Raw genomic sequence first — 56,347 nt, 5'->3', positions numbered from 1 at the left:
TACATCAAGCAACCGAGCGACAACGTGCACCCCGATGTCGACTACCAGATCCGCGACACCGATCGCACCACGGTCCTCGCGGTGGTGCCTGGCCAGACCATCCTCGATCTCCGTCGCCGTCAACTGGCCGCGTATCTCACCGAGGATCCGCGACGGACGAATATCAGCATGGTCGACGTCGCCGAACTTCTTCCGCCCCAATCGAATCCGACTACCTGAGGAGGAACGGCGATGAGCAGGCCATACAAGCTCCCGACCTCACTGACCAACCGGCTCCAGGCTGCGGCGGAAGACCTGCGTGGGCTCGGCGAGGAGTTGCGTGACCAGTGGGACGAGCGTTCTGAGCGCTGGCAGGAGAGCGCGCGGGGAGAAGCCGTGCGGGACTGGCTCGACCAGATCGACATGGCTGCCGACGAGCTGGAAACGCTCGTCGACGACCTTCCCGAACGACCGGACGACGAACTGTGAACAAGCGACGGCTGGAACGCGGGGGGGGTGAGCAGGCAAACCCGCCGATGCTACGTCGGATGATGGCTCTTGCCGGAGTCGTGCCGGTGGGCTGACGAGCGAAGTTCTGGGGGGCCTTCGCGCCGGGCCGATTGCCGTTCCAGCGGGTGTCGTATGTCAATCATGCTGGTGTTGACGTGCTGGATCGCGGTGTGGATGATTGGTGGTGTAGCCGGTCCATTGCGGTGGATTTGGAAGTGAGCCTCGGGAGTTCCTGCCGGACGACAGGGCCCGAGGCTTCGCGCTTTCTACGGCGCGACGATTCTGATGACCTGTACGGCGACGGCTGTTTCGATCATGTCCAGGTAGCCGGGGTTTCCAGTTCGGGCGAGAGTGATCGCTCCGCACACGGCATCTGGAACCCAGAGCAAAGGGTCCTTGGGGCCTGGCACGTGGTCGATGAGCAGCTCGGACGACACAGCTTGCTTGGCGCGTTGCGCGTCGAGCAGTCGCCGGTCGCGAAGGTCGTCGGCACGACCACGGGACTCGGCGATCGCCCTCGCGACTTCCAGTTCGTCCAGTTCGAAGAGCATTCGTTCCAGGCAGTGGCGTCGCCGGCGTTCGGCCCGTTCGCCGGGGCGGCCGTCCCGAACCACGATCAGGTGCATCAGCGGAAGTTGGGCGATGGTTTCGGCGATCTTGCGCTTGCGTGCGGGCTGTTCGTCGCGCCAGTGCACTTTCGTTTGGCCGGGGAGGAGCAGGCTGGCCATGGCAGTGCGCGCGATTTCGAGTTCGGTCGGGTCGCAGAGTGCCGCCGCGAGAACGTAACAATCGGGGTCGCGTGATCGGTTGGACTGCGATTCGTCGAGGTACGCCGTCAGGCGGCGCTGCACCGTGCTCACTCGCCTACGACGGACAGATGTGGACGAGCCGTCGTGTCCGGCTTTGCGCTGGGGCGGGCGAACGGACGCTTGAGCCGGAAGGTGTACTCGGTCGTTTTGCCGGTGGGGCTGAGCCAGTTGGTGACCTCGCGGTAGGTGCGTGAGAGGACATCTCTGTCACGGAGTTCACGCAGGCCGCGGTCGAGGGTATCGGCAGAGAGGCCGTACCACGCCGGGCCCCGTTCGGTGGGCAGCTTGAAGGGTGGCTTGAGGGACAGAGCAATGAGCAGAGACGCCTTGCCGGGCAGACTCAACGTGTGGTGCCACGCGTCGTCGGCCAGCCAGTATTCGAACGATAACCGCAGGTATCCCTCTGCCGGGTAGGTGTATTCACCGCCTTGGCCGTCTTCGTGGAGTGCGGTGACGCGGGAAAGCCGGCCGGAGCGTTCCCGCTGCACGAGGTGGTAGGTCTCGTCGAGTCGTCGCCAGGCCTTCGAGACGATGGAGGCGCCGCCGTCGGCGTCCTGCCCGTGGCCGATCGCACGTCCCCAGATGCGGGCGTCGCGGGTGACGTCCCAGGGTTCGCCGCTGGCCAACGCCATGAAGAGCAGGTACAGATCGAGAGCAGTTTCGTCATGGCGCTGCACCATGAGCTGCAGTGGGCCCGGTACCGGCTTGGTTTGGGTGCCTCGCTGGACGAAGTCGCGGCGGATCGGTGCGCTGGCCTTCTTGCGCCCGCTCGCTGCGAGCAGTTCGGCGAGGGTTGCCGATTGGTCCGGCGACGGCGTGCTGATCATGCGCTTTATAGTGCCATCCAGGGCGGCAGAATGAGAACACACCGACTGCGACACGATTGCCGTGCCAGCGGGATCAATATTAGTACATCGTAGATCCGTCGGATTACAGTCGAAGCGCCATCGAACCACTACACGCCGCTGGCGGATCCAGCGGGAGCTGGCGGTGTTCCCGGCTCGGCCGGTCGACTGCGCTGCAAACCCACTCCAGCTTCCTCGGTCCGGTTGTCGCCTTCGTGCGTTCAGTGCGGGGGGCCCCGAACCCTCATGCTCTATGAAACACATTGTGTAGCAGGGAGTTTGCGATTCTTGTCTGTCGGGTAGTGTGCGCTCGCAAGCAACCGGAGAAGGAGCGGCGGCGCCATAACAGAACATCTCGATGAAGTCAACGAAATATGTTGCGGCACAACAGCTTTCGGTATAGACTGGTCATATCAGGACGAGACGATCGCTAGCCGGGAGGGGTTGGACATGGTCACGATGACGATGAATCTGTGGAACGAGGAGACGGGCTACTTCGAGCCGGGAGAGGCGCAAACCTATCGGACCGTGACGGCCGCGCTCGCCGATGCGCAGGCCGTTGTCCGCACCATCGACGGTGCCAGGTTGGACCTGGAACTTCCTGTCGCAGGGGGGATTTCGCTGGACGTGATGGTGCCGTCGGCCGAGTTCGGGGACGGGCGGATGGTCGAGCGGGTCTTCTCGATTCACGAGAACGTATGAGCTGGTGGCGGTGGGGTGAGACAACGCCGTCTCCCCCACCGCCGCAACACCATTCGAACATCGAAACCATGTAGAGAGCGAAGGAAAATGACGATCACCGTGTACACCAAACCGGCGTGTGTGCAGTGCACCGCGACGTTCCGGGCGCTCGACAAGGCCGGGATCGCGTTCGAGACCGTCGACCTGTCCGTCGACCGGGACGCCCTCGACTACGTCATGGCGCTCGGCTACCTACAGGCGCCCGTCGTCATCGTCGGCGACGACGATCACTGGGCGGGGTATCGGCCCGAGCGCATTCGCACGATCGCCGCCTGAACGTAGCAGCGCCACAACCTTATTCGCTGAAGAAGGAGCAAGCGATGACACTGTTGACATTCCACCCCGGCAGGCTCGGAGACCTACGCCCACCTGTGGCCGGCCTCCCGCCGCACCTGAGCGACACCCACTGGCTCCTGAACAACGCGATCGAGCACGACGTCGTCACCATCGACCCCGCTTACGCCGACGACCAGCCGACGTTCGGTGTCAAGTTCGAGGATGGATGGCGACACGAGGGTGAGCTGTGGATCGTCTATGCCGCGGTCCCGCCGATGGTCACCACCGACGTGCAGACCGACTACCCCGACGACTTCGACGACCTCGACGAGCACGCGCAGCAGACGTTTCCGTCGTCCCTTCCTGCTCCGTCCGATCGTGCCGCTTGCTTGGAATGGCTGGTCGCCGAATTCAATACGCTGCACGCCCGGACCCTGGACCTCGCGGCCAAACTCATCGCGACGGCAGGGTAACCGCAGAATCCGCCCTCAGCGGTCATTGCGCAGTCGTGCGCTGCGTCGCCCTTTCGCGCTTGCGGCGTTGGCTCCTCGATATGGCATGGCCCGGAACAATGAGTTCCCACAGTTCGAGACCGAACGCGCCCGCGATCGCTCCAGCTTGTTCGACGTCTAGTACGGATTGGCTGTTGAGAATCTTGCTGAGGGTCGTTTCTGGCACCCCTGACAGTTGCGCCAGCCTTGACTGGTTGATTTCGACCATCGCCATTTCGGTACGGATGCGGTCGACCATGTGCGCGTGTGCACGTCCGATGGTGCGGCTTCCGCTCGGCATCCTCGTGCCTCCTAGTCGCTGCAGTCGGCCTCGTCGGCGAGGACGAGACCATCCATGGGAGTGTGGAATTCGTAGGCTCCGGGCACTTTGCGCTCCGAGAGCACGGATGCCTGCCCCTCGTCGATCGCGACGATCAGGAAGACGCTCACGCCGCGCGCGTGGAGCTTGACCCGGTCCCCGACTTGCATAACTCTCAATCCCCGTTTCGGCCTGTGTTGCGGCTTACGACGCGAGACAACACTTCCACGTGACCGTGGCGTCATACGAGAAACTCGACAATCGCAGGTACACCCCAGACCGCGAGAGCGATCATTCCAACGAGAACCATCATGGCGATTGCGAGGCGCACTGCGTGTTCGCGGACTCGACGTAAGCTGGCTTCAGCTCGAAACGCCTTCTCCAATTCGATCAGCGCCCAGTCCTGTTCCGTGAAGTCGCTCGTGTTGCCTGCCACGTACTCGGGCCATATGGCCTCAAGCCTGGCGACGGACTTCTCATGACGCTGGAACCTCTGGCGCAGATCCTCCTGCCGGTGGCCGCGGCCGTGTCCGGTGATGTTGTCGCTTGCGCTCATTGCGATCCCCCCCTATCTCTGTGGGTGTCCTTCTTCTGGTTCCTATCACCAGGTACCGACAAGAGGTCGACGCTTGCTCCGTGAGGTTCTATCCCGTCTCGGGGGTGTTTTCGGGGAGCGAGCGCCAAACCTCGGTCACCATTGCCTCAGTACGCGCGCTCGTGCTCCGAGCGCTGACATGGTCGATGTCAGCCTGCGTCAACTCCTCGGGAGGTTCCAGCTCATGCCTGCCGAAGCGCACGCGGATCGGCTGCGCGGTATGGATCATGATGCGCGAACGATCGGGCCGTAGTACACGACCGGCAGGCCGGTACCGCTGCAACTGATCCAAACATCGCTACCCGGTGGGAACTGGTCGAACCTCAGGGTTGTCGGGCCCAGAGCGTACTGGTAGTAGGCCGGCGCATATCCCACGAGAGGCCAAGCGAAGCTCAGCGCCTGGCAGTTCCACCACTCCCCTGCTGGGATTTCCACCGTGATGCCGTGATTGGGGTCGGGTGCCGCGATAGGAGCAGCGGAAGCCGCTCCGGTCCCCCACAATGCGCCCGCCGCGATCGCCGCCGCGGCCATGGTGACCGCTCGTGCCGTTCGTTTCATCGGAAATCTCCCTCTTGCCTCGCAGAATACGATCTGAGCGACGCTGCCAAACGGTCTAGGCCGACAGCGCGGCGAGGCGATAGACCGGTTGCGGTTGCGTGCGAATCACCACCCCGAACCCCCAGGCTATGGGACGTTTCGTGATAAACCGCCGATTTTTGCAGGCTACTTCTCAGGTCGGAGGTCTATGAATCGATCGTGAGGTGGGGTATGGAGCGGGAGCCCTGGCGACGATATGAGTTCCGCGAGGTACTCGAGCTGACCGGATAGATTGGCCTCGATCTCGTCGAGTTCGATGGTCGGTGCTGGCAGTGCATCGTGGTCCGCTTGCGCGCCTGCGACTATTCGATCCCGTAGGTCAAGTGCTGCGGGTGCCGACCCTGTCAATGTCAAAGCGAGATCGCGATTCGCGAGGACCGCCTTGATCTGGACCAGGGCGAGATAGTAGGCGCGCAGCGTGGCGATCCGCTCGGCAATTGCTTGAGCGGCCTGGTTGTAGCTGGCGCGGCGGTCATTCGCAGCGGAAACTAGCAGATCAGTCGCTCCCGACCGGTCACGGTGGTCAACGTCGCCGCCGAGCATCACCTGTAGCTGGTGCAGGTCGGCGCACGAGCTGAGGATATGGAATCGCTCGCGAGCCAGGTCGACTCGTACGCGCTGCAGATCGAGCTCTGCGGCTTTCCACGCGCTGCTTCGGGCGATGTCGTCGATGACGTCGATGCAGGTAGCAGCCAATCCTTGCGCCACGCCCGCGGACGCTGCATCACTCCGCGCCCATTTGCTCGGGGTGTCGGCTGAGGCGCGCGTGCGCTGCTTTCGGGCCAACCTGGACCACCCCCGTGTGCGTGTCGGGCCCGATGGCTTGTCGCGGGCGGGAAGTCCCGCGACCATGATCCCGACGTATCCGACGGGCACAGCCCGTCTCGAATAGCGCTCCGCCGACGCCGTCACCCATTCCTGGCACCGATTGGTGTCGCTGACGCGTTCGCTCATTTGCTCTGCCGTTTCTCTCTTCGTGCCGCGCTTCCCCCCTCCGCCGGAGGTTGGGAGCCTCATCTTCCTGAGGGAGGTCTAGCCACCTCCCGCGCGCGGACCGTTCAATGAAGGGTCCTCATTTGGTGTAACCACAAACCGGTACACACAACCCCCTGGAAACTGACCAGGGGAGAATTCTCCCCCGCTCTCAGACCGGCGCTGTCAAACGGCTTGTCCGCGACCCGATTCGAATCAACGGCTGGTCTTCCGACATAGCCTCCGATGCAGGTTCAGCGGTCGATTTCGCCGTCCGCACGCGCCGACGGCGTGGTGGTCCGTCCGTCGATGTCTTGTCGAGTCGAGGCTCCCGCTCGAACTCGCCCACCGGCTCGGCCTTGACGTCGTCGACAGTGGCGGCGATTTGCTCACTAACCCTTTCCTGCGCGTCCAAATGACGAGGAAGAATCGACGCTTGTGGCTCGACTTCGCTGACCTGAAGGGCTGCAATGTGTGGGCGCACCATTGGCAGGATGTCGGAAGAAATTGAGTCTGCGACATCGGCGCCGACGACGTCGCTGGGAACGGTCTCGGCGACGGGTGTAGCCAGCCGCGACAGGCCGAAGATCGCGACCGTTGCAAGAGTGATACCGCCATCGACGGCGGCGGGCCACATCCAGGCCCGACTCGGCTGGATGCCGGCGACCTGTGCGAGGTCTGACAAGGCGTCGAAGCTCAGGATGAAGGCAAGAACACCGAGGCCGAGGGTGAGAGTGGCGGCGATGACCAGACTGACCGATGTTCGGCGCAGCTTCACCAGCATGGCAACCCCGTGTGTGGCCGCAAGGAGCACCACGGGCGGCACCACAGCGACCAGGCCAGCGACGACCGTGGCGGCGGGCGGTGCAGCCATCACAGCGTGCGTGGCGTTGCCTGCGATCGAAACTGCTGACGAGAGAAGGAGCCAGGCCCAAAAGAACCTCAGTGCGTCACGAATCTCCCGATCGATCTCGCGAGTGGATGGCACGTTTCGTTGCTCTTTTCGCTGCGAAGGGAGGGGAAGCTACTTGAGAAGTTCTTCGAGGGACGCCGGGTCGAGCTGGTTTTCGGCCCTCTTTTCAGCAGCCTCGATCACCTCGCGTAGGACAGGTGCCGGGATACCGGCATCCCGCGCTGCCCGAATGGACCGGGCGAGTGCGTCCTCGCGCACCGCTAGCTTCCTGCTCTGTGCTGCCCACGCCAGCGCAGCGTCGGAGACCGCTTTCGCGGCGAGGTAGTCGGCCGTAGGGCCGACTGGGCGGGTAGGCCGCTCAGGCATGCGCGGTTGACCGGGCTGCGAAAGCGGGCTGGCAAGCTCGGGAGCCGCAGCCGTCGCGGTCGACTTCTGACGCGCTGGCTGGGTGGTCGAGGGCACGACAGCCAGATTCGGCGGCTCCGGGACTGCGGTACCGGACTCGGGGCGGCGGTGAGGCGGAGGAGCCGAGTAGTGCTGACGGGATCGCTTCGCTGCCGCGGCATCCCGTTTCATCGCATCCAGTCCATCAGACAATCTTCTTCCCCACCTCTCGTGCCACCGCCGTCAGCGCGGTTTGAATCTTCTGGGATCGAGCCGAAACCCTGCTCGACAGAAGGGCAGTCCGCGCGACACGGCGCGGAACCCATGACGCGTCCGGGATCGGGGTGGCGACGTCGATGCCGTGTTCGACCACGATCGTTTCGAGCCGCGAAAGTTGCCGCGCTGGCGGTACTTTCGGCACCTTGTTCGGCGCTACAAAGAGCGGGTAGCCGGCGAACTGGCGGCACCACCCGGCGAGTGCGTCCAGCTCTCGCTCCCCCAGAATGACCGGAGTGACGATGCAGTCTGCAGCAGCCATTGCCCCGAATGCGCTGTCGCCGTCGCCGGGGTGGCAATCCACAACGAGGGTGCGACCGAGTTCCTCAGCCCACTGCCGCAACGCATCTCGCATCGTCTCCGCCGATGGCTGATTCGGCCCGAACTCGGGGCCAGCCGGGACGAGGTCAGGTTTCGATCGGCCAGTGATCGGGCGTGGCGGGCGCCCGGCTTCCAACGCGTCAAGCAGGGGTGACCGGACGCGCTGCTCGTGAAACCAGCCGAGCGCGCGCGAGACGCTTCCGTCGTTCCAGTCGAGGTCTATCAGTACGGCATCCAGCGCGTAGGCGATCTCGGTCGCTTCGAAGGTCTTCCCGACCCCGCCCTTTGCGGATGCGACGGTGATGACTCGTCCGACGAGGTTGGCCCTCCCCCACTCTCGCAGCTCGGCTACGTGCTGAGCTACCAGGTCCGCTACAGGCGTCGTCATGTGAGCACCCTAGCACGCGCGCCCGAGTGCGAGTGCCAGCGAACGCGCGAGCGCGTTCGAGAATGCGGGTGCTGGCGTGCGGGTGCTGGCGTGCRGGTGCTGGCGTGCGGGTGCTGGCGTGCGGGTGCTGGCGTGCGGGTGCTGGCGTGCGGGTGCTGGCGTGCGGGTGCTGGCGTGCGGGTGCTGGCGTGCGGGTGCTGGCGTGCGGGTGCTGGCGTGCGGGTGCTGGCGYGCGGGTGCTGGCGTGCGGGTGCTGGCGYGCGGGTGCTGGCGTGCGGGTGCTGGCGCGCGGGTGCTGGCGTGCGGGTGCTGGCGCGCGGGTGCTGGCGTGCGGGTGCTGGCGCGCGAAGTGCGGGGGAGCGCGCGCGCGCACGCGCGTGCGCATAAAACGTGAGCTTTCGCAATAGCCTTTGACGTGCACAAAGAGACGCCTGCGTGGAATCCTTAACCCCTGTGAGGCGTGAGATGGGACTGAGTGCGCAAGGACAGCGACGCACCGTTGAAGCTGTCGTCGCCAAAACCGGGCTGGGCGAGTGGACGGTCACGGTGGAAGGAAAATCAGCGGCCGGGCGATTGCGCGAGATCGCCGACCTAGCGGAAACGCTCGTTGCGCCTGACGCAATTGTGACGCTTGTTTGGCCCGCCGACCTCGCTGATCATCTTGCCCAAGTAGCGCTGAACGACGCTGCTTACGCGCGGGCGCAACAGGAGGCGACCGCAGCGCGGGTGGCGCTCGCGGCGTATCTCCGCGGTCCTGTCGATGATCCACACGAGACCGTCGCCGACATCGGTTCAGTCATGGGCCTGAGTCATCAACGCGTGAGTGCGCTCCTGCAGCTCCGCGATCAATGACTCGACGAGCGCCGAACGACGCCGCGACCGCCGCGCGTGTTCATGTACTGCACGACGTCCGCAGTCCGGTACAGCCGCCGTCGACCGCGATCCTCGAACTGGCATTGTTCGTCCAAGGCCGCACGGTATTGGCTTACCGTGCGGCCGTCTACGCCCAACAGTCTGGCGATCGCGCCAAGCGTACGAAAGTCGTCTGGGCCAGTGGGTAGGACGACCTGATGCGGTTGTCGCCGTTCTTCCCAGCGCCGTAGAAACGCATCAAGGCGGTCGCGGTCGTACTCGCCGGCTGGACGTCCAACGCCCGCGAGATTGCGGACCCCGAGTGGTTCGGGAAAGTCGTCTCGTGACATCCAGTGGTTCCGAATCGTGTGGAGACTCAGCCCGTTCGCCGCCGCCCACTCTGCCAATGTCACACCGTCCACACGCCCATTCTCTCTACTCGACGGCACTCGTCGCATGTCGGCAGGTAACCCCAGAGTGGGTGTTCCAGCACGCCAGTCGCATAGTGGCGGCTAGTTACAAGCGGCCAGCCGCAGATCACACGAGGCCATCCACTCGCCTGGAAGGTCGCCATCGCCGCGAGGACAGCGGCTTCGAGATCCGGCCCGTCACGCATGACCAGAGGTTCCGCGGCGAAGGCAATGTCATCGTGAATCGACACACACCAGTAGTCCACGTCCGCGCCAGCGGTTGCGGTGAGATATTCACCGTCAGTCACCAGCAGGGACGCGTTGTTGCTGTTGCCAGCCGCGCCGAGTGTGACAGCGATCGCGTGACAGGTTCCGCCCGTGCATTCGATCCGTGCCTCGCGGTCGGTGAGTCTCGACACCATCGCGATCTCGGGACCGAATCGCTCGGTCAAAGAATGACTGTTCATCCACTTCCGTCCTTAACATCGTTGAGTGAAACCTGTTGTGGAGATGGACTTTCCAGGGGCCGGGGAGGTTGTCGGGTGGAATGCCACCCCGGCCAGGGGGGTTATGCCGCGATCGGCAACGGCCAACGTTCGATGTCCTCACCGGTGATTGCCTCAACGAGGGCTGACACGATGATTTCCGCCACCGGAGGGGTGACCGCATTGCCGTACTGACGCACACGCTGACGCTTGGTCCCGAGCACGACATAGTTCGTCCCGAAAGCCATCGCTCGCCCGATCTCGTGGGGCTCCAGCATCCGGAACAAGACGTCGTCGATGTCAAATGCGGGCCATGCGGCGGCGGTCAGTAGCGACTGGTGACCGGCAGTGGTGACCGCGCGGGCGGGTTCGAGAACCGGTGTTGTGTGGCGGGCAGGATGCCCTCCCCGGACGCCGTTATTGCGCATTAGCAATGCATGGCGGTCGATCGCGGTGACGGTCGCGAGCGGCTCGTCAGCGGGGCGTGTGAGCCCTTTTCCGTTGTAGGTGGTCACGAGCGCGTGGTGGTTGCCACTCGCAGTGACCGTGGCCAAGGGGTCGCTCACGAGCCGCGCGTCGGAGCTACCGCCGCGCAGCTCCGTGATGAACGCGGGTGCCGCGACGAGTGCGTGGTTCGCGCCGTCGGCCACGACCGTGTTGAGCGGCTCGACGCGGGGGTCGAGGTCACGGATGCGGTCGCGGAACTGGGTCACGAACGGGGGAAACGCGAGGCCGTCGCTTTCCCGCGTTGTCCGGGTGGGCAGGGGATCGGCGAGCGATCCGGCAGCATCGCGCCAGGTTCCGCCGCACGGGACCACTAGACCGGTTTCCGCTCGGGTGGTCATGGTGCGAACCGGCTGCGTGGCGGGTGCGGCTTGCTTGCCTTCCCGGCCTTCCACCGGAACGACCAGGGCCTCGGCTCGGACCGTCCAGTAGCGATCGATCCCGGCGCGGATGCGGTCCATGGTTTTCGCGGCGAGCGGACGCTCGCGGTCACCGATCCTCGTACCTTCCAGCGTCCAGTCGATCGCTTCCATGGCAGGCATCGCAGGCGGCTCGAGGATGGCGTTCCGGCACGAAACTCGGGGGCACCGGTAGACGTACGCCTGACGGTATCGGCCCATGTCGGCACCGTCACGCTTGAAGACCTGGATGGCAGACACCCACTCCTCGCACGCTTCGCAGAAGGCCCTGGGGCGCAGCCACTTGTCCCAGTCGGGCTGACGGCCGAGGGACTTGTCCCAGTACGCGACGTAGAGCCTGTCACGGCTTTGCGGGGCGGCCATCGTCCGTCCTGGCTGGGCGTGCATGCTGTTGATCGCGATGACGCGGGTGTGGTACCCGAGGGAGCGAATCTCGCCGATCCAGCGGTCCCATTGGTCCCACGCGCGCACCTCGACGACGTTCTCGACGACACCGGCTCGGACGCGGCCGCCGCGTGCGATCACGCCCCGTAGGTACATCGGTACTTCTTCCATCAAGGCGCGCGAGCGGTCGGCTTCTTCATCGCGTGGGGTGTCGAAGAGGTCGCCCTGCATGGTGTTGTCGTAGTCGCGCTTCTTCCCGCGAGCTCCAGACCATTGCGGGCATTCCGGCGACGCCCAGAAGAGGTCGGCGACAGGCCACTTTTCGACCGGCGCCAGACGGATGTCGCCGAGGTAGTGGTCGGTATGCGGAAAGTTGGCGGCGTGGCTTTCGATCGCCTTGTCCCAGTGGTTTGCAGCGCGCGACACCCGCACGCCGGGGATAGCGTCCACACCTTGCGAGCTTCCGCCAGCCCCGCAGAACCAGTCCATCAAATCCAGCATTTCCCTTGCCCTTTCGCGCCCTTGTCCTATTAATCACCAGATTACCCGTTTTGTGGCATTGCGCGCAAGCCTTGAATTAATATTTTGCAATAGCCTATTGCGAACTAGTGTTTACGCGTGGCAAGGTGCAGGGGAGAGGGGTGTCGAAAGACGCGCCGGGCGCGCCTTACGTCCAGAAGGGGTTGAACTTGTGAACTTGTATGACGAATCGGGTCGCTGTCACTGCTGTCTGGAGGGGTTTGGCGACGCCCATCCGACCGACTGCCTCGCTGTGGCCGATGAGCTTGGCGCCGAGACCGAGGCGGCATGATGGGCCCGCAGCTCGACCTGTTCGCGGAGCTGGAGCGATCGGAACGGGAAGCCAACGAGGCCAACGGAATTCCATCCCTCTTCGGAAGTCCCGCTCGGGGGCTCGTCGCGCGGCAGGATGAGTTCGAGGAATGGCAGCGAACCTACGGATCGTTTGCCAGCCTGTGTGATTCGCACGCGTGGGTTGTGGAGTGGACCGCACCGAGCGCGGTGACCGACACGTGTCAGGCCACCGTCCTCCATGCAGATCTTCGGTGCGACCACGACGAGCCCTGCTACTGCGTCGGAGATCTCGTCTGCCGGGGAGCATGCACAGGGTGCGCCTGGGAGGGTGGCGCTGTACGCGCGTCCGAGGACGACGCCGTCGCTGACGCGCTCGACCACTGCTTCCCCGGTTGGCGGCAAAGTCCAATCGTCGTCAGCCAGAAGGGTCGGGGAGAGGTCACGCAACACCCCACGCGCCCCGATGGGTGGCCCATCATCGTTGAGCGGGGTCCAGGTGCAGGACGTCGACCCGTCCCCGGCCGCTCTCCCTGGGGCGGCTACGACGTCGATAGCAGCATCCTTATGCGGATGGACCGATAGACTCGTCATCGCGGCTCCAGGGCCGTGCAAGAGAAGAAACGGCAAATTCTTCGAGAAAGATCGTCACGCGGGCTCGGCGTGTGCAGGTCCAACGGGCGTGCACGTTAATCCGCCCCGATCGGTGTGACGACGGGGTGATTCGATGACTGAACAACAACAGCTTGGTGGACCGTCGGCCCGCCAACCGCTCTTACCGCGATGGATCGTCGTGACCGACAGGTGCACGCGATATTGGGTGTACGAGGGCCAATTTCGGCGCCACTGCGCGATCTTCGCTCACGGTTCTCCGACGCGTTACGTCGGACTGCTCTACGACAGGCTTACCGAGCTGGGGCCGTTCGAGACGCTTCCGGAGGCGCAGCTCAAGGTTGAGATCGCCTGGGCAGAGGGGCTCGGGCGAGGATGGCTGTGATGTCGCCGTCGTTCGACCGCGTGCGCGATGCATTCGAAGCGGTCGCGGGGCCAGGGAAGCAGTCGGGGCAGTGGATGACGTTCCAATGCCCATGTCACGACGATCACCATGCAAGCGCGGCGATCGCACACAACCAATCCGGAGGTCGCACGGTAGTCCGATGCTTCGCCGGGTGTGATGACCGAGACATCCTCGATCGGTTGGGCCTCAAGGTCGTAGACCTCTTCGACGAGCCGATGCGACGCGAAGCCCCACTAAGTGCAAGCGAACGCGCAGTGCGGAAACGAGCGGGCGAGCGAGCACGCGCTGAAGCCGAGCAGCGGCGCGAGGCAACCCGTGCCGACATGGCGCGCCGACGAGCTGAACTGGAACGCCAGCGCGGGGATCAACTCGGCGAGCCGGAATTTGTACGGGCATATCTGTACGAGCGAGCCGACGGGACCCCTGCGGGATCAGTCGTCCGGTACGTCACACACTACGAGCACCTCGACGTGAAGACGTTCCGCCAGTTCCGCTGGGACAAAACCCGCAAACGGTATGCGCCACAAGGGTTTGACCCCGTCCTCTACCACTTGCCTGAAGTACGGGCTGCCGTCGAGGCACGAACCACCATCGTCCTCGTCGAAGGAGAGAAGGACGCCGACCGGGCGCGTGCGCTCGGCGCGACGGCCACCTGCAACGCCATGGGCGCGGGCAGCTTCACCCAAGCCCACGTTGACCAGCTCGCCGGCGCCGAGCGCGTCGTGATCGTCACAGACCGTGACGAGCCGGGGTATCGGCATGCCCAGACGGTGCGCGAAATGCTTTCCGGCGCAGTAGGTGCCGTCTATGTCGTGCAGGCGTTGACGGGGAAAGACCTTTCCGACCACCTCGACGCCGGGCACCCGTTCGAGGACCTCGAACCAGTCGATCCCGAAGCAGAGCTTGCGGCGAAACGGGTTTGCACCGTCAAAGACGTCATGCGCGCGACCAGTCCTCATGCGCGGCCGCAGCCGCCTACGCACCCACCGCCGCCGACCGCGATGAGCGCGACCGCCGCACAGGTGGCCAGCCGTTCCCCAGCTCAAGAGAAGGATGAGGTGGCACGATGATCCCCTACCGAACCGGCACATCGAACGGGAAATCAGCCAGTCGTAACACCAAACTGGCCACGGGCATCAGGGCGCTATTGCTTGCGCTGGGACTGCTTCTGATTGCGGTCGGGTTGGGTCTAGAGACGTTCGCGTTGTTCGTCCATTTTGACCATTTCGACCCACTATCGTGCGCGGTCGCCATTCCGGACCCCACCGGGCGTGGCGCTCTACAAGGGGCTGCCTACTGCCCGTCAGCACCAAATTTCGAGTATTTCGTACTGGGTAGCGGAGTGTGCGTCCTGGCTGGCGCCGTCTTCCTTGAGAAGTGGCGCCGATCGACGCCTTAGTACTCCGTCCCAACCGGGCGGCGCGCCGATTTAGTACACCGAGAGTTGCCCTACTGTCGATTTGCTATCAACTGTGTAATGGGGTAGTGCGCCCAAAACCACAGAGAAGAAACGGCAAATTCGTCTCATGGCAACAGATGACCAGCGTGAGCTGGGTATTTTCGGTGACTCAGGCAACGATGACACAACACGAAACCAGGAGGAGGGCAAAGATGATCGGGATGAGGGAATCGATCCACGAACGTTACGGCGCGGAGCTGTCGGCGCTGGACAGGACGGCGTTCGAGGAGTTCGTGACCGCGAAGACGGCGGAGCTGGAACAGCAGATCGACCAACTCGCCCAGGAGAATCGGATCGAGCTAACGCGGCGGTGGGAGAGCGAGAACTCTCGCCAGATCGGCTACCTGGACCAGGTGCAGGTCAATCAACAGGCCCAGCAGAGCGCCTACGAAACAGTGATGGGCCAGCTCTGGGAGGGCGTAGAGACGACGGACCAGGCAGGGTCGGTCGAGACGACGCCAGCGATGCAGCGATGGGATACCCCCGAAGCGACAGCGCCGACGCCGGAGATCGAGGACCTCGTAGGGACGGTGTGGCCGAGCCAGTCTCGCGAGACACGGTTCCGAGTACTAGCGGGCGATCTGCTGCAAGCGCGCGACGAGGACAACCTGCCGCTGCCGACGACCCCGGACGATCCGCTCGCAATCGAACTGGGGGCGCTCCTGACAGTCCGCGTCGAGGAAATCGCGGCCGCGGTCGACGAGTAGCAGCCGCAGCGGTCCCAGACGATCAACTCTCCCTGTTCGACTCCCTCGACGACTTCCGCCAGCCTGTCGACCCTGCTGTCGTCGACCCCGGCGGAACCGACCTTCCGGCCACCGGCGCCGAGATCGGACTACTGCCCAAGGTCTCGCAGGAGGAGATGGGTGTACCGATCCACAAGTTGGCGACGATCAGAACGGTCGAGGCCCTTCGGCCTGACGGATCGCGCGTGTGGATTCCCGCACCGAATGTCGTTGCCGGGCTGGAACCGGACCCAGAGGAAGTCCCAACCGACACGTGCAGTGCATGCGGAGCCCATGTCGCTGAACCGCACGCTCCAGATTGCCCGCAGGCCGTCGACGAGGTCGACAACCATGCACCAACGGCTTATGTGCCACCACGGGACTACAGCCCCGACGGCACGGTCACCGTGCCCTCGGGGGAAAAGGCCAGGGTTCGCGCAAACCTCGCGGCGCTGCAAGTCTTGTCAACCCTCGACGACGAGAACCGATACGCCACCTCTATCGAGCAAGAGGTGCTCGCCGCCTGGTCGGGGTGGGGGGGATGCCCAACAGTCTTCGACGTCCAGCGGGACGAGTGGGCGCCCGAGCGCGATGCTGTTCGAGCCGTTCTGAACGACGCCGAATACGACGCGGCCAAGAGATCGACTCTCAACGCCCACTACACCGACCCTGCGATCGCCCGTGTGATGTGGGACGCCTTGGTCGAGGCAGGTTTTCAGGGCGGTCGAGTACTCGAACCAGGTTGCGGCTCCGGAAACTTCGTCGGTCTCGCCCCCGATTCGGCGACGATGGTGGGTGTCGAGTTGGATCCCACTTCGGCGCGTATCGCGCACTACCTTTACCCCTCCGCGCAGATTCGCAATGAAGGATTCGAGCGGACGAGGGTCGGCGACGGTTCGTTTGTTGCCGCGATCGGAAACGTGCCGTTCGGCGACTTCTCGCGGGTCGATCCGGTGCACAACCCGGGCGGGCACAATATCCACAATCACTTCATCCTGAAATCGCTTCACCTGACTGCGCCCGGTGGCTATGTAGCCGTTATTTCCAGTTCCTACACCCTCGACGCGGCTGACACTGCTGCGAGGCTGGAGATGCATGACGCAGCCGAACTCGTCGGTGCGTTTCGGTTGCCGTCGCGTGCATTCCAGCGCGTGGCCGCCACCCAGGTTGTTACCGATGTGCTCGTCTTTCGGCGGCGCCAGGAGTCAGAGACGATTCCGCACCCGTCGACGGTGGATTGGATTCACACCCAGCAGGTGCCGGCTCCCGACCGCAACGGGGAGGAGACCACGCTCAAGCTGAACAGCTACTTCGCAAATCACCCGGATCACGTCCTCGGCGATATCGTCGCCGACCACGGGCTGTACCGAGACGCGGTGCTCACCGTGCGGTCCAGCGATCTTGCGGCAGTACCTGACAGCCTGCGGCAGACACTAATCCCGGTTGTCGCCGCGGCGCGGGACCGCGGCGCGGGCCTTGTCGCGCGCCACCGAGATCGCGCACAACTCGATGGACACTCGGGCCTGGCGACCGCACGAGAACTGTATGCAGGGACCGAGCCCATCGGGCGGGTCACGTTCGACGACGCAACCGACACGTTCTACCGACGCGGACTCGATGGTGAGCCGGAGGCCATGAAGGTGTTCCGCAGCCGCGTGACCGAAACAAAGCATCTGTTGAGGCTCCGCGATCTTGCCGAGGCAGCGATCGCGAGCCAGCGCGGCGGCGCATCGCCCGCAGACCGCGACAGTATTCGACGAGACCTCAACAAGGTGTACGACTCGTACATCGCCCACTACGGGCCCGTCAACCGAGTCAAACTGACCGGTGGGAAGGAGCGTTCACAGGCCGATGGTCAGCGCCGGTTCGAGGAACTCGAAGCGAAATGGCGATACACCGAGCGCGACCAGGAGACCGGGCGGCCGTACGACGGGCAGCTCCCGGATGACGTTCACGACGAACTCGCAGAGTCGGCGTGGACAGCCAGTCCCATCGTGCGCCGACAGACGCACCTCGAAGCCGTTCGGTCCGACCCCGCCATGGCAATGGTGCTGGCGCTCGAACACTGGGACGACGAGACTGCCACAGCAACGAAGTCCGCGATCTTCTCGCGGGACGTCGTTGTCTCGCCACGACTGATCGCGTCAGCCCAATCCCCGGACGAAGCGGTTGCGATCAGCGTCGGCGAAAGAGGAGAGGTACAGCTCGACCGCATCGCCGAACTCCTGAACACCACACCAGGTGAAGCACGCGAGCAGATTCGCGGGCTAGTGTTCCCCGACCCCGATCATCCACAACACCAGTTGCTGCCGCGCTCGACCATGCTCTCCGGCCATGTTCTGTCGAAGGCCGACCGCGCGGCGGAGATGATCGCCGCCGAGCCGGCCAACCCGGATTGGCAGGAACTGCATGCCGCGCTACTCGAGGTCGTGCCGACCCAAAAGACACCAAGCCAGATCGGCGAAGTCAGTCCCGGCGCCACCTGGGTGACCGACGATGACTACGCACAGTTTGCGAGAGAAACATTCGGGGTGGCGGAGGTGAAAATCGAGCGGTCGACGGCGGCCGCCGGATGGATCGTCAATGCCGGTCAAGCCGGTCGCTTCGGGACACTGTGCCGTACCGAGTACGGGTTCGATCTGCGTGGCAAATCGCGGGATGCGATCGAGTTGTACGAAACTCTGCTCAATCAGAGGCCCCTTGTCGTCCGCAACACCCCGAAGGAACGGGAAGACGGCGCACCCGAGATCGACACCCAGGCAACCGCGATGGCGCAGGTGCAAGGACGCAAGATCGTCGGTGAGTTCCAAAGCTGGCTCTGGCGGGACGACGAACGGCGGACGCGGCTTCTCGCCGAGTGGAATCGCCGGTTCAACGCATGGGTCGCACCGACACACGACGGGAAGTACCTGCAACTCCCCGGCCTCTCTCCAGCGTTTTCACCGCATCCATACCAGCGCGACGCCGTTGCGCGGATTGCCGCCGAGCCGACCGTACTTCTCGACCACGTCGTCGGTGCCGGTAAGACCGGAACGATGTTCATGGCAGCCATGGAGTTGAAGCGGCGCGGCCTGGTCAACCAGCCCTGGCTAGTGGTGCCCACACATCTGATCGAGCAATTCGGCCGAGAGGTCAAGCAGTGGTATCCGGCCGCGCAAGCACTCGTCGGTCGCAAAGGCATGGATGACGCCGACCGGCGGATGTTCGTCGCTCAGACTGCGACGAGCAACTGGGACATGGTCATCGTTCCCAGCAGTGTGTTCGAGCTGATCAACGTCGCACCAGAGCGCCAGGAACGGTACATCCAGACTCAGCTCGACGAGGTGGAAGCCGAGTTGCTCGCGTCACGCTCGCCGGGATCACAGATGAGCGATCGCACGGTGAAGTCCATCGAACGCGCGAAAGTCAAACTCGAATCGCGGCTCGAAAAGCTCACTAACGCGGCAAAGAAGGATGCGGGTGGCGTCACATTCGAGCAATCCGGCGCGGACTACCTGTTTGTCGACGAAGCGCACGAGTACAAGAACAAGGCACGGCTGTGCGCGGTCGAGTCGCTCGCACACACCGGTTCCCAGAAAGCCGAGGATCTATCGCTGAAGTTGCAGCTCCTCCGCGAGTACGCCCAGGAACAGGCGCGGGAGCAGGAAGCGTATCTCGTGCCCGGCCAGGAACGGGTAGCGACTTTCGCGACCGGGACACCGATCGCGAATTCCTTGGCAGAAGCGTGGGTGATGCAGCAGTACCTACGGCCAGACGTGCTCGATGTCGCTGGCGTCCGGTCGGTGACGGACTGGGCGGCCTCGTTCACCACGACACGATCGGAGACCGTCACGAACACCACCGGCACCAAGCTCAAAGTCGTGACGAAGGTCGCCGCGTTCCAGAACCCGCGCGAAATGTTCGCACTGTCGGCGCAGTACACCGACGTTGTCATCCGGGCACAGGTTCCGGCGCAGTTGCCTGTACATGGCGGGCGGCAAATTGTCACGACCCCGGCGAGCCAGTCGCTTCGCGACTTCACCGCAGACCTCGAATACCGACTCGACCATGCGAACCCGCGACGTCCCGACCTCGACAATGTGCTGAAGGTGTTGTCGGACGGTCGAAACGCCTCCATGGATCCTCGGCTAGCGAACCTGGACCCACCGGACGTCGCCTTCTCGCGCGTTCACGCCGTGGCGGCGAAGGTCGCCGAGGTCTACCACGCGAACGCACAGAACACCTATCTCACAGCGACGGGCGACGAGTCGACGATCACCGGGGCGTTGCAGTTGGTGTTCTGCGACCGGGGGACGCCTCGGCGCGGACGTTGGTCGATGTACGAAGGCATGCGCCAGGCCATGGTGGACCTCGGTGTCCCCGAGGAGCAGATCGCGTTCATTCACGACGCGCACACCGCCGCGAAGAAGGCAGCGTTGCAGGCCGCGTGCGTATCGGGCCGAATCGCCGTCCTGCTGGGATCGACACCCAAGATGGGGACCGGGATGAATGTCCAGCCGCGACTCGTTGCCCTGCATCACGTCGACGTTCCGTGGCGGCCGGCCGATCTCGAACAGAGGGAAGGCCGCATCATCCGGCAAGGAAACCAGAACCGGGACATCCAGATATTCACCTACGTGACCGAGGCGACGACCGACACCGTGATGTGGGCGAAGGTGGAGTCGAAGGCGGCGTTTATCGAGCAAGCCAAGAACGGGCAACTCGACGCAACCATCACCAGTGTCGAAGACATCGCGGATGAATCGCTCACCGAGGCAGCGGCAGCGACGAAGGCCGCGGCGACGGGTGACGAGCGGTTCATCGCCCTTGTGGAGAGCGAAGAGAAGCTCAAAGAACTACGCGCGCTCGACGCCGCCCATCGTGAATCCCGGTGGACAGCGCAGGCGAAAGTAGGCGAGGCCGATCGGATGATTCCACGTTTGGAACACGAGATCGACGTCCTGACACAGCTCCTCGAACGCCACGAGCATTGGCGCGAGTCTGGGAAGCCGTTCACCGTGGGGGGACGATCCTTCCTTGAGCGGCCCGACCGCTCGGCCGCGTTGCTCGACACCGCGCGGGCAACGTACGCCGAACTCAAAGGTCTGGGTCTGACCAAGAGCGCGGTCATCGCAACCTTCCCCGGCGGTGTCGACGTGCGGATGAGCCGCAGCCTCACCGACGACAGCGCGCAGCTATGGCTCGATGTGCCGGGAGAGCCAGGGGTGTCGATCAGCCGCGAGGCGCTCTATCCCGACGCGCATCGCACCGGGGGAGAATCCAACATCGCCAGCACACGGTCAGGTTTCGCCACCAGAATCGAGAACCTCTACGACAAGCTGCCGTCTCGTGTGCCAAGGGCGTACGCCGAGATCGACAACTGGCGCGAGATCGTCGACAGCTACTCCGCGAAGATTGACGAACCCTTCGCCGCCGCCGATCAACTCGCGGCGTTGGAAGTCTCGGTGCTGGAGTTGCGTCGCGAAATCGGCGATCGACAGAACACGCCGGAAGCGATCGCGGCCCGCGTGGCCGCCGAGGAACGCATGCACGCGGCGGGGCGGACACATGGCTGGAGTCTGCTCCTGAATCCGACGAAGAAGATGGTCGAGGAATCGACGTTCGACGACGCGAACGAGTTCGTCGCGGCCACACAGCGTATGCACGCTTACCGTGCGCGCGCGTACGCGCGCGACCACGATGAGAACAGGCGCGAGGGAGGCAAGAACGGCTTCTCAGGCCCGGCCGGCGGCGGAGGGTACGACCCGCCTCATCGCGACAGCAGTCGCGACCAGGACAACGATGGCGGGATCGCACGATAGCGCCTACGGGTTAACCGCCTATGGGTTAACCCCAGTTAACGCCCTCAACTACAGCGATGCCCCCGCCAACGTGATTGGCGGGGGCATCGCGTTGCTTTTGGAGCGGGACGACCGCCCGCGACCCAACTACTCGGCGTCGATCCCTCCGGCGGCACGAGTAGATGCGGGGACGCCGACCGATGCGGGGACGCGGACGGTGGCGTGCTCCGAGACGGTGGCTGATGCCGTCGCCCGACGAGTTGTTGCAGCACGCCGTTTCGGTGCTGGTGCGCCTCCGAGCCCCGGCACCGACAACGGTTTGATGCCGGCCTTTTTCAAGACGTGCGCGGTATAGCCAAATTTCGCGACCTCTGCGATAGCCGCCTCATGTTCTGCGTGCGCGACTGCGAGGTCGTCGAGCAGCTTCTGAACCCCTTCGTAAGACGTAAGCACGCGATCCACCGCTCGTTCACGTTCGGAGGCGTTGTCTAGGAGCGCATTACGCGCTGCATCACGATCGAACTCGGACATTGGAACCCCTTCGGTTGCCGTTTCTTCTCCAACGGGTCTAGCCACCCGTCCTGCCTAGTCTCTCACAGCGGTCATCGGCAGTTGCCTGTTCAGGTTGCCGCCGGAGGCGGCGAAATCCCGCCCGTGCCTTGAGCGACCGGGCGTACCCACGCGAAGCGGGGGAGCAAGATATGTTTTAGCTATGCTAAAACGAGATTCGAACCGCTCGGTGCGGTAGTCTCGAATCTGGCGCGCGCTAGGGGCGCTCGTACTTGAGGGGGCCGCCCTGCGGGCTGGCGGATGGCCGAGGAGTTGAAGAGCATTGGCACAACTGGTTCCCAACGACGACACCGGCCGGAAGGACGCTGCCCAGTCGAGGGCAAGCGTGAGGCGGAAGCGGCGCGAGAATGTCGGCGGCGGTCGCACACGCCAGATTCAGGTGAAGCTGACCGACCAGGAGGAGCAGCTACTGCGGATGCGGGCGACGGCGGAACGCGTGTCGGTACAACGATTGCTGCTCGCCTGCACGCTCGATCCGGAGTGGCGCGCCGACGATGAAGAGTCCGTGGCGCCCCGTACATCGCGGCGGGATGAGGCCATCGCGGCCCTGGCGGCGGCGGGAGAGCTACGAAATCTGCTGGCGGCGATCGGGAACAACATCAATCAGATCGCCGCGCATGTGAACGCAACCGACGATCTGGCGGAGGACGTCGTTCCCGCGCTTGATGCCGCGCGCCGCGCGTGCGACGCGGTGACGACGCGAATGCGTGCAGTCGCGGTGCCGCGCGGTGCCGCGGCGAGATGAGAGGGAAGATCACGAGAGGGTCGCACATGGCTGGACTGATCTACTACCTACAAGGACCGGGCAAGCACAACGAGCACACCTCGCCACATGTCGTCGCTGGGTCGGGCCCGTTGGATCGGTTCACTTGGCCGGCTCCAGACGGCGGGGTCCAGATCCTCACGCGCGTCGACGCCGCGACCATTTCGGCGGAGTTGGACGAACCGCATCAGATCCACGGCACGGCGGTGCCGTGGATCGATCCAGGGAAGAAGCGCGCCGCGCTCGAACAGGCCGCGAACATGTTGCCGGGAATGGCGACGAAGGCGGAAAAGGAGCGGTGGGCGCGCGATCAGGCGAGGGTGGCCGATGCAAACGTGTGGCAGTGTGCGCTGTCTCTGCATTCGGCCGAGGGAGTCCTCAGCGATGAACAGTGGTCAGCGATCGCACGCGATTTCATGCGTGAAATGGGGTTCGACACGGAATCGGATGCGCCGGCCCGGTGGGTCGCCATCCGACACGGCCTGTCGTCGAACGGTAACGATCACATTCATGTGGCGGCGTCGTTGGTGCGTGAGGACGGCAGCTTGGTGAATCTGTGGCCGAAAGACCCAGCCACCGGCAAAGCGGTCGGCGACGGTCCGCGATCGTCACTCGCGATACAGGCGCTGGAGCGCAAGTACGGGCTGAGAATCGATCGCGACGAAGGCGCCACCAATCCTTCGTATCACCATGCGGAAGTCAGCACCGCTGAGCGAGATCACGGACGCAGCGAGCCGGTCCGCGCCGAGCTGATGCGCCGTGTGCGCGCGTACAGCACGGCGGCCGACAGCGAGGCTGCGTTCGTCGAGCGGCTCGCAACCGACTCAAGGCTGGTGTTACGGCCACGCTTCGAGGACGGACAGGTGAAGGGCTATTCGGTCGCCCTTGTTCCGTCCGGCACAACGCGGACAGAGCACATCGCCGCAGGGGCGCCTGTCTGGTACAGCGGGACGAGTCTTGGTCGCGACCTCAGTCTCGGCGAGTTGCGGCGTAGTTGGGGCGAGAGCGTCGAGGGGATCGCGACGGCACGGCGACGGTGGCGCGCGGTCGCCGACAACCCCGAGAGAGCCGCGCGGGAGTTCGCGGACGCTCCGGTTGGCGGCGCGGGCAGCGTGGACGCTGCCGCTTCGTCCTCGGCGAAACTGCCCTATCAGCGGCCGGTCTCCTCAACTGCCCCGAATCCCGGTCGGGAGGTGCGGGACCCGCGTTTGGATCGTGCCCGGACGGATCTGGCGGGCTGGACGAGCTATGTGCGGGCGCTCCCAGCGGGCGATCCCGAACAGCTTGGTCGAGCAACGGCGATGACAGCGGGAGTCTTCGCGGCCTGGAGCATTCAGGTAGAGGACACGACGCCGGGACCGCTGTCCCGCGCGTGCAATGTGTTGTCTCGATCGGCGACGCGCAAGTACTCCGGCCCTCGGCCACGTGCTCGTCGCAATGCATCACCGTCGGCCGCGACCGCCATCCTTTTGCTGACCTCCACTCATGTGGACGAGGCGATCGTGTGGACCGTCCTCATGCAACAAATTCTCGCTGCGGTCGACGCGCTCGCTGAGGCACATGCTGCAAGTGACCGTGCGGCCACCGCCGCTCGCCTCACGTCACTGCGAGCGGAGATGGTCGATGAACTACGACAGCGTGTTGGGGCGACGGCGGTTCCGGCGGAGGCTTCCCGTCGCTGGCACGGCGACGTCGACGTCACGCCTGTGAGAGCGGAGCAATCGTCGGCTGGCCCTGTCACTCCGGACGAGATTCTGCATCCGAAGTCCAAGTCGAAGCATGGAACTGCGGCCAAGCTTCCCTACCGGCGGCCCGAAGGACCGCGGACCGATGGTCATGAGCGATGAGGGAGGGGCCGTGAGCGCTGGGCAGATCGAGGTGGGGGACGTGGTGACTACCCGCGTGAGCGCTGGGGTGTGGCAGGTGGTTCATGTCGCGCATGGTCAGGTGTGGCTCCAGCACGTGGACGACGAACGTCGTCTCACCGTTCCTATCGGGACCGTGAAGCTGCGGCACAAGGCCACGTTGAGCGCGCGACATGTCGAGCCCGCCGGAGATGACGAGTCGCCGTCGCTTTTTACGCTCGACGGCGACTCATAAGGCGCGACTAGTTCAGCCGCGCGGAACGTAGGTGGCGGCAACCGCCACCATCAAGACGAGCAGACCAATGGTGGCGATGAGAAGGCTGTCGAGCGCGAGCGTTCGCCCACGCGCGATCCACGTCGCCCGCTGGCTCGGCGTGCAGCGGATCAGGACGCCGAAGGCCAAAGCTCCCACCGCCCATATGGTGGCGCTGGTCGAGAGCATCGCGACCGTCCACCGTCCATAGCCCACCACGCGCTCGAGAACCCGCAGCGGCGGTTCGTCGAACTCCGCCGCCGCACCCATCGATACCAACCAGTCGCCGGGGAAGAACCACAGCGCGAGCGACGTCAGAACCGCGAGCACAATCGCGCCGATGCTCACCGCGTAGAAGACGCTGGTGCGCCGATGGACCTCGTCTCGTGCCGCACGCCCCGCGAGGCGGCGAACGTGGCGGTCGGTGAGCTGCCCCGGGCGGCGTGTCAACTCTTCGTCCACCCAGCCCGATGCGCGGTGGAACGCCGCCGCGCGCTCGTGCACGGACGCGGAATGCCGAGCGAACACGCCCTCTTGCACCTGGCGAATCAATCCCGGTACCTCGCTGCTGTCGGCGGTAAGCAGTGTGACCATCTCTGTTCCTTTCGGCTCGTCTGGAGGGGGCGCGCTCTGTCCGCGGTGCTGAATACGACCTGCGGCGATCAGGGCTGACCTGCTTGGCAGGCCGGTTGGAACGCTGCTTGCGGTGCCCAACCAAGCATGCCGGTCGCGTCTTGCATCAGAGTCCAGAACTGTGATGTGCATGTCGACACGGTGACCCCATCACCGCCGACAGCGACGAGGTCCGCCAGGTAGCCGATCGGGACGAACTCGTTCGCCGGGCCGGAAACGACGTCGCCGGCCAGTGCTGGCCGGTCACGGAGGACCGTTCCGTCGGCGACCGCCTGGACATGTGCCGCCGGTTTGAGGTGGGGGAACTTGTCGGCGCTGGAACCAACCGGGGTCCATACGTAGGACGAGCCGCACAGAAGGTAGGAGGTCGCGCCCGGTGCGGGCGCGCACGTCACGTTATCCGCCGACGCGGGTGCGGCCGGGAGGAGGGCGAACGACGTCAAGACTCCGGTAGCTGCCACGGAGAGAGGCATGAAGTTCTTCATTTTTGGGCGATCTCCTCGTCTTTCGGGTGTTGCGGGGTTCATCGGCCGATGCCGCGAAGGTGGTTGTCCGCGCCGTGCGCCGATTCGTGCGGCGTGGTCGGTTGCGCTCCTGACGTTGGCTCCGTCAGAACCCGATGTAGATGTCCCCGCCGCGGCGGTCGATATCGATTTGGGCTGGGCCCATGCCCGGCACTGCGGGCGGTAGGTCGGAACCGCTGTGCCCCCCAGGCGGGTGGGGTGTCGTCGCGTCCAGCAGCAAACGCATGGCCGCTGGTCGGCGAAACTGCTCGCGCGCGAAATGTTGCAGGATCGCCTGTGCGTCTTCGTCGAGTGTGTCGCGCTCCACTCCTCCGACCACTGCGGCGACGACCGGGAGGTACCCTTCCCGCGGTCGCGGCGATTCAAACGCTGTCGCAAACTGCGGCGCCAGGAGACCTCGCAGCCGTTGGCGTAGCGTCTCCACAGATTCCCTGCACTCTTTGCGGTCACTTTCGACCTCGGCGTCACTCCGCATGTATGCGAACGTCGTTCGGTGGTGCTCCAGTTGCCACAGCAACTGGTCCACCGCGAGCAGTTGCTCCGCAACCTCGATCTGCGCGTCGGAGTATTTGCTTGGTTGGTTGGGCATGGCTACCCGTCCTATCTGTCGATTCCTTGGTTGTCTCGCCTGTTCGTGCCGTCGATATCCGGCGCCGCGGTTGCGTCGGATTGTGTGTGGGCCATGGCGTCGCGCGCGGGCGCCTCTGCCCCTGTAGCGGCGAGGATGCTGGATTCTCGCCGCGGGCCCTGCTGAGTTGCCAGGTCGGCGAATCGTCGTAGTGCGTCGGGCCGGAAGCCGCTCCAGTGCTGCCCGTCCGCTGTTTCGACAACTGGGACCTGGAGGTATCCGAGTTCGGACAGGTGCTCGCGTCCTGCGCCGTCCTGGCTCACATCGACGACCGTGTACGGCAGGCCGAGCTTGTCGAGCTGTTTCACCGTCGCCTTGCACTGGTAGCAATTCGGCTTGCTGTAGACGGTGATGACGGGGTTCTCGGGTTCCGGGCGCTCGGTGACGGGAGTGCCGTTAACGGCCGTGAGCGTCGGGGTCGCCGAGGCGATTACCGTTGCACCGGTGAAGGCTTCGACGTCCAGGTCCGCAAGCTGTTCTCGGGCGGCGGTGTCGCGCGCTGCGTCGTCCACCGCGCCAATGACCACGGGCACTGCCCACGATGTGGTTTCCGACCATTCCGCGGTCAGGACCTGCTCGACGGCAGCATCGGCGGCGAGTGCGCGATCTTCGTAGTCTCGAGCAGTCTCCCGCAGGCGTGCGGAGAGAAGACTCGTGACCTCGGCGGCGACGTCGTCGCTCACTCCGTCCTGCTCCGCCGCCGCGATTCGTGCGAGCGCAGCCCGTTCGAGCCGCGTCGTAAGGTCGCGGACGTGGGCCCGAGTCGCGGCAGCCGCCTCGGGCAGATCGCCGGGTGTACCCGAGGCTGGTGGGAGCGGCCTGGTGCCGGTGACTGTCGAAATCGCGCCTGTGCGGTACGCGCGTTTCCGTTCACGGGGGAGCGCCGCTGCGGCTGCGGCGATGACTGCGCGACCTGCGGTCGAAGAGGGGTCGATGTCGCTCGGGATGGTCACTTCGCCGCGAAACGTTCCCGTGACGGTCACGTCGGCGAAGGCGATGGCATCGTCGTCTGCCACTGTCGTATCGGGCTCCAGCCGAGCGACGTACGAGAGTGCGGCGGCGGCGCCGAGGTCACGCTCACGGTCGTCTTTGATGCCGTGGAAGTAGTACATCGTGCGGGCGCGTCGCCCGATGATGGCTATTTGGTCCAGGAGGTCTTCGACGACCTCGCGGACGTCGCTCGGGTTTGTCATGTCGGGTGCCGTTTCTTCTCGAAGGGTTGCAAGCCGGGGCTCAGCGGCCGGGCTCTTGACGCTGGCGGTCGCTGACGGGCTGGCTGAGATCGCGAACGTCGGTGCTCTTGCGCCCGCTCTTGGTGCCTTTGGCGGGGGCGCCGACGGCCGCGCTCGGGGGATGTGCGCTGCTGACGTCCGCGCTCATGCGCGCCTCGATCGCGTCCTCCGACGCAGTGGTGGTAGCTCGGAGGTGTCGCGCACTCGCCTCCCGCCGCTCGACCGAGTCGTAGGCGGGCGGACGCTGCGCCGCCGACGCGAGCGCGGCCTGTATCCGTCCGGGATTGATCGCGGTCACCGTGCTCTCCGCGCGTACGTCGTCGGTACCCACGTCGTCGGCAGCCTTGCGGATCGCCCCGGCGAGGATGCGCCGGATTTCGTCGCGGGTCGCCTCCGCGATCGCGGACAGGCCGTTGGGGTCGACAGGTTCCTGCCCACTTGCATCATCTGCTGCCCGGTCTTCGGCCTCGGCCGCCTCGACGACGGCGGCCGCCATGGCGCGTTCCGCTGGGCGCCACGTGGGAGGTGGCTCCGGGATCTCGCCACCACCGTGGGCAGTCAGGAGCGCTGCGTCCACTGTGACTGGGTGGACATCGAGGTTCTGCTCGTCGCTTTCCTGCTCGTTGCTTGCACCCGGCTCCGGAGCACTCGTTCCCTCGCCCAGGTGGGCAAATTTGGGGCCCCAGTACTCGGCCCAGAACGGACTCCGCGTCGCCCCTTCCCCCGGCTGGCCGTTGTCGCCGCGGCCAGCGGCGGCGACCGGTTCGACCTTCGGTAGCTCGATTCCTTGCTCTTCCAGGTGGCTCTCGATCTTTGCCCGCATCGTCTGCGCGATCCCGGACTCGGTGTGCCATTCCACCGACTGCCGGTAGACGGCTGCGAGCTGCTCTGCGCTGGCTCCAGTGAGGAACTCTTTGTCTTGGTCGGCGCGCAGCAGGTGGTGCTCGGCAATGCGTCGCTGCGCGTCCGACCGGCGACGCGCTTCCATCCGCTCGTCGCGTAGGCGATCACGCTCGCGCCCATCTTCTTCGCGCTTGCGTTGAAGTGCTGTTCTCGCGGCGGCGTCCTGCTCGCTGCGCAGCTGGCGTTCGACGTTGTCGATGTCGGCCTGCTTCGCGCGCTCCGCACGTTCGACCTCTTCTGCCTGCCGACGCTTCACCTGCGCGCGCAGCGCGCCGAGTCGGGCCGCCATCGCGATCCCGACGCGCACCATCTGCCCAACTGTCTGGAACACCTCTCCTTCGGCTTGTCCGTGGTCGTCACTCATCACGCTGTCCTTTCGTCCGTGTTTGTACGGTCAGGTGGGGCGGTGGGCATTCCCTGCAATTCACCGGGCGTCGGCTCGAATAGGCCGGGTGGGATGGGTGCGCACGGCAAGGGAGGAAGCGGGTTGTGCACGTTCTTTCGTGCATCGCACCCGTGGAGCGGGCCGTCCGGGTGAGTGACGGCATTCATGATCGGCAGGAGGCCGTCGCGATGAAACACGAGCGGGCCGACGCCAGGATCGCGACGGTAGGTCTCGAACGCGGTCCAGAGCACTTGCAGCGCTACCACCACAGGTTCGTGCTCGAACCACTGCGCACACCACAGGTGCGTCGTTCCTTGTACGTCTCGGCGATAGACCCTCGCGACGTACTGCTCTACGAACTCACCCAGATTCGAGAAGTACAGCTCCGGTTCCGGGGGGAAGAGGATGTCGCTGATAGCGGTTTCGATGGCGTCTTCGGACGTCTCACGGGTCACCAATTCGTCGAGGCCGCGTTTGACGTCGGATTCGAAGTCCGCCAGTAGCTCGACGGCCTCGAGCGAAGGGGTGATGTGGCTCGTGAGTTTCGCTTTCACGGCCTCGTACACCAGCGCCGTCGCCCCTTTGGCGAGACTCTGCTCGACGAGCGGTCGGAGTGCTTCCGCGATCGACGGCCCTGGCGGCATCATTCCGGGCAGCATGGGATCGGTCACGGCAGCGGCTCCAACGTGAGTGCGCGCCGCTCCGCATCCGCGATGGCCGCTTTCAGCTCGTCGCCGCGGGGCCCCTCATCCCAGGTGTGCGTCTTGAACAGCACCGGCGGACTACCCGCCGCGAAGAGGAGTGCGCGGCCGCGCGGCAGCGCCGCAAGATCGGAGACGTCGAGGATGGCTTCGGTCTGGGTCTGCTGGGACAGTGACCCGCCGCCCTTGTCGCTGTAGCTGCGTGATCCGGATCGGTAGGTGTAGCGGCCACCGAGCTTGACGAGATCGTCCAGAAACCGCGTCGACGCGGTTCCCCCGCCGACGATGCGGATGTTGGCCGAGTCCCAGAGCATGTCCATCTTTTCGCGGCCGAAGGCGTTCACGCCCTGCTCGAAGCTCTGGAAATAGGACTTGAGGCAGATTCCCTGCGAGCCGTAGTACGAGTAGACCTCGGGCAACCGGGGCCAGCGCACCACGTTCGCGCATTCGTCGAGCACTCCGGCCATCGGTAGCGGCAACCGGCCACCGCTTCGTGAGGCGTGTGCTTCGGCCGCGTCGCACACCGCCTGGACGAGCGCGGCGACGATCTGGGCGGCCGATGCGGATCCCGACTCACGCGAGAGGCAGTACAGCGTATTCGGGCCGCGCACGAACTCGTGGACGTCGAGGTGTGGTCGACCGTCGCCCGGATCGGTGATCCATGGCACGACGGTGTCCGTCCCGAAGGACGCCACCCAGTTCGCCGCCGTCTCGTAGACGCCGCCCCGCTGCTTGTCGGGTGCGTGCATCTGTTGATAGACCTGTTCGGCCAGTTCCGGTCGATCATGCTCTCGCAGGATCGCTTCGGCCTCGCTGCATCGCTTGTGGTCGGTCAGCCACTCCAGCACGATGGTGATCGGTTTGTCCGCGCGCGCGCCTGCGATGAGAAGTGCGGTGAGCAGTCGACGGGCGGCTTTGACGAAGAAGTCGGAGCTGCTACCCGACGCGCCCTTGGAGGCACCAGCGGAGAAGACCTCGGTCAGGTTTTCGGCGGTGGCGTCGTCGATCACGTAGGTGAGCGGGTTCCACCACCATGTCGGGCGCTCACCGGCCACTTGCTGGATGTCGAAGACGTACACCGTTCCCATACGTTCCCGAAATGCGCGTGTCGCCTTCAGCAGGTCGTCGTACTTGTTCGTGGTGGCCAGGACGGGGCCGGGGCAGTCCTGGATGGCGGGTATTGCTTGCGTGGAGGTCTTGCCGCGGCGCGGGCCCCACACGTCGACCGAGCACTGCTCCCAGTTCTGCCACAGTCGAGTGCCTCGCACGACTGCCGTTCCGATTCGCAGGCCGGGGGCGACGTCGTCGGCAATCCGCAGCCGCTGCGCGATCGCCCGAGCCCCCTTCTCCGACAGCGGAGCAATCTCTCGTCCGTGCCCCAGCAGGGGAGCTACCGAATCGATCGGTAGTTTCCTGTGTCGCAGTCGCCATCGCGTTACGCCGACCGCCACGCCGGCGAGAATCACCACTTCCACCACCGCTACTGCACTCATCGCCCAGGTCCACGGGACCTTGCCGAGAAGAACTTGCAACGCGACGGAGAACGGGTTCCAACTGGAGGCAGTACCTGCTATCCGCGCCGCGACGGTCACTATCACCGCAAATGCGGCGAGTACCACCACGGCGATGCTGGTCAGTACTAAGCCGGGATCGCCTGTCGACCGGGGTCGGCCGGGCGAGGAACGCTTAGGGCTCGCGAAAGTCATTGTTTTGTACCTCTTTTCAGCTTGTGGTTGGGTAGGTCGCCAACTTCCAGTTGCCGTCCTCTTGGCGGAGTTGTGCGGTTGCGGTGAAGGTGCGGTACGGCGTGGTTCCGCCGTCGCGGTGCATGACGGTCTGCATGACAACCGCGGTGCCGATGGCCTGCCCGTTGGCGCGTGGAATCGACTGCGCCCGTGTGACGACGGCTGTGATGACGTCGCCGCTGCGGTCCCAGGCGCCCCATTCGGTGCTGGCTCGGACTGTGCTCGTGACTTCGGCGGCGGAGAGCGCGTCGCCGGTCAGGAATTGTTTCGCTCGAATCAAGGCGTCCGTGGGTGATCGGTCGGAGCCCGGTTGCCACGAGTAGATGGTCGAAAGTGTCTGGGTAAGGACGCTTTCGGCGCTGCCGCGATCGGGTACGCCGGGGATCACGGTGCCGTAGTCGTCGTCGTGCGTCGGTCCCGTGTCGGTGTTGCTGGTGCCGCACGCGATAGCGGCGACAGCGACCATCGTCAGCGCGAGAAGCTTTGCACCACTGCGTATGTAGGACGAATCTCTGTTGTTCATTGGCTTGTTCGGCGTCCTCTCAGAATCCTGCGGCTTGGAACTGGCGTGCATACTCGAGCACCGCCGTCACGTACGGCGCGGTTTGTGTTGTGTAGTCGCCCCCCGACGGCATTCCCCCGGCGGTGAGCACTGCCCCGACTCCCGCGTTGTACGCCGCGACGTAGAGACCGACAGGTCCCTCCGGGCCGGGGTGTACGGTGCCGGCGTCGATCGCGGCGTCGATCGTGCGGGCGTTCTCGCAGAAGTAGCGCGCCTGGGCCATGGTCGCGTCGCCGATGTCGAACGGGCTGATTTGTCCGTTGCCGTCGTCGTCCTGCCCGTAGGCCGGCCAGGTGTCGTCGATGAACTGGGCCGGACCTTTCGCGTTGGCCGGTGGCGGTGATTGTGCGAACCGGTTGAATTGGCTTTCCTGTTTCTGGTCGCCCGCCAGCAGCGCGGAGCTGATCTGGGGGCACATCGTTCCGGCCCGGCGCAGCCATGGCTCGTACTCCGCGGGGACTCGTCCGGGGGCGAGGTTGTCCACGCCACCACCCATCTGTTGCCCGCAGTTCACCGCACCGGACCGGCTCGGTCCGCCGCCCGGTGGTGCGCTGAAAGCTTCGCTCCCGTTGGGGAATCCGCTCTGGAATGTGGTGACGTGGACGTGGTCCATGTGGTTGGCGGTATCGCCACCGCGATCTTCCATCGGGCTGGCTTCCCCGCCGGGGGTGTAGTAAGTCTGCCGCCAGATCGTGTACTCGACGCCGAACGTCTCGGCGTTGTTGAGTACGTAGTCGTTGATCTGGGTGCCGAGTTCCACACCCTCGCCCGAGGAGTAGTTGGGGATCATGATGTCGACGGCGCGACCGTCGGGGTGGTCGTTGTAGCCGCCGCCGTCGGGTCGCCACCCGCCGATTGTCTGGAGCTGCGGAAACTTCGACAGCACCGCGCGAGCGACGCGGATGCTGGCTACCTGTAGGTGTTCTTCGCTGCCGACCGAGGCCGGGAGAGGGGGAAGTGACCCGCCCGGCGTGACGGCGGCCGCCAGATCGGCATTCGGGGCCGGTGCGGCGGACGTCGATTGTTCGCCCGGCGTTGTCGCTTCGCCCGGCTCGGGTGCGGCCTCGACGATCGGCTTCGGGTCCGTCGAGGTGCCGCCGTGGAAGTCTCGGTGACCCCCGATCCAATACTCGAAATGCAGGTGCGCCCCGGTCGACTCACCGTTGGAGCCGACTTCCGCGATCTGCTGGCCCGCCAGCACCTGGTCGCCCGTTTTCACGAACTTCGTTGCGTCCCACATGTGTCCGTAGACGGTCGACACTATCTGCCCGTCCAAGTTATGGTCGATCACGATCCACTGGCCGAACCCGCCGGCGCCGCCGGCCGCTATGACAACGCCGGGTGCGTACGCGTAGATCGGAGTTCCGTCATCTGCGGCGAGGTCCACGCCTTCGTGCATCGCCGTTTCACCGGTCAGCGGGTCCGTCCTGCTGCCGTAGCCGCTCGTGAATTCGAATGTGCCCGTCCGCATCGGCTTGCTGACGCCCGTGGCACGACCAGGCGACGGACGGCTGGAGCTGCCGGTGTCGCAGTTCGAGCGAGCCGCTTCCTCTTCGGCCGCACCGCATGATGCGACCATCAAGAATATTCCGAGGATGACGGCGAAGAACATCGCCAGCACACCCAACAAGCTCCCTTTGGCCTGCTCCATTGCCGTCTCTTCTCCGGGGGGCAAGGTGGCCCCAGTCCCCCTGGGGTGGTGAGTGTTTCGGTGTGAGCAGGGGCGCTAGCCCGTCCCCGCTCGCACTGCCGTTGTTTCCCCCTATTCGCGCGGGGGCGGCCGGTCGTTGAGTGCCGCCGCCATCTCCTGGTTGAGGCTGCGAATGACGTCGATCTGTCGCTCGTACTCCTGTCGCAGTGGGTCGAGTGCCGACTCTCTGTTCACGCCGGCACTCTCGCACCAGCGTCGGATCGAATTCGGATGCCGACCGACGTGGGGGGCGACCATGTTGGTCGCCGCCCACATGCTCATCGACGTCGAGTTCAACAGCTTCTGAACAGCTTCCACGGCAAGCTTTTTCAGGGTGGGTGACGCGGGCCGCCGCTCTGGGTTCGCCGACTCGAACATGGTCACGTCCAGCTCCACGTCAGCCCACCTTTGCCGCGTCGTCGAAGCGCTTGGAGGTGTTGTGGAAGCCCAGTTGCCGCTCGGTCGGCGGCACGTGCATCTGCACTGGGATACCGGGCTGATCGCCCTCTCCGGTCTTGATCAGGCACTTGCCCATGCCGGGAGGGATTCGTCGTAGTCCGCCGCCGTCGACGTCGCGGCGCTCTCCCGATGCCCACTCCTCTTCCGTCAGCGGCAGAACAACCGGGTCGTCCGCGCTGCGGGGCGCACTGGCCCATTCCGCGAGGCTGTTGATCTCGTGGTTGTTGAGCGAGACCTTTCCGTCGAGCAGCTCGGCCTCCGACCGGGGGAGCGGAAAGAAGACCTTCGCGCGGGCGCGGTCGAAGAAGCCCATTGCCCGGTTCCGATCCTCGAACGAATCGAACGCGGCAAAGTCCTTGATGGTGTGGGTGAAGAAGTTTGTTCCGGTCCCGATCGTGCGCTGGACGCGGGTGATTTCGTCTGTCCTGTACACCATTCCGTGCCCGATGCCGAGGACCAGGCTGAACTCGTCGATGAAGAGGTCGTAGAGGCGAGGTTCTTCGAGCTTGTGGTCCGACAGCAGGTGGGAAGCCTCGACCGCGCTGAACCCGTCTGACCAGCAGGTCAGCAGGACAGCCGCACGCAGTTTCGTGTCTCCGCTCGGCACTGCGGAGATATCTACGTCCACGGCCAACGCGTCGGTGTCGATCGGATTTGTTGTCTGTGCGTTGAACATCGTGCCGAACGGTCCCCGCACGATGAGGTCGAGGCACTGCCGGAGCCGTTCGGTGAGATCGACGTAGCGGTCCCACGTCTGCTCGGTCGTTCGCCCCATCGCTCCGGATGCGTCGACCAGCTCCCGCAACGTTTCGCCTGGTGTGTTGTCCGCCAGTGCAGCTGGGGCAGTCCGAATTACGCGAAGTACGTCTTCCGGGAGCGGCGGCTTCGCCAGGGAGAAGTCGTTGCTGGATCGGTACAGCGTGTTGATCGCGGCTTCGACGAGGTTCTCCTCGTGCGGTGCGAACCGTTCGCCACCGAGAATTTCCAGCAGGGACACCAGGGCCGTCACCTGCCGTCGGCGAAGCTCGACCTCGGCCGCCTGTCTCGCGACTTCCGGTAGTCGTGCGATCAGTCGTCCGAACGATCCGACGGCGAGCGGGTTGATCTTGCCTCGTGCGAAGCCGACCTCCGAAATCTGGCAGGGTGGCGTCGCCATTTCCGGTTCCGATCGCCTGTTGATTTCGTGGAACATCGGTGCGTGGTCCGGTTTGAGGTCTCCCATGACCATCGGCCGCACGCCGACGGCCATGTCGTAGCACGCCAGGCGTCGCCCGAACGTCGACTTACCGAACCCGTTGAGCCCCAGTGTGATCGTCGACGGGGCGGTCAGCTCGCCCGCCCTGAACCAGCTCATCCCGTCGAACCCGACCGGCTGACCGGTCTCGAGGTGGGTGCCGATCGGCGCGCCCAAGAGTGCGGCGTTCGCGCCGACGCTGAACGGATACAGGCCAGGAACCTGGGCTGTGGTGTCGCGGAAGAGCGTAGGGCGGCGGACGTGACCCATCCGGCCGCCGCCGCGCCCCACGTATCCCTCGTCGGATCGACGGAGCATCGGGAAATCGAAGTCGACCGGTAGCTCGGCTCGAAGCTGGGCGTCTTCGCGTCGTTTGCTGTCGTTGTCGAGCTTCTTCCGTGACAGGTATCCTTTCCACCCTCCTGTCCGAGCGACATTCTGGAGGTGGTCACGCTCTTCCTCGCTGTAGAGCGGCACCTCCTTCACCTCTTTGGTCTGCTTCGGCGCCACGGCACCGGACGCTTGCCCTGCGTCGATCAGCAGGTCTGTGGTCGTCGCACTCTGACCCGCGTGATCATGCACTGTTCCGGTCACGATGTGGCCCCTTCTTTCTCGACGTTGGGTGGCTTCTCAGATGGCGACATCGGTGATGTCTGCGTGCTCCGGCAGCAGGACTCCGACGCCCAAGGACGCCGCCATCAGGGCGGCTTGGGCGTCGTAGCCGCGACGGAGAGCCAGCCGACCGGCCAGCGGTAGCCCCGTCCGCTTGGCTTCGAGCGACGGGTGCACCGCCGACGGTTCCGTGACCGTGACGACGACGCCCATTCGGGCTAAGCGGGCTGCGCGACCGGCCGCTGGCACCTCGCGCCGGTAGGTGACCGCTACGCGCCCCCGGGCCGCCGTCCATGACGGCGTGCAGAGTGCCTCGATGACGTCGCTCCTGGCTCGCGCGGGCGCCATCACGGCGGCCGCAGTGCGAAACCCGTTGTGCGCGAACACGTCGCGACGCTCCCGTAGGTCGCCGGTGAATGCGTCGGCGAATGTGTCGGCCGAGGTCTCGCTGTAGGCCGCCGACACGACGGCGACCACCTCGACACTCGACATCGGTCGCACCGCGATACCGGCCTCGGCAAACGATTCGATCAACCGCGGCAGCCGCCGCCCGATCTCGACGCCTTGCTCGCTCAGATCCTTCTGTGCTCGACGAACCAGCACGTCGAAGGTGACGGCCAAGCGCGCCGTGAGTGCAATCTCGGTCACGTCGAGCAAGTCCATGCGCAGCGCCACCAGCTCGTCGGCGGCGTCGGCGGCGAGCCACCGCCGCTGAGCTTCGCCCGCCAGCGGTTGGGTCTCGGTCACGGCCGTTATTGCCGTGATATCCACCGAGTCCCGCACCTGAATTCCATCCAGGCCGAACAGTTCGGTCCAGCGGGCCAGGTCACGTGCTCCAGCCTGGAACACGACCGTGACGTGTTGGGTGGCGCGCGAGTGGATCATGGCGAATCGGTGCCCGCCCGCCGACGTGTGATCGCTGATGGCCAGGCGCGCGGTCGTTCCCGGCACTTTTGCGCTTTCGGCGCTCCGTCGCCTCAACATCCTCATCGCCGTCGCTTCTCCTTCAATGCTCTTGGTGTGGTTGTGATTCGAGTTGCTCAGGCCGCGAGCTTGTCCGATGACGACGCCATCTCGGCCAGGACGATCCCTATCCCGAGGCCCGCGAGGAACGTCGGGCCTTGCTGGTCGTACGCGATTCGCAACTTCAGCGACGCGGACAGGCCGAGGTTCGTTATGAGGGTCTCGACTTTGCCCGTGTCGGTGTTGGTGGGTGCTGTCGCGGTCACGATCATCGACACCCGCGTGACACCCGCGCCGCGTGCCTGCTCGGCACGCGCGGCGTCGGCTTGTTCACGCCGGACTATTGCCCGCTCGCTGAGTCTTCCGACGTGGCTGCGAATGGCCTGACGGGCGTCGGCGTCGTCCTTGTTCACGATGGACGTCGCCTCGGCCGGAGTGTAGGGCTGATACACGAAGGTCACGCGCTTTCGCGGCAGCTCCGGACGGGGCGACAACAGGTCGGCCAACACCTTCGAGTCGAACGCAGCCTCAGGGGGCTGTTCGAGGGTCCAGGACACACTCTGCGCCGAGTCGTGGAGGAAGACGCCGTGTTGGTCGCTCGACGACACCGGCCCGACGCTGCCCCAATCCAGCCCCATCGGCTCGCCCGTCATCAGACCGGTCTCGATATCGAACTCGTCGCCGGGACTGAATGCCCGGCGCGTTGTCGCTGCGATCTCGTGTTCGAGCATCGGCCGCACGAGCACGCCGGCCATCTCGAAGTAGTCCATGATCTTTCGCAGGCGACGCGACAGATCCAGGGCCATTTCCTCGGAACTGCGTTTACGGAACGATGTGTCGGCGGTGAACGTGATCGCTATGCGAGCCTCCAACCGGACCTCGGCGGCGGGGACATCCTCGACGGCCTCGACGATCGCCTGCCGAACCACGCTCGGAGCGCTGTCCCGCAGCCGTGCCCGCACGCGCGTCGATGCGCGCTGTCCGGACTCGGGAACTGTCTCGAGGACCGGCACGATCGCGACGACGTCGGGGGACTGCGCCAGAAAGGCGACGGTGTCTCCCAGGCGCGCGACCCAGAGATCGAAGCGTGACTGATCGATCCACTCTCGTCCCTGCGGCCACGCCCGCAGCGACACCGTGTAGAACCGCTTCGACGGCAAATGGATCAGCGCGAACGGCTCCGACCCATCCGCCGGATGCACGTCGAACACCCGTGTTTTCGCGGCGAGACCTGGCACCGGGGTGCCGAACGGAATCCCGGTGAATGGCCCGGCGCGGTGCATCTGCTCGCCGGACCCCGTCTGTCGCTTCCGTCCCGCCACCCCGAGGAGCACTTCCCACATCGACCGCCCGCCGATCGAAATCAGGAGCGGCACGAACAGGATTCCGCACAGCAGCGGGAAGACGGCGTACTTGAACCACACCGGGCTCGGCAGCATGAAGTTGAATACGATGAGGACCGCAAATCCGAGGCCCGCGTATGTCGTGAACATGGTCATGCCGCCGGCGCCAGCGCTGCGGTACGTGTGCGGCGGCCGGTACAGCAGCCGCCGGGTGGTCTTTTCGCTCATTGGTCTCTGCTCTCCTCGTTCCTGCTACCGGCTGATGGCGTGTTCGCCCCACCCCGACTGCAAACGGGGTTGTGCTTGGAGCTGGATACCGTCCCCGGCGTCGGCCTCCTGACCGGCCATCGCTCCCGCGCCACCGACCGCGCCCCCGGCCATTCCCCCCGCTGTTAAGGCTTCCTTGGGTCCGCTGCCCGTGCTGTCGCCTGTAGAACGGTCGGGACCCATGGAGCTCATGCCTGGCTGCGGACCCGGACGTTGCGGGTTCGACGACGTCGGCGGCGTCGGCGGCGGACTGGGCGGCGGGGAGCCGGTTCCGACCCCGCTACCGCTATTGCCGTTACCGCGCTGGGACAGTGCCGTGGCACCCGTCGTTCCCGCTCCCGCTCCCGCGCTGGCTCCGCCCGCCGCGAGCGTGGCGACGCCTACGGCCGCCCCGATGGCCATACCTGCGCCTGCCGCACCCGAGGCGCCCGCACCCATGGACCCGGTGACACCGCCTCCCATGAGGCGCATCAGAGACGGCAGCACAAACGCGCACAACGCCATCAGGACCATGCCGAGCAGGACCTCCTGCTCGTTCGGGCTCTCGCTTCCGGCGGCCTTGAACGCGATGAAGTAGCAGAGCGCACCCACCGGCTTGAACAGCAGGAACGCGACCGACCAGCCGATCAGTTTCTGGTAAGCCTGCGAGCCGGGGCCGGTACCGGAAAAGGACGCCGCCACCGGCAGCGCAGCCACCACCAGCAGCAACATCGCTTGCCGAACGACGAGGAACGCGAGCTGAAGCAGTGCGCCCAGGAACCCAACGAGGCCGAGCACGATGAGTCCCGCGGTACCGACTCCTGAGCCGAGCACATCCAGGTGCAGGAAGTTCTCGATGACTTGACCGTTCCCCGCTCCGCCGATCGCTTCGCTGACGAGCCATTCCGATATGCCGTCGCTGATCTGCCCGCCGACGGTCAGTACCAACGGCATCACTGCGGTCGCCAGCGCGGCACGGAACAGAATCTTGAAGCCTTCCTCGGCTTCGTCCACGATGCTCGTCTGTCGCTGCCAGGCCATCCGCGACGCGTAGAACATCAGCGAGACCGACATGCCGATAATCTGGAGCTCGACCATGTGGTCGTCGATCTCCGACATCAGGGTCGAGTCGTTTCCCGACAGGCGTGGGGTCGGCAGTTCGATCCACCATGTCAGCGCCCAGCCGAGGAATGTCTGGTACGACTGCAACACTGAATCGGCGAAGCTCTCGAAGATGCTGCCGCCAACGGTCCCGATCGGATCGGTGACGAAGCCTCCAATCGTGCTGACGGCATCGCAGGCGGTGCTGAGCCCTGGCACCGCCGCGACGGTGTCGCACACGCCCTCTGCTCCCGCGCTGGCGGGTGCGGCGATCCCGAGAACCGCAACAAGGACGGTGACGGTAGCTACGCGGTTCCGCCACAAGATAATTCGGGGATCGTGTCGGTTCACCATTCCATCGACCAGCCTTCGTCGAGTGCGGTCATGAGCCGGGCGCTCCGATCGGTGGGACCAGTGGGCATGACCCACTTCCACGTCCCATCCGCCCAGACCAGGTCGAAGTCCTGCTTGCTCGCGATCACGCCCTGCTGGCGTGCGGTGGCCGGCATTTGCAGCGCGACTTCCACATGGGCGTAATCGCCCTCGTAGTTCGACACTTTCACGGCCATCGGGACCGGGAACAACGTGGCTATCTCCGACTCTGACACGGTGAGTGCGAGCATCCGGTCAGCTGTCTCCTGGGCGCCCGGACCCTGGATGATCACCGACGCGTCCATGATCGCCCGCGCCTGCTCACGAGGTGCGGCGATGAGCCTCGTGCAGATCTGTTGCGCAGCGATCGCCGCTCCTTGCGGCGTGTGGGCGAATCCAGTTGGAACGCCGTCCGGGCTGATCGCGTCGGGGCCGGCCGTCGTCGAGAAGGGGACCGGCGCCCCATATACGCGCTGCCACATCAGACCGCCCGGTGGGGCACTCGCATCGAGATCACCGGCTGGCTGTGTCTGGGGGAGCACTTGACCCCTCGCATCGACGGGTACCTCGATTCGGTGACCGTTCCGGTCACTTGCCGGTGCCCCGAATTCCGGTAGCGGAATCCCCGCGGTCTCCCCCGGTGGCGGCGTCAGCGGCTCGACCGCGACCGCTGGCGGTTCGCTCTCCTGGGGTGTGTCGGCGTCGGTGCCGGTCACCGCTGCAAAAACTGCCCACACCACGATGACCGCCAGGACGGCGACCGACCCCAGCATCGTCCCGGTGCGGTACGGCTTGGTGGCCCGGAGGTCGTTGATGCGACGCAGCGTGGAGCGTGTCTCCGCCGCTTGATGATCGCCGTCGTACGTCATCGCGCGCATATTCCCTTCTACTCGGCGAGCTGCACTGCATCCGAAGGCAATTCGGTGATCGTCGCCTTCCGGTTTTCGGCAGTAGGATCGCTGGGACCGGGCAGCACAAGGCCCCAGTCCTGCTGCGCCGGAACCCATTCCACCTGGGTGTAGGTGACCAGCATCGAGTCGTCGGCGGTCTCGGTGTAGATGTCGACGTTGGCTCCCCACTCGTTGTAGGCGCGGACCCGGTAGCCGACCACTCGCTCAGCCTCACCGCTGGTCACCGTTCGGGCGATGGACACTTGGATGCGGTTCTGTATGAACCAATCCCGACCTTCGCCGGACACCGTGTTGAGGCGCACGATCTCGGCCCACTGGTCATCGGAGGCGACGCTGACGCGGACTGTGGCATTGATTGCGGCGAGTGCTGCGCCGACCTCGGAACGTTCGAAACCGCTGGGGTGCACGGGATCTGGATTGCGAGGCCCCTGTGTCGCCTGGGGGATTCGCATGCCCTGGAAGTCGACCCAACGGACTTCCGACGGGGCTGCGCGGTGCTGGTCGGTCGTGCCGGCGTCGGTCGACCCGTCCTCGGACCCGCATCCCGCCGCGAGCGCCACCATGACGACCGCCAACCCGGTGATCAGCCTTGAATGACGACCGCGGCGATGTCGCTTGCTGCGGCGGCCACCATCACCGACAGGATGATCTTCACCACCCACGGCGACGCCTTGACGTCCATGCCGAGCCCCTTTTCCATCCAGATCAGCCCTCCGGCGCCCGCCAGACATGCCACCGCCAGTGAGTTGAGCAGCCAGAGGTACATTCCGCCGAGGCTGTTGATCTGGGCTTTGACGTCGGATGGCAGGTTCGCGTCTGCCAGTACCGTGATCACCGCGATGCCGCCTACGCGCGTGCAGCATCGATGATCCCCACCGAGGACGCGACGACCATCGCGCCGATCACGGCGCCGAGCGCGATCTTCGGGCCCTTTCCGCCGCCGTGGTCGGTGATCTTGTCCCAGGCCAGGTAGCCGCCACCGATGACGAGCGCAGCAATGCAGCCGAGGTAGACGACGCCGACGAGCCAGCCTCCACCGCGGTTCAGCCGATCCGTGAGACCAGGGATGGGTATGGGGTCGAATGCGTAGTTGACCGGGGCTGCCCAGCTCGCCGCCGTCGTCGCGACGGTGTGGACGGTCGTGATCATCGTGGACATGTGGTGTGTTCCTTTCCAGCGAGTTACTGCTCGTCGAGTTCGAGCAGCTCTTTGACGGTGGTGACGATCTGTTTGCCGATCGCCACCACTTCCGGTGGGACGTGGACGGTCGGAGACCACTTCTTCCGGTCTTCTTCGTGTGGCCCGACCTGCGGCAACTGCTCGCGATCGGTGCCCAGCAGGTATTCATGCCAGCTGATCGGCCAGATCGTGTCGACGAGGGCGCTGATCAGTGAGCGGCGTTGACGGACCGCTGTTGCGGGTTTGCGTGGACTGGCGGCGACGAGCACCAAGCCGACGAGTTGGGTGCCTGGTGGCACCAACCCGGTGCGGAATTGCCGTATCGCCCGGTCAGCGGCGGCGAGGCCGTCGCTGGAGTCCCGAGCCACCAAGATGACGAATGGTGATTCGTCCTCACGGCCTGGCCATGACCGACCGCTGTCGCCGACGTGCTCGAGCATGGCCGCGAGCGTCGACGCGCCCGATCCGCCGTGGCACGCCACGGCCCATACGAGCGCGCGGCTATCTATTGGTTCGACCCGGACGGGCAGCAACTCTGCCGGGTCGGGCGCGACGACGGCGGTGCCCCAACCCTCCGACGCGGGTAGCGCAGGTGAGTGGGCTCGCGTATGGATCGGTGTACTTGCGTTGGTCGCACTGATCGTCTCGGCCAATTGGATTCATCTCCTGGGGATCAGTTGAATGCGTCGACGTACCAGCGGCCGTTGATGTTGACCGTGGACACCGTTCCTGTGTTGCGGGTGGTTTGTGCTCCGGGCGGCGTAACGGCGATGTCGATGAGGTAGACGTTCGTGGCGAGCGGCGTGATTCGGACGCAATAGGCGGCGCCGACGGGGACCTTGTCGATGAACGTCTGCAAATCGGCGGGATCGGTCACCGTCGTCGTCGGCGACGCCAGCGCTCGCGCAGCGACAGCATCCCTTTGCTGGTAGTAGGCATGTTCGAAGGCTGCGATAACCCCCTCGGGGGTGGCTTGGTCCCCTGCGTCGGAACGGCATTCGTCTTGCGGCGGCGCTGCTGGCATGGTCGTCGTCGACGTCGGGACCGACGTGGCCGGCGACGACAGGGTGGCGGTGGTGGGTGACACTGTCTCCCTGTCGTCTCCGGTGGGACCGGTGAGCGCCCACGCCGCGCCGCCCGCCGCAAGGGCGATCACGGCAGCGCAGCCGCCCAGAACCGGCCAGCGGCGTCGCCGCCGACGCTGTGACTGCGCGACCGCATCGGCCGTGGCGGCGACGGGCGCAGGAGACGCTGCGACCGCCACAGGCTCCTCCTCGGAAGTTGTTGTTCCCGTGAGCAAGTCGACAACTTCGGGGTGCCGTCGCCGGATGTTCGTGGCGGTCATTGCGCTTGGACTCCTTTCAGCTAACGGGGATGCCCAGTGCGTTGTTGATGCCGTTCCCGAGAGCAGCTCCGACGAGATCCCCCGCGACACCAGGAATGGTGTTGGCGACGAAATCGCCGACCGCTGCATCGACCTGAGTGAGAACGTCCTGGCCGCCCGGCTGCCCAGCGACCCAATCTCGCGCCTGCTCGGTTACGACCGGTGCTTGCTCGACGACGTTCTCGATAGCGTCGACTGCCATTGCGCCGACAGGGTCGGCCGACCACTGTTCGAGGGTCTGCTCTGTTTGAGCCGTGATGGCTTCGGTGTCGATGTTCTGCAGACCGATGTCCGTCGACTCGCCGAGGTCCCCTGCTCCGAACGGAGTCGCGGCAGAGGCCGCTCCGAGTGCGCCGAGAGTGCCCGCGCCGAGTGCGACGGGAATACCGAACGCGGCGGCGCCGACGCCCAGTCCGATCAGGCAACCGCCACCTGCCATCGGCAGGGCTGCGGCGCCCGCGGTGGTCGCCATGCCTACCACGTAGCCGACCCCAGCGCCGACACCGCAGCCTGCGATGCCTCCGACCACTGCGGCAGTACCTCCCGCGATCACGGCGGTCGTCAGGCCGCCCGCTGCTCCGGCGGCGACCTGCGTAGCCGCGAGTCGCTGCGCTCGATCGGTGGGCACACCGATCGAACGCCAGAAATCGGTCACCTGCGCCTCGATGACCGCAGACTGGTTGTTGAGGCGATCAGCGTCTGCCTTCGGCAGCCAGTTGGGTCGATCCGACTCCAGCGTGCCGAAACGAACGCGGTCGACCGGTGCGATGTAGGGGCGTGTCGGGTCGACGAGCACCGGCAGATGCAGGTCCTCCACACGCAGCGGCGCCACCGGCTCGCTGTAGTAGTAGGTGTTGTCCTCGTAGGAGTAGTTCGGGATGGGCTGGTACTCCAGCCCGCGATACGGTGCTGGCGGTTCCACGTAATAGATCGGAATGTCCGGCGCCGCCGGTGCGCTCTGCGAAACACCACCTTGACCCCCGCCGGTCACGCCGTCCTGCGGGCCGCCGCCGACACCGCCCTGTGGATCCGCATGTGCAGCTGGCGCCAGCACGATTCCGGCGGCGGCCGCAGCAACAACCACCGCTGCGGTGAGCGTGGTGTGCACCTGTGCTTTCCGGTGTCGGCCGCCTGTGTGACTATTTCTGCTCATCTGTTTCTCTGATCCTTTCAATGCTGTTCGTGCCGTTTATGTTTCGATCTGGCTTAGGTGGTCGGATAGAGGACCCCGATTCGCTCGGAGAGGGCGGTCAACGCCCGAACGGTGGTGGCGTCGAGGGCGAACGGGTCCAGACGGTCGCTGCTCGCGAACCACGGGTCGTAGGGCATCCGACACACTCGTGGCGACGCCCCATCGGCCTCGACGGCGAGCACCGCCTCGACGAAGTCGTACTCGACCTCCAGCCCGTCATGACCGGGGACGTCGGTCACCAAGACGCACGTACGGGGAATGAGCTGCGGAGATACGGCGGCGATTGCCTGCAACTGCTCGACGGTTCGCGCAGTCACATCGTCGGTCGTCAGCAGAGGAACCGGGATCAGGAGCACATCTGCCGCTGCCGCCAGTGGCCCCCACACCGCATCGTTGGGAACGGCATCAGAGTCGGCGACCACTACGTCGCGGACTCGGCGCAGTGCGGTCACCACCACGGCCATGTCGCTGGCGTCGAGCGGGATTTCGTCGACCCCGGATGGCCGACCGCCCAGAATGTCGACACCGGCGGACTGCCGCGTCAGATGGCGCTCCACCGCGGACACGTCGAAATGCACCAGATCGACGGTGGTGGCGAGCACTGCCGCGTCCTGGGAAGTGCGGGGTGCATTCTCAGCACGCGCGCTCAAGGCCCCTCCGATCTCGGAGAGGTCGGCGACCACGACTCTTCCGTCTCCCCGATGCGCGGACAGAACGGTGCCGAGGCCGAGGCTCAGCGGCGTGCGTCCCTTGCCGCACGCCACGAGGATCAGCCCTCGGCCCGTGCCGCTCCTGCCGCCCGACCACGACTCGGCGGCGACGGCTACCCGTGCGTCGGCCGAGTACCCGTCGCTGTCGAGGTGCTTGGTCGGGGCCGCGAAACCTGCGAACGGATCGATATTTCCCCGGACGAAGCCGATGTTGTCGATAGCCTGGCCGCCGACCGCTTCGACGAGGGTGTCGAAGTCGGGTTTGACCTCGTCGAGATGCTTGGTCGGGGCCTCCTCGAACGGCACGTCCGCGGTGGCGGACGCCGGATCGAACCAGCGCGGATCGGGGGTCCACGTCACGGCTAGTTCCTTTCTCGTGGGTGGTTGTCACCCACGCATTGCGGTGGGGGAAAGCAGGGGGCGAGATGCCGGACAAAGGGCGATCCCGCCGTCCCCTGCGCCGTCAGTTGGGTGTGTAGGGTGCTTCCGTCGAGGTCGGCTCTGCGGACACCGACGGGGTGCTGGACTCCGCTACGACTGTGCTGTCGGCACCGGGCAGGAGCCCCGTGAGTGCACCGAGCTGTCCCATCTCGCCCTCGACCGGCGTTGTCGTCGTGCCATCGGTGGGAATGTCGAACGTCGGTGGCGTCCCCACCTCTGTCGTCGCGGCGTCGCCACCGTCGGAGATCCCGGCGATGTCCATGCCCGCCGCCGCAATCCACTTCGCGACGAACGAGGTGGAGGGATCACCGCTTGGGGTAACCGAGTCCAGTCCGTAGCTGTTGTGGGCGGCGGCGGAATCCCAGTACTTCATTAATGACGTCACCGACAGGAGGTCCGAGTTCTCGGTGAAGTTGGTCTTGAAGGTGGTGAATGCTTCCTTGACCAAGCGATTCGCGGTCGATGGTGGAATGAGGGTGATTGCCGCCTGCCCCAACTTCGCGCCGACGATTCCGAGTATGGCGACCGGATTCGTCGCTCCCGCAGCGGCAATGGCTGCGATCGTGTCCGGTGCGAGCAGTTGCTTACCGACGGTGATGGCGGCGTTCAAGCCGATGGTGCCGATCTTGAAGAGCGCATTTACGGCATCGGAGATGTTGGGCAGCGGTGTACGAGGGTCCGATGCGGCTGCGAGGCGCTGACCGATTGACACCTCAGGTCGATACGAGAGGTTCTGCAGGGTCGTTCCCTGCAGATCCTCGTTGATGACCGGGACGATGGTCTTGATGGTGGTGAACGCGAGTGCCTTCGCGATCGTCTCGGCGCTCTTGATCGGGTCACCGGGGTCGAGTGTCAGTTGACCGGCGATATTGGCAACGGTGTGGGCCAGTGGCGCGCTCGCCGGCGAGTCGCACGTCATGTCGCCAGAGCTGCACATGGAGAAGTAGCGGCCCGCCAACTCGCCGATCTCCGACGCGATGTCGGCGGTCGGGCCGATCCCGCCCCCTTCGGGACTCAATGCGGTTGTCATGAGTTGTCGAACCATGGCACCGCTGGTACCCGGAACGGGATCAGGTGTCGTCTGACCGGGTGCGTCGGGAAAGATGCTCGCACCCGCTGGTCGAGTCGGGTCACCGAAGTTGGCGACCAGCGCGACCTTCGAGGGATCGATAGGCAGCTTCCCGTCGAGAATCGCCTGCATGAGCAGACGCACCGCGTGCGCGCCCTGGCTGAAACCGGCGAGACCGATGTGGATGTCGGGGCACTCCGCGACCTTGTCGGTGATCCACTGCTCACCCGTGGCCACCGCGCCCATCACGGAATCCATGTAGGACGCGTTCTGGCCCGGTGTGCTTGGACCGGTGCCACCGAAGCTTCCGGCGTACGGAATGTAGGCGCGGTCTACTGTTCCCTGCGCCTCTTGCAGCGCCGCGCTGAGGACCGTGCCGAGGAATCCGGTATCGACACCGGGATCGGCATCCGGGCTGCTTTGCCCGGTGCCCTGAATGCCGTACATCATCAGATCGGGGCATCCGCCGGGCTGTGCCGGGGTAGCCGCCGCCGGAGCGGTGCCCAAGACGATCGCGGTCGTCAGCGGCATCGTTGCCGCCAAGGCGAACGCGCCCACTCGCCGACTGGCGTTGCGCCGCATCGAGGTTTTCATTCGAGCCTCCGCCGAAGGGACACCAGGCAAGCGCCTTCGTTCCCTGTACGGCATCGGCGGGGTACCCTCGATGCCGTACAGCGGTCTAGCCGCCGCCTGTACGGTCTGGCTGCCCTCTGGCAGGTGGGGTTATTGCCGTTTCTTCTCCCGCCAGGGGGCAGTTCACTACTGCCTGTTCTTTCACTGCCTGAGCGGCCGACGAAGAGTTGTGTTGTAGCTTTGCCGTTTCTTCTCCGCCGACCACCCCGACAGTTGGCTCCCCCGCGAACGCGACGCCAGTCGAAGAGGGGTTATCGGTGGTGGGTGGGTTGAGGTCCCTACCACCGACTCGACGTTTGTCACCCGACCCCGGGGAAGCACTGACGGTGACGCTACCGCCGCCCGAGACCGGTCCTTCCGAAAATTGCAGTCGCACTTTTCGCGCCAGCGGGATTCGATGTTGGTTGACGCCCGCCACCAGCGGATTCGGGATTCCGCCGAGCCGATCGTTCAAAATTTGATCGCTCCTGCGATCATGGACTGTATGGGCGATTTGGAATCGACCGCGGCTCGGATCGACCTGTTGTTTGCACGACGGTGGCCCGACGGATACCGCGGGGCTAACACAATGGTTGCGGACTTCGTGTCCCGCCGGCTCAAGCGGCAGATCGACCGGCAGACCGTCTATCGCCTTCGTAGCGGACGTGTCCGAAAGTTCGACGTGGCGGTCCTCGAGTCCATCGCAGCCTTCTTCGATGAGTCGCTGGACTACTTTTCGGGCACTACCAGTGCAGCGGGAGCGAAGGAAACCGAGCCCGAACTTGAGCAGCTGCTCCGCGACCGCGGGTTCGCCCTCGCAGGTCAAACGTCACGAAAGCCGCTCTCCGAGCAGTCCAAGCGCGAGCTGATGCGAGTACTCGACGAGGCGCGCCTACTTCTCGACGGAACCGGAAACGGGTGACCGTCCCAAGCGACGGGCCTAACCGGTTGACTACCGCTGTGCAGGATCAGAATCCGATCCGTCGGGCACGGGATCGTCGGCCTGCTTCTTGAGTTCAAGAGGGAATCTGATCGCCCAAGCAACGCCGCGTGGAAGCTGTCCAGAAAGTGCATTACCTCATCCTCGGGAGAGAGTTCTCGGGCTCATTACGGTCACGTCTTTGTCGCGCAAGGCCGTGCGCGCCGACACCAGCGATCATCATTTGGGCGATGGCGCCGAACACGTAGGTGAGGTCGCCGTAGGGCCGGGCGTCCTCAAGTGGTATGCCGATCGACACCACAATGTTGATGGCGTACCCGACCCCGGCGACCCCGGCAATGATCAACCCGACGAGGCCACGCCACAGTGTGTCGCCCGGCTGGCGACTCGCGGCAGCTCGCAGAGACGCAACAATGACTGTGACGGCCACAAACGTCCACACCGACGCGAAGACGATCGCGTACGGTGCGCCAGCACGAGCGCGCAGAATGTCGGGCACAGGGTCAGTCCTGAGGGCCGAGGATAAGGCGTAGCACAGTGCCATCCCGCCGGCGCCGCACCATCGCACGACGTTGACAGCCGCCCTGAGACGGCGCCGCTCGAGAATCGCCAGCGCGACCGCAAGGAAGTCCGCTGCCGCCAGCGCACCACACGTCGGTCCAGCCGCGTCGACCAGATTTGCAAGTCCGGTGTGGTCGTAGATCACGCGATCGAGAAAGTCGCGTAAGGCCGGGACGACGAGCAGGGCGGCGAGACCGAGCCAGCCCACCGCGCGCGTCAGAGACTGGCGGCCTGCTGCATAGAGCACCCGTGCCGTGAAGACCGCCAGCAGCGCTATGGCCCCGATCAGGGCAACGACGTTGATGAGCGTGAGCGACGACAATTCCATATTCCCCCTGGTGCTCAGATTCCAAAGCTAGCGGCGATGTCCGCCGCGCTTCGTGGTGATTGGGATGCCGCTGCTAGTTCGTCACTCACTCGCCCGTAGAAGGTAACCAACGGGACGTCCAGGGCAGTGCAGATTAGGACCACCTGGGCGGCGCTCGCTTCGCGCTCACCTTCCTCATAACGCAGGATGCTGCGGTGGCCAATTCCGGTCATTCGGGAGAGTTCCAGACGGCTGATCCCCCGCTTTCCCCTCCACGCACGGAGCTCCGATCCGATGACCTCGTTCACGACCTCATTCACCATCGTGGGGTCCATTCAGGACAGCGTAGGCCCAAACGGACGCACAGACAACAAGCGATGCTGCTAAAGTGCGCCAACATGGACACAGTATGGTCCGTTTGGTCACTCCTGCCGATCGGCCTCGGTCCGAATGTCAACGGGACCGCGAGTAGGGAGTGGGAGATGAGCTGGCACATGCCGCCAGGTCAGATGAGCAGCGGCCGATCGCGCGCACGACTATATGCCGCGCGAACCTCGGCCTCGGTGAGCCGGAGCGACTCCGCGAGGCGGGGAACGAGGCTGTCCTGCAACGGGCTGACTCCGCGTTCCAAGTTCGACAGTGACATGGTCGAGATTTCGAGATCGCCGGCCAGTGTCGGCTGGAGCATGCCGCGGATCCCGCGCCAGTCTGCCAGGTCGCGCTCCTGCGCCGGAATGGGAATGACCAGCGCCATGAATCGGTCGGTCTCTTCCCTGATCTGGACTTCCTCGGCGTTAGGTGCCAGCTCGCGGGCTACGCGCTCCCAGACCATCCATAAGCGGTCGACGGTCGGCTCGTTCTCGCCGCGCTCCCATCCGCTGATGGTGGACACGCCTACGCCTGTCACTCGCGCCAGAGCTGACCTCGACACCCCGATTTCCTCGCGGGCGTTCATGAAGGCTGCCGGTGAGAATCCGCGTGGAACTGACCGCGCCACCAATCCTCCGTACCGTCTCGACCGTCTCGTGTTGTCGGCCATGTCGTTTCCCTCGAATCGTGCCGTTGATGTCGCGCCGGTGGAGAATGTCGGTGTAGTATCTCGGTAATTCGGTGTAGTGTTCCGGTATAGCATGTCCGCATCAATCCATGAAGAGGGGTCTCATGGCGGATCAGATTGTCGGCCCATGCCTGGGCCAAGAAGTCGGGTGGACCGACCTGTCGGAGAGCCACCCGCCGGCAGTACGACGGGCACACAACTTGTGCGTCTCGTGCCCGCTCCTGCAACGTTGCCGCGCCGACCTCGACGCCGCGATCGCCGAAGGACGCCAGCCTGTCGACCAGCTTTGGGCCGGCTCCTTCTTCAACGAGAACGGCCTGAGGGTTTCCGGCCGCCGGTATGGCGTGTATCCGCCCAAATCTCAGCGCCCGGTGAAGCCTGCTGCGCAGGCTGCGACTGCGGCTGCATGAACCGTCGACGGACCGACCTGTGCCCAGTTCGGTGTCTGGTCGTGACCCCGCCGTGGCATAGCTATGTATGCCGCCCCGTCGGCGTGTCTCCAAACAGTTTGCCGTTCGGGACGGCATGATGTGGCCATGGCGCAGCACTCAAAAGGTCCGCGGAAGCAGATACAGCCACGGCTGCGTACCGAGGTGTACGCCGCCATCGACGAGATCGCTAAGCGACAGGGGACGTCGGTTTCTCAGTACGTGGCCGATCTCTGTGCAGTTCATGTTGGGCGTCCCGATCTCGTTTGGATTTCGCCCAACCGCGAGCAGCAGGAACTCTTTCCCGACGATCACCGCAAAGTGAGTTGATTCGCTGAGGACAACCCTGAGGACCGACGACCAAAGGGGGCGTCGGGATTACAAATCCATAGAGGTGCGGGAACGGAAAAACCCTCCCAGATTCGCCGTCTGAGAGGGCTCCCGAAGTACCGGGTATCGAGTTAGCAGCTCGTTCCCAAGTGGTCGTTTCCGCCCACCTACCCGAAAGGGATCAGTCGTGCCTGACCGATCTCAGGGTAGCGCGCACCCTGGTGACAGGGCAAGAAAACAGGTTCCGACACGCGTCGACGATCCGCTGGCGGCGCGCCCGTCACATGACGGCGCCAGCACAGGAAACCCCCGCTCCGACGGGACAACTCGCGCCGCCGCGGCTGAGCAGTGGGCAACACTCGCCCCCCTGATCGCAGGCCGCAAGTCGGTCCGCAAATGCACCGCTGAGACCGGGAAGTTCGACACCTGGGGACGTCTCACCCCTACGTTGCCGACGGTCCCGTCTGCGGTGCATCCGTACGACGCCAACGCGTGGACGACCATCATCGTCTGCGACTTCGACCCCAGTCGAAAGAACTCGGCCGACCCGCTCGCCCAGCAAGCGGCCGAAGCCGCCGTCGCGGCGGAGGCCCGACAGCTCGTGGAATGGGTGGGGGAGTGCGGCGGCACCGCCGTCGTGGACGTGAGCACCAGGGGCGGGCGTCACGTCTACATCCCATTGAGCAGTCCGCTGCGGAAAGAGCACATCGAGCCGCTTCTACGCCTACTCGCCACTCGGCTGCGCACTCTCGACATCCAGCCCATGCTTGGCCCACGACACGGCTGCATCACGGCACCAGGCTCGCCCTGCCGAGGTGGCGGGTATCGACAGCTCGTCGATCTGACGGTCGTCGAAGCGCGTGACCGCCTAGCACGACGGACCGCACCGCCCGACCTTGTTGCGCGACTCTGCGACCGGCTACGCCACCAGCTCGCTTTCGACGACCCGGCGCACACGGTAGACCCGGATATCGGCCGGAGGCCGACCCCGGCGACCACAGACCCCAATGCCACCGTGGCGCATCCGATTCGAGCGCCGTTGCCCACCTGGATTGCGCCCTTCCTCGCCCACGGCACCGTGCCCGCTCACCGCACCCGCGCAGATCGAACCTGGACTCCGAGCGAAGCCCGCCTCGCGGTCCTCGAGCACCACGCGTCGCGAGGCTGGTCGCTCGTCGACGTGCGAGCGACGCAGCCAGACCCGCTCTGGGCAGCGTTCTGGAGCGGGTATGAGCGCCGCGATGCCGGCCGCAGACTCGCCCTCGACTGGGACCGCGCCCTGAGCTACGCCGAACACCGCACTGCGGCAACCGCTAGAAAATCCGCTACCCCCGTGCAAGAACGCGAGTACTTACACACAGGGGGGATAGGGGGGGCGCGCTGGAAATTAGCTGCGGCGCGGAAATGGATACTTGTCTGCGGTGAGTTCGCCGGGCCTCAACGGTGGAGTGCTCTGCTTGTCGTCACTGCCCTCGCCTACGGTCTCTCTCTCGACGAGGACCGCCGAACGGTCGCCGCGGGGGGACGGTGGCTGTCGTTAGCGGCTGGCCTCCTCAGCGAAGACACGGTGTGGTCTGTGTTGCGGCGCCTGCGATCGATCCCCGGATCACCGATAGAACTCGTCGAATCATGGTCAGGACCTCTGCACACAGGAGATCGGTATCGCTTCGTGACGCCGATTCTTGACGGCCGCGAGGTCGAGCCGTCGGAATGGGAGAGCTATGCCGCGCGGATCGATCCGGTCGACGGTGTGTGGAAGCAGATCGGCTGGCAGGCATGGTGGGTGCACGAGGCGCTTCGGTGGCTGGTGATTCCCGGTGAGACGATCACGCGTAGCGATCTCGCCCTCGCTGCCAGAGTCAGCGTCGCCACTGTCGACCGAGCCGTGGCAATCCTCGCCGAGCACGGCCTGGTCGACGTCGGCCACGGATGGGTATCGATCACGGGGCGGCCGCCCCGTGCCGTCCCGTTTCTCGCTGATATTGCCGACGACGAGCGCGAAGCCAAGCTTGCGCGCCATCGGCGAGAACGTGCGACGTTCTATGAGTTCTGGGACATCGTGTCGGAATCCTTCACAGCACGGGAGATTCGCGGCTACACCTCGATCGGCGAGGTTGACCATTACACGCCGGCTTACATGGCGGCCACTGGCTGGCGAGGTCCGCCGGAGATCGACGAGCGGGACGAGGACGCCGACGCCGACGCCATCGTGCTTCTGACTGCGGTATTTGGTGAACTCGTTGTCATCGAGGAGCGCACGACTGCCCGCGCATGATTCAACGGGTGATTCCGGGTCCGCGCGACGGCGGCGGGAGAACCGTCGGCTGATGAGCGGCGTGCGCGCGGTTCATCACGTCGGGATGCGGCAATTGCTGGCTGGACGACAGGCCGAAACGGACCGCGATACCGGATCGATCCTTGTCGAGGTGCGGAGTGGTGACGGCGACGTCGAGCGCGCGGGCCAACCGTCGGTGATCGCCGGTGGCCTGAAAGTAGTAGCGGCCGTTCACGAATGCTTGGCGCAGCGATCCCTGCCGGTATGCGCCGGTGTCGAGACTCCAGCCGGCGTCGGCGCACAACACGCGGAAGAACTCGAACTGGGAGCGAGTGTTTCCTTCACGAAAGGAGTGAATGTGGTTGATCTGCGCCCAGTGCCGGGCAAGACGATCCACGAACTTCGCGCGGCGAAGACCTTTGAGGTGATCCTCGTCCGCCAGGGCGGTGTAGGCAGCCTGCGCCGCGGGCGCGATGTCTCGGACGCGGTAGTAGGTGTATGCGAGCGTCCGCGGTCCCGTACTCAGCACTGAGGGAGCCTGCTTCGACATCATCACGTTGTTCTCGGGAACAGTTCGCTCCTGGCCGGCCCACTCGTACGTATCCGAGAAGAGATGCGCGTGAACGCGTTTCATGTAGACCTCCCAGTAGTAATCGCGGAAAAACCAACGCTAAGCGCCGCCCTGATGGTTCGGTGGGTGGTGATGGGACTCGGGCGAGTGTCTGGCGGTGATCGGTGGCGACGAGGACGTACTCGGACGCGGAGTTGGAGCAGCTGCGTGGCTTCCCGGATTCGATTGGACCGGACGAGCTGATCCGGTACTTCACGCTCACCGTTGGCGATGTCGCGTTCGTGAACTCGGATCGCACTGCGGCGAATCGGATCGGTGTCGCGGTCCAGCTGTGTTCGCTCCCGTGGCTGGGGTTCGTTCCCGATCGGGTGGACCGGGTGCCGGACGCGGGGGCGCGGCGGCTGGCGGAACGACTCGGTGTGCCGGTCGCTGCCCTGGCGGAGTACGGCGGCCGTGAACAAACACGCACCGACCACCTGCGAGAGGTCGCCGAGTTTCTGGGTTGGCGTTCCGCTGGCGATCTCGACTTCAAGGAGTTGGACCAGTTTCTGTTGGCTCGGGCGATCGAGCATGATTCGCCGGGTTTGCTGTTTCGGCTTGCGTCCGAGCATCTGCGCAGTTCCCGTGTGATTCGGCCGGGTCCGGTCTGGCTGACCGAGCGGGTCGCCGCCGCCAGACAGGCAGCGCAGATCGAGACCTACACCCGGCTGGAGCACCTACTCACGCCGCGGCGCAGGAGTGAACTCGACGGTCTGCTCGACGTCGACACCGAACTCGGTTCGACGCGGCTGCATTGGCTGTCGAACGGTGCCACCACGGCATCACCGGAGGCCATCAAATCCGAGATCGCCAAACTCCGGTTTCTGCGGGACCTGGGTGTCGACCACCTGGACGTGTCGGTGCTGCCGGTCGAACGACGGCGGTACCTGGCCGGTATCGGACGACGGTCCACAGCCCAGATGTTGAGCCGCCGTGATCCCGAACGACGGTATCCGATCCTGCTGACCCTGATCGCGCAGTCCGGAGTCGAGGTGCTCGACGAGGTGGTGCAGTTGTTCGATCAGGCCGTGTCGGGTCGGGAGTCGCACGCACGCAACAAGCTTGCCGACCGGCTCGCCGAACGCGCCGTCGCGGCCGAAGATCGCCTGGCTCTGCTGGACGCGATGCTGCCGGTTCTGCTGGACTCCACGGTTCCGGACGCCGAGGTCGGTACGATTCTGCGTGGACTCGGGATGCAGCGTATCCAGGCTGCGCACTCTGGTGCGCCGACCCGGCTTCCACGCGACCGTGGACATCTTGCTGTGCTCGACGATTCGTTCTCGTATCTGCGCCGGTTCGTGCCAGATGTGTTGGATGCCATCGACTTTCGTGGGACCGACGCTGCCGCCGATCTGATCACGGCTACCGCCCAGTTGAGAGGGCTGTACGTCGCCGGTGCCCGCAATCTGCCACCGAACGCGCCGGTGTCGTTCGTTCCGGCACGGTGGCGCGGGTACCTCGACGATGCCGTGGCGGCGCAGGACGCGACGGCCTACCGGCACTACTGGGAGCTGTGCGTGTTGTACGGCCTGCGGGACGGTCTGCGCAGCGGCGACGTGTTCGTGCCGGGATCGCGGCGCTACGCCGACCCCACCTCCTACTTGATCAGCGGCGACCAGTGGCAACTTCAACGCCAGGAATACTGCCGTCTCGTCGGCAAGACACCCGACGGCCGGGACGCGGTCGAGCACGCCCGCCACGAACTCCGCGACGCGGTCACGGCCTTGGAAGAAGTCCTCGCCGCCGGGGACGGCGCGGTCCGCCTCGACGACAAGGGTGAGCTGGTGATCGGTCCGTTGACCGCGGAAACGGTGCCCGACGAGGCCGACGCACTGCGCGACGACCTGGTCGCGATGCTGCCGCGAATCCCGTTGGCATCGTTGCTGATCGAGGTGGACCGCCGGACAGGTTTCACCGATCTGCTGGTGCACGCAGGTGGCAAGCAAGCCCGTTCACCCGAGCTGAAACGCAATCTGATCGCGTGCCTGATCGGGTTCGTTATCTGGAGTCGATCACGGGGTGTCTTGGACGTGTATGACGGACCGTTGGGTTCCGTTAATTCGCTTGGCGGACGTGGTTATCTGCGGCTGTCCAGCACGCGGGTTCTCAGGAGGTCTGATGCATGTTCAGCGGGTGGTGATGCCCGGTTCGCGGCGTGAGTCGTGGACCGTTCTCGGCGCGGACGCGGCGCCGATCGTGTGGGTCGAGCGGTACCTGGCGTATCTGACCGATATCGAGCGGTCCCCGAATACGGTCAAGGCGTATGCCCACGATTTGAAGGACTGGTTCGTCTTT

General features: G+C 65.2%; 59 protein-coding genes and 2 pseudogenes (1 of these 61 cut by a window edge). 21 read left to right on the top strand and 40 right to left on the bottom strand.

Annotation, left to right across the window (positions count from 1 at the left end):
* Positions 1 to 219: the final stretch of a hypothetical protein gene (locus FOS14_RS19680; RefSeq protein ID WP_143772531.1), read on the top strand. The gene continues 273 nt to the left of window position 1, outside the view; the window shows 219 of its 492 coding nt (coding positions 274-492); its start codon lies off the left edge, out of view; its stop codon occupies positions 217 to 219.
* Positions 220 to 231: 12 nt separating this feature from the next.
* A complete protein-coding gene (locus FOS14_RS19675; RefSeq protein ID WP_143772530.1) occupies positions 232 to 468 on the top strand; it encodes a hypothetical protein in 237 nt (78 codons plus the stop codon).
* Positions 469 to 755: 287 nt separating this feature from the next.
* Here the strand turns inward: FOS14_RS19675 and FOS14_RS19670 are convergent, their stop codons facing one another.
* Positions 756 to 1,349, bottom strand: coding sequence for a hypothetical protein (locus FOS14_RS19670; protein WP_143772529.1), 594 nt, complete (start codon positions 1,347 to 1,349; stop codon positions 756 to 758).
* Positions 1,346 to 2,125 (bottom strand): hypothetical protein, encoded by a 780-nt coding sequence (locus tag FOS14_RS19665; RefSeq protein ID WP_143772528.1) that lies wholly within the window; start codon positions 2,123 to 2,125, stop codon positions 1,346 to 1,348. The genes FOS14_RS19670 and FOS14_RS19665 overlap by 4 nt, the downstream gene beginning before the upstream one ends.
* Positions 2,126 to 2,593: 468 nt before the next feature.
* On the opposite strand from FOS14_RS19665, the gene FOS14_RS19660 reads away from it, so the two are divergent.
* The 3 genes from FOS14_RS19660 (at position 2,594) to FOS14_RS19650 (ending at position 3,633) form a co-directional block, all read left to right on the top strand.
* On the top strand, positions 2,594 to 2,845 hold the full coding sequence (locus tag FOS14_RS19660; protein ID WP_143772527.1) for a hypothetical protein: 252 nt from the start codon (positions 2,594 to 2,596) through the stop codon (positions 2,843 to 2,845).
* 87 nt (positions 2,846 to 2,932) lie between these two features.
* Entirely contained in the window at positions 2,933 to 3,160 is a 228-nt protein-coding gene (gene nrdH / locus FOS14_RS19655; protein WP_143772526.1) for a glutaredoxin-like protein NrdH, read from the top strand.
* Positions 3,161 to 3,204: 44 nt separating this feature from the next.
* Positions 3,205 to 3,633: a hypothetical protein gene (locus FOS14_RS19650; RefSeq protein WP_143772525.1), complete on the top strand. Its 429-nt coding sequence runs from the start codon at positions 3,205 to 3,207 to the stop codon at positions 3,631 to 3,633.
* Between the two features lie 22 nt (positions 3,634 to 3,655).
* Here FOS14_RS19650 and FOS14_RS19645 read toward each other — a convergent pair whose 3' ends face one another.
* From FOS14_RS19645 to FOS14_RS19615, 8 genes are all read right to left on the bottom strand, one after another.
* Complete coding sequence (locus tag FOS14_RS19645; RefSeq protein ID WP_185981852.1) at positions 3,656 to 3,910, bottom strand: helix-turn-helix domain-containing protein; 255 nt, start codon at positions 3,908 to 3,910, stop codon at positions 3,656 to 3,658.
* Positions 3,911 to 3,963: 53 nt separating this feature from the next.
* A complete protein-coding gene (locus FOS14_RS24830) occupies positions 3,964 to 4,140 on the bottom strand; it encodes a hypothetical protein (RefSeq protein WP_185981851.1) in 177 nt (58 codons plus the stop codon).
* Between the two features lie 71 nt (positions 4,141 to 4,211).
* Positions 4,212 to 4,526: a hypothetical protein gene (locus FOS14_RS19640; protein WP_143772523.1), complete on the bottom strand. Its 315-nt coding sequence runs from the start codon at positions 4,524 to 4,526 to the stop codon at positions 4,212 to 4,214.
* Between the two features lie 264 nt (positions 4,527 to 4,790).
* Positions 4,791 to 5,123, bottom strand: coding sequence for a hypothetical protein (locus tag FOS14_RS19635; protein WP_143772522.1), 333 nt, complete (start codon positions 5,121 to 5,123; stop codon positions 4,791 to 4,793).
* Positions 5,124 to 5,288: 165 nt separating this feature from the next.
* Entirely contained in the window at positions 5,289 to 6,116 is an 828-nt protein-coding gene (locus FOS14_RS19630; protein WP_143772521.1) for a hypothetical protein, read from the bottom strand.
* Between the two features lie 190 nt (positions 6,117 to 6,306).
* Positions 6,307 to 7,008 carry a DUF2637 domain-containing protein gene (locus FOS14_RS19625; RefSeq protein WP_221936743.1) on the bottom strand — a complete coding sequence of 234 codons (702 nt, stop codon included), beginning with the start codon at positions 7,006 to 7,008 and terminating at the stop codon, positions 6,307 to 6,309.
* A 150-nt stretch (positions 7,009 to 7,158) separates the two neighbouring features.
* A complete protein-coding gene (locus FOS14_RS19620) occupies positions 7,159 to 7,509 on the bottom strand; it encodes a hypothetical protein (protein ID WP_143772520.1) in 351 nt (116 codons plus the stop codon).
* 127 nt (positions 7,510 to 7,636) lie between these two features.
* Positions 7,637 to 8,416 (bottom strand): ParA family protein, encoded by a 780-nt coding sequence (locus FOS14_RS19615; RefSeq protein WP_143772519.1) that lies wholly within the window; start codon positions 8,414 to 8,416, stop codon positions 7,637 to 7,639.
* Between the two features lie 465 nt (positions 8,417 to 8,881).
* Here FOS14_RS19615 and FOS14_RS19610 point away from each other — a divergent pair, with 465 nt between their 5' ends.
* Both FOS14_RS19610 and FOS14_RS19605 read left to right on the top strand, forming a co-directional pair.
* A complete protein-coding gene (locus tag FOS14_RS19610) occupies positions 8,882 to 9,268 on the top strand; it encodes a hypothetical protein (protein WP_143772518.1) in 387 nt (128 codons plus the stop codon).
* Positions 9,265 to 9,477, top strand: coding sequence for a hypothetical protein (locus tag FOS14_RS19605; protein ID WP_143772517.1), 213 nt, complete (start codon positions 9,265 to 9,267; stop codon positions 9,475 to 9,477). The genes FOS14_RS19610 and FOS14_RS19605 overlap by 4 nt, the downstream gene beginning before the upstream one ends.
* 200 nt (positions 9,478 to 9,677) lie before the next feature.
* Here FOS14_RS19605 and FOS14_RS19600 read toward each other — a convergent pair whose 3' ends face one another.
* Positions 9,678 to 10,145, bottom strand: a complete 468-nt coding sequence (locus FOS14_RS19600; RefSeq protein ID WP_143772516.1) for a hypothetical protein — start codon at positions 10,143 to 10,145, stop codon at positions 9,678 to 9,680.
* 101 nt (positions 10,146 to 10,246) lie between these two features.
* Complete coding sequence (locus FOS14_RS19595; protein ID WP_143772515.1) at positions 10,247 to 11,971, bottom strand: DNA cytosine methyltransferase; 1,725 nt, start codon at positions 11,969 to 11,971, stop codon at positions 10,247 to 10,249.
* Between the two features lie 306 nt (positions 11,972 to 12,277).
* On the opposite strand from FOS14_RS19595, the gene FOS14_RS25565 reads away from it, so the two are divergent.
* From FOS14_RS25565 to FOS14_RS19580, 5 genes are all read left to right on the top strand, one after another.
* On the top strand, positions 12,278 to 12,865 hold the full coding sequence (locus FOS14_RS25565; protein ID WP_221936742.1) for a DUF6349 family protein: 588 nt from the start codon (positions 12,278 to 12,280) through the stop codon (positions 12,863 to 12,865).
* 142 nt (positions 12,866 to 13,007) lie between these two features.
* Entirely contained in the window at positions 13,008 to 13,277 is a 270-nt protein-coding gene (locus FOS14_RS19590) for a hypothetical protein (RefSeq protein WP_143772514.1), read from the top strand.
* Between the two features lie 200 nt (positions 13,278 to 13,477).
* Positions 13,478 to 14,368, top strand: coding sequence for a toprim domain-containing protein (locus FOS14_RS19585; protein WP_185981850.1), 891 nt, complete (start codon positions 13,478 to 13,480; stop codon positions 14,366 to 14,368).
* 541 nt (positions 14,369 to 14,909) lie between these two features.
* Positions 14,910 to 15,464 carry a hypothetical protein gene (locus FOS14_RS24825; protein ID WP_185981849.1) on the top strand — a complete coding sequence of 185 codons (555 nt, stop codon included), beginning with the start codon at positions 14,910 to 14,912 and terminating at the stop codon, positions 15,462 to 15,464.
* Between the two features lie 224 nt (positions 15,465 to 15,688).
* Positions 15,689 to 21,283: a DEAD/DEAH box helicase family protein gene (locus FOS14_RS19580; RefSeq protein WP_221936741.1), complete on the top strand. Its 5,595-nt coding sequence runs from the start codon at positions 15,689 to 15,691 to the stop codon at positions 21,281 to 21,283.
* Between the two features lie 126 nt (positions 21,284 to 21,409).
* Here the strand turns inward: FOS14_RS19580 and FOS14_RS19575 are convergent, their stop codons facing one another.
* Complete coding sequence (locus FOS14_RS19575) at positions 21,410 to 21,793, bottom strand: hypothetical protein (protein ID WP_143772511.1); 384 nt, start codon at positions 21,791 to 21,793, stop codon at positions 21,410 to 21,412.
* Positions 21,794 to 22,211: 418 nt separating this feature from the next.
* Between FOS14_RS19575 and mobC the strand changes: the two genes are divergently transcribed.
* The 3 genes from mobC to FOS14_RS19560 are packed head-to-tail and all read left to right on the top strand — an operon-like array spanning position 22,212 to position 24,695.
* Positions 22,212 to 22,577, top strand: coding sequence for a plasmid mobilization relaxosome protein MobC (gene mobC / locus FOS14_RS19570; RefSeq protein WP_143772510.1), 366 nt, complete (start codon positions 22,212 to 22,214; stop codon positions 22,575 to 22,577).
* A gap of 26 nt (positions 22,578 to 22,603) precedes the next feature.
* Complete coding sequence (locus tag FOS14_RS19565) at positions 22,604 to 24,442, top strand: hypothetical protein (protein ID WP_143772509.1); 1,839 nt, start codon at positions 22,604 to 22,606, stop codon at positions 24,440 to 24,442.
* 10 nt (positions 24,443 to 24,452) lie between these two features.
* Positions 24,453 to 24,695 (top strand): hypothetical protein, encoded by a 243-nt coding sequence (locus FOS14_RS19560; RefSeq protein ID WP_143772508.1) that lies wholly within the window; start codon positions 24,453 to 24,455, stop codon positions 24,693 to 24,695.
* A gap of 12 nt (positions 24,696 to 24,707) precedes the next feature.
* Here the strand turns inward: FOS14_RS19560 and FOS14_RS19555 are convergent, their stop codons facing one another.
* The 23 genes and pseudogenes from FOS14_RS19555 to FOS14_RS19445 all read right to left on the bottom strand — a co-directional run bounded on the left by FOS14_RS19555 (position 24,708) and on the right by FOS14_RS19445 (position 47,526).
* Positions 24,708 to 25,307, bottom strand: a complete 600-nt coding sequence (locus tag FOS14_RS19555; protein WP_143772507.1) for a hypothetical protein — start codon at positions 25,305 to 25,307, stop codon at positions 24,708 to 24,710.
* A gap of 68 nt (positions 25,308 to 25,375) precedes the next feature.
* Positions 25,376 to 25,819 carry a hypothetical protein gene (locus tag FOS14_RS19550; protein ID WP_185981847.1) on the bottom strand — a complete coding sequence of 148 codons (444 nt, stop codon included), beginning with the start codon at positions 25,817 to 25,819 and terminating at the stop codon, positions 25,376 to 25,378.
* Between the two features lie 136 nt (positions 25,820 to 25,955).
* A complete protein-coding gene (locus FOS14_RS19545; protein ID WP_143772505.1) occupies positions 25,956 to 26,459 on the bottom strand; it encodes a hypothetical protein in 504 nt (167 codons plus the stop codon).
* Positions 26,460 to 26,626: 167 nt separating this feature from the next.
* A pseudogene (gene nrdH / locus FOS14_RS25315) lies at positions 26,627 to 26,851 on the bottom strand (glutaredoxin-like protein NrdH); the annotation flags it as partial.
* 880 nt (positions 26,852 to 27,731) lie between these two features.
* Entirely contained in the window at positions 27,732 to 28,997 is a 1,266-nt protein-coding gene (locus tag FOS14_RS19535; protein WP_143772504.1) for a hypothetical protein, read from the bottom strand.
* On the bottom strand, positions 28,997 to 29,689 hold the full coding sequence (locus FOS14_RS19530) for a DUF4913 domain-containing protein (protein ID WP_143772503.1): 693 nt from the start codon (positions 29,687 to 29,689) through the stop codon (positions 28,997 to 28,999). The genes FOS14_RS19535 and FOS14_RS19530 overlap by 1 nt, the downstream gene beginning before the upstream one ends.
* Entirely contained in the window at positions 29,686 to 31,425 is a 1,740-nt protein-coding gene (locus tag FOS14_RS19525) for a type IV secretory system conjugative DNA transfer family protein (RefSeq protein WP_143772502.1), read from the bottom strand. The genes FOS14_RS19530 and FOS14_RS19525 overlap by 4 nt, the downstream gene beginning before the upstream one ends.
* 16 nt (positions 31,426 to 31,441) lie before the next feature.
* Positions 31,442 to 31,987: a hypothetical protein gene (locus FOS14_RS19520; RefSeq protein ID WP_143772501.1), complete on the bottom strand. Its 546-nt coding sequence runs from the start codon at positions 31,985 to 31,987 to the stop codon at positions 31,442 to 31,444.
* Between the two features lie 19 nt (positions 31,988 to 32,006).
* The gene (locus FOS14_RS19515) at positions 32,007 to 33,677 is read right to left on the bottom strand and encodes a peptidoglycan DD-metalloendopeptidase family protein (RefSeq protein ID WP_143772500.1); all 1,671 of its coding nucleotides are present in this window, start codon (positions 33,675 to 33,677) and stop codon (positions 32,007 to 32,009) included.
* Between the two features lie 111 nt (positions 33,678 to 33,788).
* Positions 33,789 to 34,112: a hypothetical protein gene (locus FOS14_RS19510; RefSeq protein ID WP_143772499.1), complete on the bottom strand. Its 324-nt coding sequence runs from the start codon at positions 34,110 to 34,112 to the stop codon at positions 33,789 to 33,791.
* A gap of 1 nt (position 34,113) precedes the next feature.
* On the bottom strand, positions 34,114 to 36,003 hold the full coding sequence (locus FOS14_RS19505) for a hypothetical protein (RefSeq protein ID WP_143772498.1): 1,890 nt from the start codon (positions 36,001 to 36,003) through the stop codon (positions 34,114 to 34,116).
* Positions 36,004 to 36,039: 36 nt separating this feature from the next.
* Positions 36,040 to 37,011 (bottom strand): SCO6880 family protein, encoded by a 972-nt coding sequence (locus tag FOS14_RS19500; protein WP_143772497.1) that lies wholly within the window; start codon positions 37,009 to 37,011, stop codon positions 36,040 to 36,042.
* A gap of 50 nt (positions 37,012 to 37,061) precedes the next feature.
* Positions 37,062 to 38,555 (bottom strand): SCO6880 family protein, encoded by a 1,494-nt coding sequence (locus FOS14_RS19495; protein WP_143772496.1) that lies wholly within the window; start codon positions 38,553 to 38,555, stop codon positions 37,062 to 37,064.
* Positions 38,556 to 38,579: 24 nt separating this feature from the next.
* Entirely contained in the window at positions 38,580 to 40,028 is a 1,449-nt protein-coding gene (locus FOS14_RS19490; RefSeq protein ID WP_143772495.1) for a hypothetical protein, read from the bottom strand.
* Complete coding sequence (locus FOS14_RS19485) at positions 40,022 to 40,915, bottom strand: hypothetical protein (protein WP_143772494.1); 894 nt, start codon at positions 40,913 to 40,915, stop codon at positions 40,022 to 40,024. The genes FOS14_RS19490 and FOS14_RS19485 overlap by 7 nt, the downstream gene beginning before the upstream one ends.
* Positions 40,916 to 40,932: 17 nt before the next feature.
* Positions 40,933 to 41,520, bottom strand: a complete 588-nt coding sequence (locus tag FOS14_RS19480; protein ID WP_143772493.1) for a hypothetical protein — start codon at positions 41,518 to 41,520, stop codon at positions 40,933 to 40,935.
* A gap of 20 nt (positions 41,521 to 41,540) precedes the next feature.
* Positions 41,541 to 41,792, bottom strand: a complete 252-nt coding sequence (locus FOS14_RS19475) for a hypothetical protein (RefSeq protein ID WP_143772492.1) — start codon at positions 41,790 to 41,792, stop codon at positions 41,541 to 41,543.
* Between the two features lie 11 nt (positions 41,793 to 41,803).
* Entirely contained in the window at positions 41,804 to 42,115 is a 312-nt protein-coding gene (locus FOS14_RS19470; RefSeq protein ID WP_143772491.1) for a hypothetical protein, read from the bottom strand.
* Between the two features lie 23 nt (positions 42,116 to 42,138).
* Entirely contained in the window at positions 42,139 to 42,789 is a 651-nt protein-coding gene (locus FOS14_RS19465) for a hypothetical protein (RefSeq protein WP_143772490.1), read from the bottom strand.
* 20 nt (positions 42,790 to 42,809) lie between these two features.
* Positions 42,810 to 43,481, bottom strand: a complete 672-nt coding sequence (locus FOS14_RS19460) for a hypothetical protein (RefSeq protein WP_143772489.1) — start codon at positions 43,479 to 43,481, stop codon at positions 42,810 to 42,812.
* Between the two features lie 16 nt (positions 43,482 to 43,497).
* Positions 43,498 to 44,673 (bottom strand): insoluble domain protein, encoded by a 1,176-nt coding sequence (locus FOS14_RS19455; RefSeq protein WP_143772488.1) that lies wholly within the window; start codon positions 44,671 to 44,673, stop codon positions 43,498 to 43,500.
* Between the two features lie 53 nt (positions 44,674 to 44,726).
* Positions 44,727 to 45,782 (bottom strand): hypothetical protein, encoded by a 1,056-nt coding sequence (locus tag FOS14_RS19450; protein WP_143772487.1) that lies wholly within the window; start codon positions 45,780 to 45,782, stop codon positions 44,727 to 44,729.
* A gap of 103 nt (positions 45,783 to 45,885) precedes the next feature.
* On the bottom strand, positions 45,886 to 47,526 hold the full coding sequence (locus tag FOS14_RS19445) for a cutinase family protein (protein WP_185981846.1): 1,641 nt from the start codon (positions 47,524 to 47,526) through the stop codon (positions 45,886 to 45,888).
* A 523-nt stretch (positions 47,527 to 48,049) separates the two neighbouring features.
* On the opposite strand from FOS14_RS19445, the gene FOS14_RS19440 reads away from it, so the two are divergent.
* Complete coding sequence (locus FOS14_RS19440) at positions 48,050 to 48,466, top strand: hypothetical protein (RefSeq protein ID WP_143772485.1); 417 nt, start codon at positions 48,050 to 48,052, stop codon at positions 48,464 to 48,466.
* Positions 48,467 to 48,617: 151 nt separating this feature from the next.
* Here FOS14_RS19440 and FOS14_RS19435 read toward each other — a convergent pair whose 3' ends face one another.
* The 3 genes from FOS14_RS19435 to FOS14_RS19425 all read right to left on the bottom strand — a co-directional run bounded on the left by FOS14_RS19435 (position 48,618) and on the right by FOS14_RS19425 (position 50,307).
* Positions 48,618 to 49,373 (bottom strand): hypothetical protein, encoded by a 756-nt coding sequence (locus FOS14_RS19435; RefSeq protein ID WP_143772484.1) that lies wholly within the window; start codon positions 49,371 to 49,373, stop codon positions 48,618 to 48,620.
* Between the two features lie 14 nt (positions 49,374 to 49,387).
* On the bottom strand, positions 49,388 to 49,675 hold the full coding sequence (locus tag FOS14_RS25560) for a helix-turn-helix domain-containing protein (protein WP_370512269.1): 288 nt from the start codon (positions 49,673 to 49,675) through the stop codon (positions 49,388 to 49,390).
* A gap of 182 nt (positions 49,676 to 49,857) precedes the next feature.
* Positions 49,858 to 50,307: a helix-turn-helix transcriptional regulator gene (locus FOS14_RS19425; protein ID WP_255450465.1), complete on the bottom strand. Its 450-nt coding sequence runs from the start codon at positions 50,305 to 50,307 to the stop codon at positions 49,858 to 49,860.
* Between the two features lie 206 nt (positions 50,308 to 50,513).
* Here FOS14_RS19425 and FOS14_RS19420 point away from each other — a divergent pair, with 206 nt between their 5' ends.
* From FOS14_RS19420 to FOS14_RS19410, 3 genes are all read left to right on the top strand, one after another.
* A complete protein-coding gene (locus tag FOS14_RS19420) occupies positions 50,514 to 50,819 on the top strand; it encodes a hypothetical protein (protein ID WP_143772481.1) in 306 nt (101 codons plus the stop codon).
* A gap of 126 nt (positions 50,820 to 50,945) precedes the next feature.
* Positions 50,946 to 51,167 carry a ribbon-helix-helix domain-containing protein gene (locus FOS14_RS19415; RefSeq protein WP_143772480.1) on the top strand — a complete coding sequence of 74 codons (222 nt, stop codon included), beginning with the start codon at positions 50,946 to 50,948 and terminating at the stop codon, positions 51,165 to 51,167.
* A 187-nt stretch (positions 51,168 to 51,354) separates the two neighbouring features.
* Complete coding sequence (locus FOS14_RS19410; RefSeq protein ID WP_143772479.1) at positions 51,355 to 53,442, top strand: hypothetical protein; 2,088 nt, start codon at positions 51,355 to 51,357, stop codon at positions 53,440 to 53,442.
* A gap of 1 nt (position 53,443) precedes the next feature.
* Here the strand turns inward: FOS14_RS19410 and FOS14_RS19405 are convergent, their stop codons facing one another.
* Entirely contained in the window at positions 53,444 to 54,076 is a 633-nt protein-coding gene (locus tag FOS14_RS19405; RefSeq protein ID WP_143772478.1) for a Fic family protein, read from the bottom strand.
* 101 nt (positions 54,077 to 54,177) lie between these two features.
* On the opposite strand from FOS14_RS19405, the gene FOS14_RS19400 reads away from it, so the two are divergent.
* Complete coding sequence (locus tag FOS14_RS19400) at positions 54,178 to 56,211, top strand: DUF4158 domain-containing protein (RefSeq protein WP_143772477.1); 2,034 nt, start codon at positions 54,178 to 54,180, stop codon at positions 56,209 to 56,211.
* Positions 56,171 to 56,347, top strand: a pseudogene (locus FOS14_RS25310) (integrase); the annotation flags it as partial. The gene FOS14_RS19400 and the pseudogene FOS14_RS25310, both read left to right, overlap by 41 nt.

This window comes from Skermania sp. ID1734, from assembly GCF_007489285.1.
Lineage (GTDB): Bacteria > Actinomycetota > Actinomycetes > Mycobacteriales > Mycobacteriaceae > ID1734.
This window is presented reverse-complemented; position numbering and strand designations above follow the sequence as displayed.

Bases quoted from the DNA above. Each gene is read 5' to 3' on its own strand.
- FOS14_RS19675 (WP_143772530.1), top strand. From the start codon at position 232: ATGAGCAGGCCATACAAGCTCCCGACCTCACTGACCAACCGGCTCCAG.
- FOS14_RS19665 (WP_143772528.1), bottom strand. From the start codon at position 2,125: ATGATCAGCACGCCGTCGCCGGACCAATCGGCAACCCTCGCCGAACTG.
- FOS14_RS19660 (WP_143772527.1), top strand. From the start codon at position 2,594: ATGGTCACGATGACGATGAATCTGTGGAACGAGGAGACGGGCTACTTC.
- nrdH (WP_143772526.1), top strand. From the start codon at position 2,933: ATGACGATCACCGTGTACACCAAACCGGCGTGTGTGCAGTGCACCGCG.
- FOS14_RS19650 (WP_143772525.1), top strand. From the start codon at position 3,205: ATGACACTGTTGACATTCCACCCCGGCAGGCTCGGAGACCTACGCCCA.
- FOS14_RS19645 (WP_185981852.1), bottom strand. From the start codon at position 3,910: ATGGTCGACCGCATCCGTACCGAAATGGCGATGGTCGAAATCAACCAG.
- FOS14_RS24830 (WP_185981851.1), bottom strand. From the start codon at position 4,140: ATGCAAGTCGGGGACCGGGTCAAGCTCCACGCGCGCGGCGTGAGCGTC.
- FOS14_RS19640 (WP_143772523.1), bottom strand. From the start codon at position 4,526: ATGAGCGCAAGCGACAACATCACCGGACACGGCCGCGGCCACCGGCAG.
- FOS14_RS19635 (WP_143772522.1), bottom strand. From the start codon at position 5,123: ATGAAACGAACGGCACGAGCGGTCACCATGGCCGCGGCGGCGATCGCG.
- FOS14_RS19630 (WP_143772521.1), bottom strand. From the start codon at position 6,116: ATGAGCGAACGCGTCAGCGACACCAATCGGTGCCAGGAATGGGTGACG.
- FOS14_RS19625 (WP_221936743.1), bottom strand. From the start codon at position 7,008: ATGGCTGCACCGCCCGCCGCCACGGTCGTCGCTGGCCTGGTCGCTGTG.
- FOS14_RS19615 (WP_143772519.1), bottom strand. From the start codon at position 8,416: ATGACGACGCCTGTAGCGGACCTGGTAGCTCAGCACGTAGCCGAGCTG.
- FOS14_RS19610 (WP_143772518.1), top strand. From the start codon at position 8,882: ATGGGACTGAGTGCGCAAGGACAGCGACGCACCGTTGAAGCTGTCGTC.
- FOS14_RS19605 (WP_143772517.1), top strand. From the start codon at position 9,265: ATGACTCGACGAGCGCCGAACGACGCCGCGACCGCCGCGCGTGTTCAT.
- FOS14_RS19600 (WP_143772516.1), bottom strand. From the start codon at position 10,145: ATGAACAGTCATTCTTTGACCGAGCGATTCGGTCCCGAGATCGCGATG.
- FOS14_RS19595 (WP_143772515.1), bottom strand. From the start codon at position 11,971: ATGCTGGATTTGATGGACTGGTTCTGCGGGGCTGGCGGAAGCTCGCAA.
- FOS14_RS25565 (WP_221936742.1), top strand. From the start codon at position 12,278: ATGATGGGCCCGCAGCTCGACCTGTTCGCGGAGCTGGAGCGATCGGAA.
- FOS14_RS19590 (WP_143772514.1), top strand. From the start codon at position 13,008: ATGACTGAACAACAACAGCTTGGTGGACCGTCGGCCCGCCAACCGCTC.
- FOS14_RS24825 (WP_185981849.1), top strand. From the start codon at position 14,910: ATGATCGGGATGAGGGAATCGATCCACGAACGTTACGGCGCGGAGCTG.
- FOS14_RS19575 (WP_143772511.1), bottom strand. From the start codon at position 21,793: ATGTCCGAGTTCGATCGTGATGCAGCGCGTAATGCGCTCCTAGACAAC.
- FOS14_RS19565 (WP_143772509.1), top strand. From the start codon at position 22,604: ATGGCTGGACTGATCTACTACCTACAAGGACCGGGCAAGCACAACGAG.
- FOS14_RS19555 (WP_143772507.1), bottom strand. From the start codon at position 25,307: ATGGTCACACTGCTTACCGCCGACAGCAGCGAGGTACCGGGATTGATT.
- FOS14_RS19550 (WP_185981847.1), bottom strand. From the start codon at position 25,819: ATGCCTCTCTCCGTGGCAGCTACCGGAGTCTTGACGTCGTTCGCCCTC.
- FOS14_RS19545 (WP_143772505.1), bottom strand. From the start codon at position 26,459: ATGCCCAACCAACCAAGCAAATACTCCGACGCGCAGATCGAGGTTGCG.
- FOS14_RS19535 (WP_143772504.1), bottom strand. From the start codon at position 28,997: ATGAGTGACGACCACGGACAAGCCGAAGGAGAGGTGTTCCAGACAGTT.
- FOS14_RS19525 (WP_143772502.1), bottom strand. From the start codon at position 31,425: ATGACTTTCGCGAGCCCTAAGCGTTCCTCGCCCGGCCGACCCCGGTCG.
- FOS14_RS19520 (WP_143772501.1), bottom strand. From the start codon at position 31,987: ATGAACAACAGAGATTCGTCCTACATACGCAGTGGTGCAAAGCTTCTC.
- FOS14_RS19515 (WP_143772500.1), bottom strand. From the start codon at position 33,677: ATGGAGCAGGCCAAAGGGAGCTTGTTGGGTGTGCTGGCGATGTTCTTC.
- FOS14_RS19500 (WP_143772497.1), bottom strand. From the start codon at position 37,011: ATGAGGATGTTGAGGCGACGGAGCGCCGAAAGCGCAAAAGTGCCGGGA.
- FOS14_RS19495 (WP_143772496.1), bottom strand. From the start codon at position 38,555: ATGAGCGAAAAGACCACCCGGCGGCTGCTGTACCGGCCGCCGCACACG.
- FOS14_RS19490 (WP_143772495.1), bottom strand. From the start codon at position 40,028: ATGGTGAACCGACACGATCCCCGAATTATCTTGTGGCGGAACCGCGTA.
- FOS14_RS19485 (WP_143772494.1), bottom strand. From the start codon at position 40,915: ATGACGTACGACGGCGATCATCAAGCGGCGGAGACACGCTCCACGCTG.
- FOS14_RS19480 (WP_143772493.1), bottom strand. From the start codon at position 41,520: ATGGTGGCGCTCGCGGCGGGATGCGGGTCCGAGGACGGGTCGACCGAC.
- FOS14_RS19470 (WP_143772491.1), bottom strand. From the start codon at position 42,115: ATGTCCACGATGATCACGACCGTCCACACCGTCGCGACGACGGCGGCG.
- FOS14_RS19460 (WP_143772489.1), bottom strand. From the start codon at position 43,481: ATGACCGCCACGAACATCCGGCGACGGCACCCCGAAGTTGTCGACTTG.
- FOS14_RS19455 (WP_143772488.1), bottom strand. From the start codon at position 44,673: ATGAGCAGAAATAGTCACACAGGCGGCCGACACCGGAAAGCACAGGTG.
- FOS14_RS19445 (WP_185981846.1), bottom strand. From the start codon at position 47,526: ATGAAAACCTCGATGCGGCGCAACGCCAGTCGGCGAGTGGGCGCGTTC.
- FOS14_RS19440 (WP_143772485.1), top strand. From the start codon at position 48,050: ATGGGCGATTTGGAATCGACCGCGGCTCGGATCGACCTGTTGTTTGCA.
- FOS14_RS19435 (WP_143772484.1), bottom strand. From the start codon at position 49,373: ATGGAATTGTCGTCGCTCACGCTCATCAACGTCGTTGCCCTGATCGGG.
- FOS14_RS25560 (WP_370512269.1), bottom strand. From the start codon at position 49,675: ATGGTGAATGAGGTCGTGAACGAGGTCATCGGATCGGAGCTCCGTGCG.
- FOS14_RS19425 (WP_255450465.1), bottom strand. From the start codon at position 50,307: ATGAACGCCCGCGAGGAAATCGGGGTGTCGAGGTCAGCTCTGGCGCGA.
- FOS14_RS19420 (WP_143772481.1), top strand. From the start codon at position 50,514: ATGGCGGATCAGATTGTCGGCCCATGCCTGGGCCAAGAAGTCGGGTGG.
- FOS14_RS19415 (WP_143772480.1), top strand. From the start codon at position 50,946: ATGGCGCAGCACTCAAAAGGTCCGCGGAAGCAGATACAGCCACGGCTG.
- FOS14_RS19405 (WP_143772478.1), bottom strand. From the start codon at position 54,076: ATGAAACGCGTTCACGCGCATCTCTTCTCGGATACGTACGAGTGGGCC.